The 53,428-nt window shown below is 65.3% G+C and carries 66 protein-coding genes, 1 tRNA gene and 1 riboswitch (1 of these 68 cut by a window edge); of the genes, 10 read left to right on the top strand and 57 right to left on the bottom strand.

The window, feature by feature from the left end:
- The 6 genes from EYB42_RS09085 to EYB42_RS09060 all read right to left on the bottom strand — a co-directional run.
- Positions 1-538: the 5' portion of a Crp/Fnr family transcriptional regulator gene (locus EYB42_RS09085; protein WP_135449787.1), read on the bottom strand. It extends 119 nt beyond the left edge of the window; the window shows 538 of its 657 coding nt (coding positions 1-538); it begins with the start codon at positions 536-538; the stop codon falls past the left edge of the window.
- A 141-nt stretch (positions 539-679) separates the two neighbouring features.
- Positions 680-755, bottom strand: a tRNA-Ala gene (locus EYB42_RS09080).
- A 62-nt stretch (positions 756-817) separates the two neighbouring features.
- Positions 818-1,264: a thioredoxin TrxC gene (trxC, locus tag EYB42_RS09075; protein WP_135449786.1), complete on the bottom strand. Its 447-nt coding sequence runs from the start codon at positions 1,262-1,264 to the stop codon at positions 818-820.
- A gap of 69 nt (positions 1,265-1,333) precedes the next feature.
- Entirely contained in the window at positions 1,334-1,651 is a 318-nt protein-coding gene (locus EYB42_RS09070; protein WP_135449785.1) for a DUF3775 domain-containing protein, read from the bottom strand.
- 66 nt (positions 1,652-1,717) lie between these two features.
- Positions 1,718-2,041, bottom strand: a complete 324-nt coding sequence (locus EYB42_RS09065) for an AzlD domain-containing protein (protein ID WP_135449784.1) — start codon at positions 2,039-2,041, stop codon at positions 1,718-1,720.
- Positions 2,038-2,724, bottom strand: coding sequence for an AzlC family ABC transporter permease (locus tag EYB42_RS09060; RefSeq protein ID WP_135449783.1), 687 nt, complete (start codon positions 2,722-2,724; stop codon positions 2,038-2,040). Before EYB42_RS09060 ends, EYB42_RS09065 begins: the two co-directional genes overlap by 4 nt.
- A 127-nt stretch (positions 2,725-2,851) precedes the next feature.
- On the opposite strand from EYB42_RS09060, the gene EYB42_RS09055 reads away from it, so the two are divergent.
- Complete coding sequence (locus tag EYB42_RS09055) at positions 2,852-3,283, top strand: hypothetical protein (RefSeq protein WP_135449782.1); 432 nt, start codon at positions 2,852-2,854, stop codon at positions 3,281-3,283.
- A 65-nt stretch (positions 3,284-3,348) separates the two neighbouring features.
- Here EYB42_RS09055 and gcvP read toward each other — a convergent pair whose 3' ends face one another.
- The 5 genes from gcvP to gltX form a co-directional block, all read right to left on the bottom strand.
- Positions 3,349-6,186, bottom strand: a complete 2,838-nt coding sequence (gene gcvP, locus EYB42_RS09050; protein WP_135449781.1) for an aminomethyl-transferring glycine dehydrogenase — start codon at positions 6,184-6,186, stop codon at positions 3,349-3,351.
- 103 nt (positions 6,187-6,289) lie between these two features.
- Positions 6,290-6,649, bottom strand: coding sequence for a glycine cleavage system protein GcvH (gcvH, locus tag EYB42_RS09045; RefSeq protein ID WP_135449780.1), 360 nt, complete (start codon positions 6,647-6,649; stop codon positions 6,290-6,292).
- Between the two features lie 9 nt (positions 6,650-6,658).
- Positions 6,659-7,774 (bottom strand): glycine cleavage system aminomethyltransferase GcvT, encoded by a 1,116-nt coding sequence (gene gcvT, locus EYB42_RS09040; RefSeq protein ID WP_135449779.1) that lies wholly within the window; start codon positions 7,772-7,774, stop codon positions 6,659-6,661.
- Between the two features lie 157 nt (positions 7,775-7,931).
- A riboswitch (glycine riboswitch) is annotated at positions 7,932-8,022 on the bottom strand.
- A gap of 71 nt (positions 8,023-8,093) precedes the next feature.
- A complete protein-coding gene (locus EYB42_RS09035; RefSeq protein ID WP_135449778.1) occupies positions 8,094-9,494 on the bottom strand; it encodes an MATE family efflux transporter in 1,401 nt (466 codons plus the stop codon).
- Between the two features lie 77 nt (positions 9,495-9,571).
- Positions 9,572-10,897 carry a glutamate--tRNA ligase gene (gene gltX, locus EYB42_RS09030; protein WP_135449777.1) on the bottom strand — a complete coding sequence of 442 codons (1,326 nt, stop codon included), beginning with the start codon at positions 10,895-10,897 and terminating at the stop codon, positions 9,572-9,574.
- A 200-nt stretch (positions 10,898-11,097) separates the two neighbouring features.
- On the opposite strand from gltX, the gene EYB42_RS09025 reads away from it, so the two are divergent.
- The 3 genes from EYB42_RS09025 to EYB42_RS09015 all read left to right on the top strand — a co-directional run bounded on the left by EYB42_RS09025 (position 11,098) and on the right by EYB42_RS09015 (position 13,616).
- The gene (locus EYB42_RS09025) at positions 11,098-11,508 is read left to right on the top strand and encodes a metallopeptidase family protein (protein WP_135449776.1); all 411 of its coding nucleotides are present in this window, start codon (positions 11,098-11,100) and stop codon (positions 11,506-11,508) included.
- Positions 11,509-11,631: 123 nt separating this feature from the next.
- Complete coding sequence (locus EYB42_RS09020; protein ID WP_394346490.1) at positions 11,632-12,558, top strand: MBL fold metallo-hydrolase; 927 nt, start codon at positions 11,632-11,634, stop codon at positions 12,556-12,558.
- Between the two features lie 110 nt (positions 12,559-12,668).
- Positions 12,669-13,616, top strand: coding sequence for a 1-phosphofructokinase family hexose kinase (locus EYB42_RS09015; protein ID WP_135449775.1), 948 nt, complete (start codon positions 12,669-12,671; stop codon positions 13,614-13,616).
- Positions 13,617-13,644: 28 nt separating this feature from the next.
- On the opposite strand, the gene EYB42_RS09010 is transcribed toward EYB42_RS09015, so the two are convergent.
- Both EYB42_RS09010 and EYB42_RS09005 read right to left on the bottom strand, forming a co-directional pair.
- Positions 13,645-13,938: a hypothetical protein gene (locus EYB42_RS09010; protein WP_135449774.1), complete on the bottom strand. Its 294-nt coding sequence runs from the start codon at positions 13,936-13,938 to the stop codon at positions 13,645-13,647.
- Positions 13,939-14,013: 75 nt separating this feature from the next.
- Positions 14,014-15,672, bottom strand: coding sequence for an NAD+ synthase (locus tag EYB42_RS09005; RefSeq protein WP_135449773.1), 1,659 nt, complete (start codon positions 15,670-15,672; stop codon positions 14,014-14,016).
- A gap of 126 nt (positions 15,673-15,798) precedes the next feature.
- Between EYB42_RS09005 and EYB42_RS09000 the strand changes: the two genes are divergently transcribed.
- The 3 genes from EYB42_RS09000 to EYB42_RS08990 all read left to right on the top strand — a co-directional run bounded on the left by EYB42_RS09000 (position 15,799) and on the right by EYB42_RS08990 (position 18,589).
- On the top strand, positions 15,799-17,298 hold the full coding sequence (locus EYB42_RS09000; protein WP_135449772.1) for an MORN repeat-containing protein: 1,500 nt from the start codon (positions 15,799-15,801) through the stop codon (positions 17,296-17,298).
- A gap of 110 nt (positions 17,299-17,408) precedes the next feature.
- A complete protein-coding gene (locus tag EYB42_RS08995; RefSeq protein WP_240784052.1) occupies positions 17,409-18,089 on the top strand; it encodes a ferredoxin in 681 nt (226 codons plus the stop codon).
- Positions 18,086-18,589 carry a SixA phosphatase family protein gene (locus EYB42_RS08990; protein WP_135449771.1) on the top strand — a complete coding sequence of 168 codons (504 nt, stop codon included), beginning with the start codon at positions 18,086-18,088 and terminating at the stop codon, positions 18,587-18,589. Before EYB42_RS08995 ends, EYB42_RS08990 begins: the two co-directional genes overlap by 4 nt.
- 13 nt (positions 18,590-18,602) lie before the next feature.
- Here EYB42_RS08990 and hemE read toward each other — a convergent pair whose 3' ends face one another.
- Positions 18,603-19,631 (bottom strand): uroporphyrinogen decarboxylase, encoded by a 1,029-nt coding sequence (gene hemE, locus EYB42_RS08985; RefSeq protein WP_135449770.1) that lies wholly within the window; start codon positions 19,629-19,631, stop codon positions 18,603-18,605.
- A 92-nt stretch (positions 19,632-19,723) separates the two neighbouring features.
- On the opposite strand from hemE, the gene hemC reads away from it, so the two are divergent.
- Together hemC and EYB42_RS08975 are read left to right on the top strand one after the other, a co-directional pair.
- Positions 19,724-20,662 carry a hydroxymethylbilane synthase gene (gene hemC, locus EYB42_RS08980; RefSeq protein WP_135449769.1) on the top strand — a complete coding sequence of 313 codons (939 nt, stop codon included), beginning with the start codon at positions 19,724-19,726 and terminating at the stop codon, positions 20,660-20,662.
- A 108-nt stretch (positions 20,663-20,770) separates the two neighbouring features.
- On the top strand, positions 20,771-21,496 hold the full coding sequence (locus tag EYB42_RS08975; protein WP_135449768.1) for a BUD32 family EKC/KEOPS complex subunit: 726 nt from the start codon (positions 20,771-20,773) through the stop codon (positions 21,494-21,496).
- A gap of 22 nt (positions 21,497-21,518) precedes the next feature.
- Here EYB42_RS08975 and EYB42_RS08970 read toward each other — a convergent pair whose 3' ends face one another.
- Together EYB42_RS08970 and EYB42_RS08965 are read right to left on the bottom strand one after the other, a co-directional pair.
- Positions 21,519-24,032, bottom strand: a complete 2,514-nt coding sequence (locus tag EYB42_RS08970) for an ABC transporter permease (RefSeq protein WP_135449767.1) — start codon at positions 24,030-24,032, stop codon at positions 21,519-21,521.
- Positions 24,029-24,724, bottom strand: coding sequence for an ABC transporter ATP-binding protein (locus tag EYB42_RS08965; RefSeq protein WP_240784050.1), 696 nt, complete (start codon positions 24,722-24,724; stop codon positions 24,029-24,031). The genes EYB42_RS08970 and EYB42_RS08965 overlap by 4 nt, the downstream gene beginning before the upstream one ends.
- 67 nt (positions 24,725-24,791) lie before the next feature.
- Here EYB42_RS08965 and EYB42_RS08960 point away from each other — a divergent pair, with 67 nt between their 5' ends.
- Positions 24,792-25,421, top strand: a complete 630-nt coding sequence (locus EYB42_RS08960) for an arylesterase (RefSeq protein WP_240784048.1) — start codon at positions 24,792-24,794, stop codon at positions 25,419-25,421.
- A gap of 39 nt (positions 25,422-25,460) precedes the next feature.
- Here EYB42_RS08960 and EYB42_RS08955 read toward each other — a convergent pair whose 3' ends face one another.
- From EYB42_RS08955 to EYB42_RS08755, 41 genes are all read right to left on the bottom strand, one after another.
- The gene (locus EYB42_RS08955) at positions 25,461-25,829 is read right to left on the bottom strand and encodes a hypothetical protein (RefSeq protein ID WP_135449765.1); all 369 of its coding nucleotides are present in this window, start codon (positions 25,827-25,829) and stop codon (positions 25,461-25,463) included.
- 2 nt (positions 25,830-25,831) lie between these two features.
- Positions 25,832-26,581, bottom strand: coding sequence for an amino acid ABC transporter ATP-binding protein (locus tag EYB42_RS08950; RefSeq protein WP_167850976.1), 750 nt, complete (start codon positions 26,579-26,581; stop codon positions 25,832-25,834).
- A gap of 27 nt (positions 26,582-26,608) precedes the next feature.
- Entirely contained in the window at positions 26,609-28,021 is a 1,413-nt protein-coding gene (locus EYB42_RS08945; RefSeq protein WP_135449763.1) for an amino acid ABC transporter permease, read from the bottom strand.
- Between the two features lie 30 nt (positions 28,022-28,051).
- The gene (locus EYB42_RS08940; protein ID WP_135449762.1) at positions 28,052-29,329 is read right to left on the bottom strand and encodes an amino acid ABC transporter permease; all 1,278 of its coding nucleotides are present in this window, start codon (positions 29,327-29,329) and stop codon (positions 28,052-28,054) included.
- A gap of 128 nt (positions 29,330-29,457) precedes the next feature.
- The gene (locus tag EYB42_RS08935) at positions 29,458-30,474 is read right to left on the bottom strand and encodes an amino acid ABC transporter substrate-binding protein (RefSeq protein ID WP_135449761.1); all 1,017 of its coding nucleotides are present in this window, start codon (positions 30,472-30,474) and stop codon (positions 29,458-29,460) included.
- 237 nt (positions 30,475-30,711) lie between these two features.
- The gene (locus tag EYB42_RS08930) at positions 30,712-31,419 is read right to left on the bottom strand and encodes an ATP12 family chaperone protein (RefSeq protein ID WP_135449760.1); all 708 of its coding nucleotides are present in this window, start codon (positions 31,417-31,419) and stop codon (positions 30,712-30,714) included.
- Positions 31,416-32,459, bottom strand: coding sequence for an RluA family pseudouridine synthase (locus EYB42_RS08925; protein WP_135449759.1), 1,044 nt, complete (start codon positions 32,457-32,459; stop codon positions 31,416-31,418). The genes EYB42_RS08930 and EYB42_RS08925 overlap by 4 nt, the downstream gene beginning before the upstream one ends.
- On the bottom strand, positions 32,456-32,830 hold the full coding sequence (gene crcB / locus EYB42_RS08920) for a fluoride efflux transporter CrcB (RefSeq protein WP_135449758.1): 375 nt from the start codon (positions 32,828-32,830) through the stop codon (positions 32,456-32,458). The genes EYB42_RS08925 and crcB overlap by 4 nt, the downstream gene beginning before the upstream one ends.
- Before the next feature lie 112 nt (positions 32,831-32,942).
- Complete coding sequence (locus EYB42_RS08915; RefSeq protein ID WP_135449757.1) at positions 32,943-34,253, bottom strand: replication-associated recombination protein A; 1,311 nt, start codon at positions 34,251-34,253, stop codon at positions 32,943-32,945.
- Positions 34,254-34,283: 30 nt separating this feature from the next.
- A complete protein-coding gene (locus EYB42_RS08910; RefSeq protein ID WP_135449756.1) occupies positions 34,284-35,663 on the bottom strand; it encodes a trypsin-like peptidase domain-containing protein in 1,380 nt (459 codons plus the stop codon).
- Between the two features lie 121 nt (positions 35,664-35,784).
- Complete coding sequence (locus tag EYB42_RS08905; protein ID WP_135449755.1) at positions 35,785-36,372, bottom strand: acyl-homoserine-lactone synthase; 588 nt, start codon at positions 36,370-36,372, stop codon at positions 35,785-35,787.
- Positions 36,373-36,424: 52 nt separating this feature from the next.
- On the bottom strand, positions 36,425-37,036 hold the full coding sequence (locus tag EYB42_RS08900; RefSeq protein WP_135449754.1) for a helix-turn-helix transcriptional regulator: 612 nt from the start codon (positions 37,034-37,036) through the stop codon (positions 36,425-36,427).
- A gap of 175 nt (positions 37,037-37,211) precedes the next feature.
- Positions 37,212-37,622, bottom strand: coding sequence for a 50S ribosomal protein L17 (gene rplQ, locus EYB42_RS08895; protein WP_135449753.1), 411 nt, complete (start codon positions 37,620-37,622; stop codon positions 37,212-37,214).
- A gap of 135 nt (positions 37,623-37,757) precedes the next feature.
- Positions 37,758-38,774, bottom strand: a complete 1,017-nt coding sequence (locus EYB42_RS08890; protein WP_135449752.1) for a DNA-directed RNA polymerase subunit alpha — start codon at positions 38,772-38,774, stop codon at positions 37,758-37,760.
- A 122-nt stretch (positions 38,775-38,896) separates the two neighbouring features.
- On the bottom strand, positions 38,897-39,292 hold the full coding sequence (gene rpsK, locus EYB42_RS08885; protein ID WP_135449751.1) for a 30S ribosomal protein S11: 396 nt from the start codon (positions 39,290-39,292) through the stop codon (positions 38,897-38,899).
- A gap of 12 nt (positions 39,293-39,304) precedes the next feature.
- The gene (gene rpsM, locus EYB42_RS08880) at positions 39,305-39,673 is read right to left on the bottom strand and encodes a 30S ribosomal protein S13 (protein WP_135449750.1); all 369 of its coding nucleotides are present in this window, start codon (positions 39,671-39,673) and stop codon (positions 39,305-39,307) included.
- Positions 39,674-39,852: 179 nt separating this feature from the next.
- Positions 39,853-40,503 carry an adenylate kinase gene (locus EYB42_RS08875; protein ID WP_135449749.1) on the bottom strand — a complete coding sequence of 217 codons (651 nt, stop codon included), beginning with the start codon at positions 40,501-40,503 and terminating at the stop codon, positions 39,853-39,855.
- A 4-nt stretch (positions 40,504-40,507) separates the two neighbouring features.
- Entirely contained in the window at positions 40,508-41,869 is a 1,362-nt protein-coding gene (secY, locus tag EYB42_RS08870) for a preprotein translocase subunit SecY (protein ID WP_135449748.1), read from the bottom strand.
- Between the two features lie 129 nt (positions 41,870-41,998).
- Complete coding sequence (gene rplO, locus EYB42_RS08865; protein ID WP_135449747.1) at positions 41,999-42,478, bottom strand: 50S ribosomal protein L15; 480 nt, start codon at positions 42,476-42,478, stop codon at positions 41,999-42,001.
- 675 nt (positions 42,479-43,153) lie between these two features.
- Entirely contained in the window at positions 43,154-43,351 is a 198-nt protein-coding gene (gene rpmD / locus EYB42_RS08860; protein WP_135449746.1) for a 50S ribosomal protein L30, read from the bottom strand.
- Positions 43,352-43,353: 2 nt separating this feature from the next.
- Positions 43,354-43,926: a 30S ribosomal protein S5 gene (gene rpsE / locus EYB42_RS08855; RefSeq protein ID WP_135449745.1), complete on the bottom strand. Its 573-nt coding sequence runs from the start codon at positions 43,924-43,926 to the stop codon at positions 43,354-43,356.
- A gap of 138 nt (positions 43,927-44,064) precedes the next feature.
- Positions 44,065-44,424: a 50S ribosomal protein L18 gene (rplR, locus tag EYB42_RS08850; RefSeq protein ID WP_135449866.1), complete on the bottom strand. Its 360-nt coding sequence runs from the start codon at positions 44,422-44,424 to the stop codon at positions 44,065-44,067.
- Positions 44,425-44,435: 11 nt separating this feature from the next.
- Complete coding sequence (gene rplF, locus EYB42_RS08845) at positions 44,436-44,969, bottom strand: 50S ribosomal protein L6 (protein WP_135449744.1); 534 nt, start codon at positions 44,967-44,969, stop codon at positions 44,436-44,438.
- A gap of 10 nt (positions 44,970-44,979) precedes the next feature.
- Complete coding sequence (rpsH, locus tag EYB42_RS08840) at positions 44,980-45,378, bottom strand: 30S ribosomal protein S8 (RefSeq protein WP_135449743.1); 399 nt, start codon at positions 45,376-45,378, stop codon at positions 44,980-44,982.
- Positions 45,379-45,390: 12 nt separating this feature from the next.
- Positions 45,391-45,696, bottom strand: a complete 306-nt coding sequence (rpsN, locus tag EYB42_RS08835; protein WP_135449742.1) for a 30S ribosomal protein S14 — start codon at positions 45,694-45,696, stop codon at positions 45,391-45,393.
- Positions 45,697-45,715: 19 nt separating this feature from the next.
- Positions 45,716-46,276: a 50S ribosomal protein L5 gene (gene rplE, locus EYB42_RS08830; RefSeq protein ID WP_135449741.1), complete on the bottom strand. Its 561-nt coding sequence runs from the start codon at positions 46,274-46,276 to the stop codon at positions 45,716-45,718.
- On the bottom strand, positions 46,276-46,581 hold the full coding sequence (rplX, locus tag EYB42_RS08825) for a 50S ribosomal protein L24 (protein ID WP_135449740.1): 306 nt from the start codon (positions 46,579-46,581) through the stop codon (positions 46,276-46,278). The genes rplE and rplX overlap by 1 nt, the downstream gene beginning before the upstream one ends.
- On the bottom strand, positions 46,581-46,949 hold the full coding sequence (rplN, locus tag EYB42_RS08820; protein WP_023666245.1) for a 50S ribosomal protein L14: 369 nt from the start codon (positions 46,947-46,949) through the stop codon (positions 46,581-46,583). Before rplN ends, rplX begins: the two co-directional genes overlap by 1 nt.
- 60 nt (positions 46,950-47,009) lie before the next feature.
- Positions 47,010-47,249 carry a 30S ribosomal protein S17 gene (gene rpsQ / locus EYB42_RS08815; protein ID WP_135449739.1) on the bottom strand — a complete coding sequence of 80 codons (240 nt, stop codon included), beginning with the start codon at positions 47,247-47,249 and terminating at the stop codon, positions 47,010-47,012.
- Between the two features lie 11 nt (positions 47,250-47,260).
- Positions 47,261-47,461 carry a 50S ribosomal protein L29 gene (rpmC, locus tag EYB42_RS08810; RefSeq protein WP_128515231.1) on the bottom strand — a complete coding sequence of 67 codons (201 nt, stop codon included), beginning with the start codon at positions 47,459-47,461 and terminating at the stop codon, positions 47,261-47,263.
- Positions 47,462-47,675: 214 nt separating this feature from the next.
- Positions 47,676-48,299 (bottom strand): TIGR02466 family protein, encoded by a 624-nt coding sequence (locus EYB42_RS08805; RefSeq protein ID WP_135449738.1) that lies wholly within the window; start codon positions 48,297-48,299, stop codon positions 47,676-47,678.
- A 137-nt stretch (positions 48,300-48,436) separates the two neighbouring features.
- Positions 48,437-48,850: a 50S ribosomal protein L16 gene (gene rplP, locus EYB42_RS08800; protein ID WP_135449737.1), complete on the bottom strand. Its 414-nt coding sequence runs from the start codon at positions 48,848-48,850 to the stop codon at positions 48,437-48,439.
- Between the two features lie 12 nt (positions 48,851-48,862).
- The gene (rpsC, locus tag EYB42_RS08795; protein ID WP_135449736.1) at positions 48,863-49,573 is read right to left on the bottom strand and encodes a 30S ribosomal protein S3; all 711 of its coding nucleotides are present in this window, start codon (positions 49,571-49,573) and stop codon (positions 48,863-48,865) included.
- Positions 49,573-49,953 (bottom strand): 50S ribosomal protein L22, encoded by a 381-nt coding sequence (rplV, locus tag EYB42_RS08790; protein WP_135449735.1) that lies wholly within the window; start codon positions 49,951-49,953, stop codon positions 49,573-49,575. Before rplV ends, rpsC begins: the two co-directional genes overlap by 1 nt.
- A gap of 3 nt (positions 49,954-49,956) precedes the next feature.
- The gene (gene rpsS, locus EYB42_RS08785) at positions 49,957-50,235 is read right to left on the bottom strand and encodes a 30S ribosomal protein S19 (protein WP_135449734.1); all 279 of its coding nucleotides are present in this window, start codon (positions 50,233-50,235) and stop codon (positions 49,957-49,959) included.
- A gap of 3 nt (positions 50,236-50,238) precedes the next feature.
- On the bottom strand, positions 50,239-51,078 hold the full coding sequence (gene rplB / locus EYB42_RS08780; RefSeq protein ID WP_135449733.1) for a 50S ribosomal protein L2: 840 nt from the start codon (positions 51,076-51,078) through the stop codon (positions 50,239-50,241).
- Positions 51,079-51,205: 127 nt separating this feature from the next.
- Positions 51,206-51,526 (bottom strand): 50S ribosomal protein L23, encoded by a 321-nt coding sequence (locus EYB42_RS08775; protein ID WP_135449732.1) that lies wholly within the window; start codon positions 51,524-51,526, stop codon positions 51,206-51,208.
- Positions 51,523-52,143 carry a 50S ribosomal protein L4 gene (gene rplD, locus EYB42_RS08770; protein WP_135449730.1) on the bottom strand — a complete coding sequence of 207 codons (621 nt, stop codon included), beginning with the start codon at positions 52,141-52,143 and terminating at the stop codon, positions 51,523-51,525. The genes EYB42_RS08775 and rplD overlap by 4 nt, the downstream gene beginning before the upstream one ends.
- Positions 52,140-52,862 (bottom strand): 50S ribosomal protein L3, encoded by a 723-nt coding sequence (rplC, locus tag EYB42_RS08765; protein WP_135449728.1) that lies wholly within the window; start codon positions 52,860-52,862, stop codon positions 52,140-52,142. Before rplC ends, rplD begins: the two co-directional genes overlap by 4 nt.
- A 13-nt stretch (positions 52,863-52,875) precedes the next feature.
- Positions 52,876-53,184, bottom strand: a complete 309-nt coding sequence (gene rpsJ, locus EYB42_RS08760; RefSeq protein WP_023666234.1) for a 30S ribosomal protein S10 — start codon at positions 53,182-53,184, stop codon at positions 52,876-52,878.
- A gap of 115 nt (positions 53,185-53,299) precedes the next feature.
- Positions 53,300-53,428, bottom strand: a 129-nt coding sequence (locus tag EYB42_RS08755) for an EF-Tu C-terminal domain-related protein (protein WP_449342966.1), incomplete at its 5' end; no start/stop codon positions are given.

The following is a 53,428-nucleotide window of genomic DNA, read 5'->3' as shown; positions in this document are numbered from 1 at the left end:
CGCGCGCCGTTCCCAGTTCAACCGACAGCGCCTGGTGCGTCGCCTGAACCTCGTCCCCCCGGGCCAGGCTCAGCAGCCGCGCCGCCAGCCGCACATCGACGCGCTGGAACACGATGTCGTGGATCAGCGCGAACAGATCGGCGATCCGGCGCGAATAGGCACGGAAGATGAAGCTTCGGAACCTGTCCGAACGTCCTGCCAGATCTTCAAAGACCCTGTGAGGGATCACGACCGCCTCGACCTCCGTCTCGGTGATGCCTTCGGCCGAATAGTCCTCGTTCGCCAGCATGCAGGCGGTCGTCAGCACGCAGCTTTCCCCGGCATGAACGCGATACAGGAACACCTCGCGGCCGGATTCGGACCGCTGCTGCACCCGGACCGTTCCGCCCAACAGCAACAGCAGGTTGTCGGCATGCTGGCCCGCCTCGAATACCCTGGCCCCGGCCGGCAGCGACACCACATTGCTGCCCGAGACCAGCGCATCGGCGATCTCGGCGGGAAGGGCCCTCAGGCCATCAAAACGGTCGATCCAGGTCATGCATTCATCCGAGGCAGAGTCTGCCCCGATCGGCCCCGTCGCGCCAGTGATGACGCGCCAACGCAAACCGAGGCGACGAATCAGTCCCTCCGGTCAGGACCGAGGGTCAGACGGACGATGCAGCGGGAGGCCGAGGGTCATTGGTGGAGCAGAGGGGGATCGAACCCCTGACCTTATCATTGCGAACGATACGCTCTCCCAACTGAGCTACTGCCCCAATGACCTCGCGCGGCTCAATCGCGCATCGTGCGGTCGTTGTCAAGCGGCCCGCGCGGGTGCCTAGCTGCCGATGTGCTGGCGCACGAAGGCAACGATATCGGCCGCCGGACGCGCACCCGCAAGCCGCGCCACCTCGCGCCCGTCGCGATACAGGATCAGTGCTGGAATCCCGCGGATTCCCGCCCTGGCCGAGATTTCGGGGTGGTCCTCGGTGTTCAGCTTCATCAGCCGCACCTTGGGCGCCAGCGCCTGCGCCGCCTTGGCGAATTCCGGCGCCATCATCCGGCAGGGCCCGCACCAGGGTGCCCAGTAATCCACCAGAACCGGCAGACCATCGCCGCGCGTCACCTTGTCATGGGTCGCAGCGTCCAGTTCTGCAACCTTTCCATCGACAAGCCCCGCCCCGCATACGCCGCATTTCGGCCCTTCAGCCAACCGGGACACGGGCACCCGGTTCGCCTGCCCACAGGAAGGACAGGTCAGTTTCACCGCATCAACTACAGCCATTGCGCACCTCATACATCTATTGCTTTGAAGATGTGTATTCGACTTGCGCGATGCAAGACCTTGCTTCGGTCAAAGGAAATCCTCTTCCTCGCCCGTCACATCGACCCCGAGGGCATCAAGTCCCGCCTCCAGGTTTTCGGCCAGGTGGGGCATGCCCATCAGGTAATCGGCTGTGGGTGTCGTGGCCTCTGCGGCGGCGGTGGCCACGGCCTCTTCGAAATCTTCCGGCTCGAAGGCGCCACGTCCGATCCAGGCCACGGCGGTCAACTGGGCCTTTTCGTCGTCATTCAGCGCATCGATGAAGGCGTGCAGTTCCGCATCGCCGACCGAGCCCTCGCGGGCAAGGTAGATCACATGCACCACCTTCTGCGGGCTGATCTCAAGCATGTCCGGCCTCCCCCTGGCGTATCCCCTTTGATGGTCGCCGATGCCTGCATCCTGTGCAAGCAGAGATCAGCCCAGCGCCCAGACGGTCGCACCGTGCAGCACGGCCCCGGCCAGGGTTGCAATCACGACCGAACGTGTCGTGCCCCAGGCGGCCAGCACGACCAGCGTTCCGACGACGAAAGGCAGCGGCCATCCCTTCCCTCCGGAAAGTTCCGGCAGGACCGCAGCCACGAACAGGGTCGCTATGGCGGCCGGGCCGGTCGCCGACAGAAACCGCTCCAGCAGCCCACCGGGTGTCAGGCGGTCAGTCCGGGCAAGTGTAGGCAACACACGGAAAGCCCAGTTGGCGGCTCCGGCCAGCAGGGCTATGGCCAGAAGGTCGGTGTTCATCGCCGCACCACCCCCGCCGCGGCCCCGGCGAGCATCCCGAGCAGGATGCCGGAGGTAGAGCTGAGCGCCAGGGTTCCGGCCACCGTGGCGGCACCCGCAATCACGATCACCGGCACCTGCCTGCGGCTGAGGATCGACAGAAGAAGCGCCAGGAACAGGGCAGGCAGCATGAACCCCAACCCCGCGCTGACGGCTGGCCAGCCATCCAGCGCCCCGCCCCCGGCCAGGGCGCCAACCGCGGTTCCCGCCAGCCAGCTGGCATAAGCGCCGATCCCCAGCCCGAACATGTAGCCTTCCGAAAAGGACTGCCCCCGCGCCAACGCACCCAGGGCCTGACCGAAAACCTCGTCGGTCAGCCCGAAGGCCCAGGCCCAGGCGCGGCGGGTCGTGGCCCCCCGTCCCGCTGCCTTCATCAGCGCCGGGCCATACAGGACATGCCGCAGGTTCATTGCGATCAGCGTGAAGGCAGAAACCAGCACCGGCGCGCCCGAGGTCAGCAGGGCCAAGGCCAGGAACTGCGAGGCGCCGGCATAGATGATCGCCGACAGAGCAAAGGCCTCGAGCCCGGTGAATCCTGCCCGTGTCGCCGCCACCCCGAAGGAAAACGCTATGGGGAAATAGCCTAGAACGATAGGCAGGCCGGCGATCAGTCCATCAGCAAGGGGGGGGCGCGTCCCGGTCATCGGCGGCAATCGCTAGCCTGCGGCTGATCCGGGGTCAATGCCGTGCAACACCCGGGAAAGCACGACTTGCGTGCCGACGTGCCATCGGGCCATGCCACGGGGAACTGCATCAGCAAGGATATCTGCCATGCGCATGCTTGCCCTTGCCGTCATCCTGGCGCTTTCGACGGTGCCGCCTGCAAATGCCGACGAAATTCCGGGCAGCCAGTTTTCGGCCGGGAGCTGGAATGGCTCGGGCCATACCGATGATCGCGGTGCATTTTCCTACTGCTGGGTTGCAGTCGATTTTACCGGAGGAGAGACCCTCTGGATGGGGCTTTACGCCGATGACACGCTTGCCGTCCTGCTGAGCCATCCCGATGTGCGCTTCGCGCCCGGTCAAACCTTCGACAGTTGGCTGATGCTTGAAACGGGCCTGCCGACGCGCGGGCTGTCGGAAGCCTGGGATGGCAGCTTTGCCGGAATGACCCCGCAGGGGATCGACGCATCGATCGACTTCCTGACCCAGGGCCAGTGGCTGCGTCTGCTGGGGACCCTGGCACCGAAGCCTGCACCTTGAAGGCGAGGCGCGCGGCCGGACCTGCCCTTAAGGCAGGCCCGCACCCCGCGGCGGCAGCCGTGTGCCTATTCGGCAGCTTCGGCGTAGGCTTCGACCGGCGGGCAGGTGCAGACGAGATGGCGATCGCCATACACGTTGTCCACCCGGCCCACCGGAGGCCAGTACTTGTCCACCCGGAAGGACCCCGGGGGGAAGCAGCCGGTCTCGCGGCTGTATTTCCGGTCCCACTCGCCCACCAGGGCCGCAACTGTGTGCGGGGCATGGCGCAGTGGCGAGTCCTCTGCCGTGATCTCGCCCCGCTCTACCGCACGGATCTCCTCGCGGATCGACAGAAGCGCGGTGACGAAGCGGTCGATCTCGGCCTTGGTCTCGGATTCGGTCGGTTCCACCATCAGCGTGCCGGCCACCGGCCAGGACATGGTGGGCGCATGAAAGCCGTTGTCGATCAGCCGTTTGGCGATGTCATCCACGGTTACGCCCACCTCGGCGAATGGGCGGGTGTCAAGGATGCACTCATGCGCCACCCTGCCCTTGTTGCCCATGAACAGGATCGGATAGTGTCCCGCCAGTCGTGCCGCGATGTAGTTGGCGTTCAGGATCGCGACCCGCGTCGCCTGGGTCAGGCCCGGTCCGCCCATCATCAGGCAATAGGCCCAGCTGATCAGCAGGATGCTTGCCGAACCGTAGGGCGCCGCGCTAACCGCCCCATCTCCACCCGTTTCGGGGTGCCCCGGCAGATGCGGCGCAAGATGTGCCTTGACGCCGATCGGCCCCATGCCCGGCCCCCCGCCGCCATGCGGGATGGCAAAGGTCTTGTGCAGGTTCAGGTGGCTGACATCGCCGCCGATCTCGCCAGGTTTCACCAAGCCCACGAGCGCGTTCATGTTCGCCCCGTCGATATAGACCTGCCCGCCATGATCATGGGTGATCCGGCAGATCTCGCGCACGGTTTCCTCGAACACCCCGTGGGTCGAGGGGTAGGTGATCATGCAGGCCGCCAGCCTGTCGCCCGCCGCCTCGGCCTTGGCGCGGAAATCGTCCACGTCCACGTCGCCGTTTGGGGCGGACTTGACCACGACGACCTCCATTCCTGCCATCTGCGCGCTGGCCGGGTTGGTTCCATGTGCGCTGGTCGGGATCAGACAGACCTTGCGCTGATGGTCGCCGCGGGCCCGATGATAGTTCAGGATGGTCAATAGCCCCGCATATTCCCCCTGCGCGCCCGAGTTCGGCTGCATCGAGAAGGCGTCATAGCCGGTGATCTCGCACAGCTTGGCCGACAGGTCGGCGATGGCCTCGTGATAGCCCGCCGCCTGATCGCGCGGGACGAAGGGGTGCAGGGACGAGAACTCCGGCCAGGTGATCGGCATCATCTCGGCTGCGGCGTTCAGCTTCATCGTGCAGGAGCCGAGCGGGATCATCGCCCGGTCGAGCGCGAGGTCGCGGTCCGACAGGCGGCGCATGTAGCGCATCATTTCCGACTCGGCCCGGTTCATGTGGAAAACCGGATGGGTCAGATAGTCCGAGGTGCGCAGTATCTCTTCGGGGAAGCCCAGGGTGGCGCGGTGGGGCGGCACCCCATCAATTCCGAACGCGCGCAGAACCTTGATCAGCACGCGCTCGTCAGTGGTCTCGTCGAGGCTGATTCCGATTCGGTCGAGGCCGATCTTGCGGAAGTTCAGCCCCTCGGCCCGCGCGGCTGCAAGGATGCCGGCCTGACCCACGCCGACCTCGACGGTGATCGTGTCGAAGAACGCCTTCGGCGCGACCTTCGCTCCCGCAGCCTTCAGCGCGCGCGCCAGCCGCTGGGTCAGGAAGTGCACCCGCTCGGCGATGGCGCGCAGGCCCTTCGGCCCGTGGAACACTGCATACATGCTGGCCATCACCGCCAGCAGCGCCTGCGCCGTGCAGACGTTCGAGGTCGCCTTCTCGCGCCGGATGTGCTGTTCGCGGGTCTGGAGCGCCAACCGGTAGGCCTTGTTGCCCTGCGCGTCGATCGAGACCCCGACGATGCGGCCCGGCATCTGCCGCTTGTAGGCGTCGCGGCAGGCCATGAAGGCCGCATGCGGCCCGCCGTAGCCCATCGGCACGCCAAAGCGCTGCGCCGAGCCTACGGCGATGTCGGCCCCCATCGCACCGGGTTCCTTCAGCAGGCAGAGCGCAAGCAGGTCGGTCGCCATGATCGCGATGGCCCCGGCCGCATGCAGGCTGGCGATGCGCTGGGTAAAGTCGGTCACATGGCCATAGCTGGACGGATACTGGAAGATCGCGCCGAAGACCTGCGATGGGTCGAGCTTGCGCACGTCGTCCTCGATGATCTCGATGCCCAGCGGCAGGGCTCGGGTGCGGATCACGGCGATAGTCTGGGGATGGCAGAAGCGATCGACAAAGAAAGCCTGCGCCTTCGACTTTGCCACCCGCTGGGCCATGGTCATCGCCTCGGCCGCTGCTGTCGCCTCGTCCAATAGCGAGGCATTGGCGACGTCCAGACCGGTGAGGTCGCAGACCATGGTCTGGAAGTTCAGAAGCGCCTCGAGCCTTCCTTGCGCGATTTCCGGCTGATAGGGCGTATAGGCGGTATACCAGGCCGGGTTTTCCAGGATGTTGCGCTGGATCGCGGGCGGCGTGACCGTGCCGTAATAACCCTGCCCAATCAGGCTGGTCATCACCCGGTTCTTCGCGGCGACCTCCTTCATCTTCGCCAGAAGCTCGTGCTCGGCCAGCGGCGCCCAGGACAGGGGCTGCGCCTGCCGGATCGAGGGCGGCACGGTCTGGTCGATCAGCTCGTCCAGAGTTCGCACGCCGACCGCCGCCAGCATCTCCTCCATCTCCGAGGGCGAGGGGCCGATGTGCCGGCGGTTGGCGAAATCATAGGGGTTGTAGTCGGTCGGCGTGAAGGTCATGGCGCATACCTTTGGCAAGGGGCGGGCAAATTCCTGCAAAGGAATCTGCAATTCTCTTCGAAGAAACTTGCCCGGAGTTTTCGAAAACTCCGGGCCGGGGCGATCAGCCGATCAGATCCTGATATTCGTCCTCGTCCATGAAGTCGTCGAGCACGCTCAGGTCATCGACCTTCATCTTGAAGAACCACCCCTCGCCAAGCGGATCCTCGTTTACCAGGGCCGGATTATCCACCAGCTTCTGGTTCACGGCGACGATCTCGCCATCCACCGGCGCCAGGATGTCGCTGGCTGCCTTCACGCTTTCGATCACGCAGACCTCGTCACCCTCGGCCACCTGGGTCTCGGGTTCGGGCAGTTCCACGAAGACCACATCGCCCAGTTGCGTTGCGGCATGTTCGGTGATGCCAACGACCACCAGGTCCCCCTCGACGCGCAGCCATTCATGATCCTTGGTGTATTTCATCGTCTTGCCTCAACGCTTGTAGCTGGTGGGATGGAAGGGAAGGTCGGCAACGGTGACGGGATGGCGCTTGCCACGCAGTTCGCCCTGAAGAATCGTGCCGATGGTAGCATGGGATCGCGCAACGTAACCCATCGCGACTGGGGCATTCACGCTGGGACCGAACCCGCCCGAGGTGACGCGGCCGGCAGGCGTGCCGTCATCGGTGAAAAGTTCCACACCCTCGCGCATGGGCGCACGGCCCTCGGGGCGCAGGCCGACGCGCAGCCGCGCCGGCCCTTCGGCCAGTTCGCGCAGGATCCGCGCCGCGCCCGGAAAGCCCCCCTCGCGCACGCCGCCCGCACGGCGGGCCTTTGGGATCGCCCAGGTCAGGTTGGCCTCGACCGGGCTTGTGGTGGTGTCAATGTCATGGCCGTAGAGGCAAAGCCCCGCCTCCAGCCGCAGGCTGTCGCGCGCACCAAGACCGATGGGGGCCACACCGGGCTGGGCCAGCAGGCGGCGCGCGAAGCTCTCGGCCTCTGCCTGCGGCACCGAGACCTCGAACCCGTCCTCGCCGGTATAGCCCGAGCGGCTGACCCAGATCCCGCCGAAGATCCGGTGATCCATGAAACGCATCGCCGCGACGCCCGGCACCAATCCCTCCAGCGCCGCCTGGGCGCCCGGTCCCTGCAAGGCCAGAAGCGCACGGTCGGTCACTGGCTGAACTTCCACGCCTGGCATGGCCGCAGTCATGTGGGCGATGTCGGCTGCCTTGCAGGCCGCATTCACCACGACATACAGGTGATCGCCGCGGTTGGTGAACATCAGGTCGTCCAGGATCCCGCCCTGATCATTGGTGAACAGGCCATAGCGCTGCCGCCCCTCGGCCAGCCCCAGCACATCCACCGGCATCAGCGCCTCGAATGCGCGCTTGAGATCCTCGATCGACCCTTTCGGCCTAAGGATCACCTGCCCCATGTGGCTGACATCGAACAACCCCGCCGCCGAGCGCGTGTGCAGATGTTCCCTCAGCACGCCTTCGGCATATTGCACCGGCATCTCGTAGCCCGCGAAGGGCACCATCTTGCCGCCCAGTTCAACATGCAGGTCATGCAGACCCAGGCGGATCAAGCCCTCAGGGTCGGCCATCGCCGTCCTCCCACAGTTCGGCCGGAAAGCAACCGGCACCGTTCCGGCGGGCTGATCCCCGCCGCTCGATGCCCCCTCTGTCCCTGCGCCGGCTGGCGCGCCTGAGATCGTTATCCCTTCGGCGTCCCGGCCCTGGCCGGGAACTCTCCAGAGTCTGTCGTCAGCTACGGTCCCTTGCGCCTGAGAGTTTACCGGGGCGGTTGCTCCTTCGGCACCGGGCTTTCCCCGGATTCTCCCGAAACTGACACATCCTGACTAACCCATCCGGGGCGGGGCGGGCAAGCGAAATCCGGAATACGATGGCATACCGCGCCAGGCGTCATGCCCGGCGTTCACCGGGGCTGGCGACCGCTTCGGCATCAGGCTCAGGCTGCGGGCGCGCGCGGGCATGGGAAACGGCCGGCGAATGGATCACCAGCAGGGCAAGCCAGATTGCCGCCAACCCGAAGATCACCCCGCCGACGGCCTGCCCGACCAGCACCCCCTGCGCACCCCAGTAGCCGCCCAGCCACAGGGCCAGCGGGACGGTTCCCAGCGTGTGCCGGCCCCAGTTCACCACCGTGGACCAGAACGGCCGTCCCAGATTGTTGCAGACCGCATTGCCGACGAAGATCGCGCCGTTGAAGAACCACAACAGCGCCAGCGGCCCGCAGAACAGATAAACCAGATCGCGCGTCAGCCCCTCGGCGCGGAACGCATCGGCGATGGGCCCGCGCAACGCATAGAGCAGCGCCGAGACCACAAGGATCACCAGAGCGGTGAAGATCAGCCCGTCCAGAAAGGCGCGCCGCACCCGGTCGATCTGCCCGGCGCCGAAGTTCTGCCCGATGATCGGCCCGATGGCCCCGGACAGCGCGAAGATCACCCCGAAGGCGACCGGCGTCAGCCGGCCGGCGATCGCCATGCCCGCCACAGCCGCCTCGCCATAGGCGCTGGTGGCACGGGTGACGAAGGCCTGGCCCACGGGCGTCGCCACCTGGGTCAGGATCGCGGGCACCGCGATGGCCCAGATTGGCCCCATGTCGGCAATGACCTGTCGCGTCGTCGGCCGGTCGAAGCCCCCGTACTTCCGCCGGATCGGTTGCAAGGCGACCCAGGCTATCACCACGCGCGCTGCAAAGCCTGCAATCGCCGCCCCCGTCAGCTCCAGCCCGAGGCCAAAGATCAGGATCGGGTCCAGCACCGCCGTCGCCACCGCCCCCCAGACCGTGGCCATCATCGCCGCCCGCGCATCGCCATGGCTGCGCAGGATCGCGCCGCCCACCATACCCACCATCAACAGGGGCTGCGACGGCACCACGATGGCCAGAAAGTGCACCGCCAGATCATGCGTCTCGCCCGTGGCACCCAGAAGGCTCACCAAGGGCGACAGCGCCAGCCATACGACGGCCGCGAAGATCGACCCGAAGACGAAGCCCAGCACCAGGCCGGTCGTCGACTTCTCGCGCGCCAGCGCCGGATCGCGCGCGCCCAGCGCCCGCGCCACCAACGCCCCCACGGCAATCGACATGCCGATTCCGAAACTGGTGGTGAAGAACAGGATCGCCCCGGCATAGCCGATCGCCGCCGCCAGCTCCTCGCGCCCCAACAGCGCAATGTAAAACATGTTGACCAGATCGACGACGAAAACCGCCATCAGCCCGACCGACGAGGTCAGCGCCATGACCGACACATGCCGGAACAGGTTCCCCTCGACGAACTTCGCCTGCGGTCCGGCCATGTGCCAGCCCCTTCTTCCGTTCCCAAATATCCTCGGGGGTCCGGGGGCAGACGGCCCCCGGGGCGGTGCACGAGGGCTCAGACGCTCGGAACCTTGCGCAGAAGCGGCATGACATCGGCCATCTCCGGCCCCGCGTCGCGCCCCGTCAAGGCCCGGCGCAGCGGGCGGAAAAGATCCTTGCCCTTGCGCCCCGTCGCCTCCTTCACGGCCTGGGTCCACTCGCCCCAGGTTGCCGTGGTCCAGGGTCGCGGCGGCAGCATCGCCAGCGCCTGCCGCACGAAGTCGCGGTCGGCCTCCTCCACCACCGGCTCGGCCCCGTCGCGGAACAGCGTCCACCAGTCCGCCAGATCGGCGAGCACGGTGATGTTGCCCTTGGCCACATTCCAGAAGGCTTCGGCCTCGGCCTCGGGCACGCCCAGCGCCAGCACCCGCTCCTTCACCGCCGCGAAGGGCAGCGATTGCAGATGCTGCCGGGTCAGCGGGAACAGATCCTCGGCATCGAACTTGGTCGGCGCGGTGCCGAAGGAACCCACGTCGAAGCCCGCAATCAGCTCTTCCATCGAGCGCGCCAGTTCCACCGGCTTCGACGACCCCAGGCGCGCCATGAGAGACAAAAGCGCCATCGGCTCCACCCCCCGCGCGCGCAGGTCGCGCAGCGAAAGCACGCCCAGACGCTTCGACAGTTCCTCGCCCTGCGGCCCGGTCAGAAGGCTGTGATGCGCAAAGGTCGGGGGCGTGCCGCCCAGCGCCTTCATGATCTGGATCTGGGTCGCGGTGTTGGTCACATGGTCGGCGCCGCGCACGATATGCGTCACCCCCATGTCCACGTCATCCACCGACGAGGCGAAGGTGTAAAGCACTTGCCCGTCCGCCTTGATCAGCACCGGATCGCTGACCGAGGCCGCGTCGATCGAGATTTCGCCGATGATCCCGTCCTTCCACTCGATCCGTTCCTGATCCAGCTTGAAGCGCCAGTAGCCCTTGCGGCCCTCGGCGCGATAGGCGGCCTTCTGCTTCTCGGTCAGGCTGAGGGCCGCGCGGTCATAGACCGGGGGCTTGCCCATGTTCAGCTGCTTCTTGCGCTTTAGATCCAGCTCGACCGGTGTCTCGAAACATTCGTAGAACCGGCCCGCGGCCTTCAGCTGCTCGGCGGCTTCCGCATAGCGCGCCAGCCGTTTCGACTGCTGCTCGACCCGGTCCCAGGTCAGGCCCAGCCAGGTCAGATCCTCCATCAGCCCGTCGATGTATTCCTGCTTCGAGCGTTCCTGGTCGGTATCGTCCAGCCGCAGGATGAAGGTGCCGCCGTTCTGCCGCGCGATGAGGTAGTTCATAAGCGCGGTGCGCAGGTTGCCGACATGGATCCAGCCGGTGGGCGAGGGGGCGAAGCGGGTAGTGACGGTCATCGGGGCGGCTCCTTGAACCGCCCTTCCCTGTCACAAGCCCCGCGTCTTGTCCAGTTTTGCGCCGCGTCCGGTCTGGTGGACTCCGATGCCGCCGGCCGTGGCAACGCCGTTGCCGGGGGTTCGATGCCCCCGGCAACGGCCCCGCCCCGCCGGGCCGCCCCCCCCTTCCCTCCGCTCCGGGGCCTGCCTATCTTCAGGCCATGACCAATCCAGCCCCCGACAGCATCGCCCCGACCCTGGCCTTCCTCGAACAGCTTGCCCACGAGGCCATCTCGACTCTGCCCGATCCGTTCCGCGAGCCCGCCACCCATGTCCGCCTGCGCGTCGAGGATTTTCCCGAAGACGACATGGTCGAAGAACTGGGCCTGGACGACCCGTTCGAGCTGACCGGTCTGTACGAGGGTATTCCCCTGACAGAGAAATCGACCGCCGAGCAGATGACCAGGCCCGACGTGATCTGGCTTTTCCGGCGGCCGATCCTTGACGAATGGGCCGAACGCGGGAACGTCTCTCTTCAGGAACTGGTGACCCATGTGGTGATCCACGAACTGGCGCACCACTTTGGCTGGTCGGACGACGATATCGCCGCCATCGATCCCTGGTGGGAATGATCCGCTTCCCGTCCCTGCCGCACAGCCCATGTGCAGACAGGCACCGCCCCTGACGCGCCCGTGATCCGCCTTCCGGTCCCCGTGCCCTATCTGCCGATGATGGACCCAAAGGAGGACATCGTCATGCTTTCCCGTCGTCAGGCCCTTGTCGCCGGTGCCACCCTGCCCTTGGCCGCCACGTTCATGCCACGCGCCGTTCAGGCGCAGGCGCCCATGCAGGGCGCGGGCTTCGCGCCGTGGAATCGGTTCAGGCTCGGCAGCTTCGAGGTGACCACGCTCTCCGCCGGCAGCCGCCTGCTTGACAATCCGCAGGAAACCTTCGGAACCAATGCAAATCCCGAAGATTTTGCCGCCCTCAGCGCCGCGAACTTCATCCCCGCCGACAGGTCGCTGAACTTCTTCACCCCGACGGTGGTCAACACCGGTGCCGATGTCGTGCTGTTCGACACCGGCCTGTCCGCCGAGGGAACACTGGCCGCGCTGACTGCGGCCGGGATGACGGCCGACATGGTGACAACGGTCGTCCTGACCCACATGCACGGCGATCACATCGGGGGGCTGATGGGCGCCGACGGCACCACGCCAACCTTCGCCAATGCCCGCTACGTCACCGGAGCGGTGGAACACAACCACTGGTCGGCCGCCGGCAACGACGGCTTCGACAGGAACGTGAAACCCCTGAACGACAGGTTCACCTTCCTTGACGACGGCGGCATCGTGACCGGCGGCATCACCGGCATGGCCGCTTTCGGTCATTCGCCGGGGCATATGGTCTATCAGGTCGAATCGGACGGCCAGCGCCTGATCATCACCGCCGACACCGCCAACCACTATGTATGGTCGCTGCAACAGCCCGACTGGGAGGTTCGCTTCGACATGGACAAGGCCGCCGCCGCCGCGACACGCCGGCGGGTCTTCGGCATGATCGCCGCCGACCGCATCCCCTTCATCGGCTACCACATGCCCTTCCCGGGCCTCGGCTATGTCGAGGCCACGGAAGATGGTTTCCGCTATGTGCCGGCCAGCTACCAGCTGCTGCTGAACGGCTAAGTCGGCAACCACGTTCTCGCGGCGCACTGCCACCCCCGGCATGGCCTGCCGGGGGCGGTTCCATTTCGCTGTGAAGGGTTTATGATAGCGGTAACACGAACAGGTGCCGCATGACCCAAGCCCCGATCCTGACCCTGACGCTGAACCCCGCGCTCGACATGGCGACCGAGGTGCACGAGCTGATTCCCGGACAGAAGCTGCGCTGCACCGAGCCCTTGCTCGATCCCGGCGGCGGGGGGCTGAACGTCAGCCGGGCGATCAAGGCGCTGGGGGGCGACAGCCTGGCGCTGGTGGCCATCGGCGGGCTGACGGGCGACCGGCTGGCCGGTCTGATCCGGGCGGAAGGCGTGACGTTCCTATCGATCCTCGGCCCCGGCGAGACGCGGCAATCGCTGACCGTGAACGAGGTCACCACCGGCCGGCAATACCGCTTCATGCTCCCGGGCCCGGTCTGGGGCGAGGCCGAACGCGCCCGCGTGTTCACCCTGTTGCGCGCCACGGCACGGCCGGGCGGGATCTCCGTGATCTCGGGCAGCCAGCCCCCCGGCGTGCCGGTCGATTTCCCGGCACAGCTTGCGGCCTCCATGCCGGACAGCCGTGTGGTGCTGGATACATCCGGCGCGACCCTGACCGAGGCGGTGCGCCACCCGATTCCGGGGCTGGAAGTCCTTCGCATGGATGGACCAGAGGGAGAGGAACTGGCCGGCAAGTCCCTTCCCAGGGTAGAGGACACCGCCGATTTCGCGCAATCTCTGGTCGGGAAGGGCGTGGCACGGACCGTCATCATCGCCCGCGGCGCCGAGGGCAACGTGCTTGCCGACGCCAATCAGAGGCTGTTCGGCAAGGCTGCCAAGGTCAGGGTGAAATCGACCGTAGGCGCCGGCGACAGTTTCGTCGCCGCTTTCGTCCTGTCGCTGGCACGCGGCCAGTCCAATGCCGAGGCGCTGGCCCTGGGGTCCGCAGCCGCTTCTGCCGCGGTGATGACCGATGCAACCCAGCTTTGCCGGCCCGAGGACGTGATGCGCCTCTTGCCCGAATGCACGGTGACAGCGGTCTGAGAGGTTCATGCCGCACTGGGGCCGAAGTTCAGCCGTTCCAGCGCAGAAATCCCGCCACTGGTTCGCCGATGAGCCGCACCTTGGCCTCCAGCCCCATCCGCGCCAACCAGTCCAGCATCGCGGCAGTTGCAGGGCCGAAGAGCAGCACCTCCTCCAGATCGGCCGAAGCTCTCGGCGCCGCAGCCTCGGACCAGCTCGTGACCAGATCGTGGTGGCCGATCCAGGCCCCGGGGTCGGCATAAGTTACCACGGCGCGACCTTCGGCCCGGCCGGAGCAGAAGAACCGGCAGGCCAGAATGCCGGGGTGGCCTTCGTCACACACCCTGGCCGCCAGCGCCGCGGCCGCAGCGCGGAACGCCCCCGCGTCGCGCAGGCATAACGGTTGACCGCGACCAGTTCAGCCATCGTCCCGCCAGCGGTTGGTGATCGGATAGCGGCGGTCCAGCCAGAAGGCCTTCTGCGTCAGCCGCACCCCCGGCGCCGACTGGAACCGCTTGTATTCCGCAAGGTAAAGCAAGTGCTCCACCTTCTTCACCGTCTCACGCTCGAAGCCAAGGGCGATGATCTCGGCCACCGACATCTCCTTTTCCACCAGACATTCCAGAATCGCGTCCAGCACCTCGTAGGGTGGCAGGCTGTCCTGGTCGGTCTGGTTGGCGCGCAGTTCGGCGCTGGGGGGTTTCTCGATGATGCGCTGCGGGATCACGACGCCTGCCGGCCCCTTCATCCAGGGTCGGTGGTTTTCGTTGCGCCAGCGCGCGGTCAGGAACATGCGGGTCTTGTACATGTCCTTGACCGGGTTGTAGCCGCCGTTCATGTCGCCGTAGATCGTGCAGTAGCCCACCGCTATTTCCGACTTGTTGCCGGTGGTCAGCAACATCTCGCCGAACTTGTTTGACAGCGCCATGAGCAACAGCCCACGCAGGCGGGATTGGATGTTTTCCTCGGTGATGCCGGGCTCCGTGCCGGCGAAGAGCGGGGCCAGCGCCTCTCCCACGGCGGCTTGCGCGCCGGTGATCGGCACCGTGTCCAGCCGGCAACCCAAAGCCTTCGCCGCCGCCGCCGCATCCTCCAGCGAATGGGCACTGGTGAATTCGCTGGGCAGCATGACGCAGCGCACGTTTTCCGGCCCCAGCGCATCCACTGCCATGGCCGCGACGATGGCGCTGTCGATCCCGCCCGACAAGCCCAGCAGCGCCTTGCGGAACCCGGTCTTGCGCATGTAGTCGCCCAGGCCCATGACGCAGGCGCGATAATCCGCCTCGCCGATCGGCGGGATCTCGGCGATCTCGCCCGGATCGGCGCGCCAGCCTTCGGGGGTGCGGCGAAAGACGACCGTGATCTCGCATTCGTCGAACTGCGGCAGCTGCGCCATCAGCCGTCCGCCGGGGTTCAGCACCATTGAAGACCCGTCGAACACCTGATCATCCTGCCCGCCCACCATGTTCAGATAGACCAGCGGCAGGCCGGTCTCGACCACGCGGGCCACCATCAGGTTCAGCCGCAGGTTCGGCTTGCCACGATGATAGGGCGACCCATTGGGCACCAGCAGGATCTCTGCCCCTGTCTCTGCCAGGGTCTCGGCCACGTCGGGGTGCCAGGCATCCTCGCAGATCGGGGTGCCGATGCGCAGACCATTCACCACATAGGGCCCGTGCACGTCGGCCGAGGCGAAGACCCGCTTTTCGTCGAACACCGAGTCATTCGGCAGATGATGCTTCAGGACGCGCGCCTGCACCTTGCCGCCGTGAAGCACATAATAGCCGTTGTAAAGCTTTCCGCCCGCCCGCACCGGCCCGCCGATGCCCAGCGCCGGGCCATCGGCACAGTCGGCGGCAAGCCGTTCGACCGCCGCGATTGCCGCCGTCACGAACGCCGGCTTCAGGATCAGGTCCTGGGTCTGGTAGCCGGTCACGAACATCTCGGTCAGCGCGACCATGTCGGCGCCGTCGGCGCGCCCCGCCTCCCATGCGGCCTTCGCCCGCGCCGCATTTCCGGCGATGTCCCCCACCACCGGATTCAACTGCGCAAGTCTCAGTCGGAAGGTATCGGTCATCGCGGGCCCCCATCGGTCACATTCCTTCTACCAGACTGATGGCCAAGGGAAAGCCGAACCGCCCCAAGCTTGTCACACCGCAGCTGCCCCCTTACCTTCGCAGCCTGACCCTGGGGGGATTCGCCCATGCGCCTGCCGATTGCCGCCTTTCTTGCCCTGATCGCGCTGCCCGCCCTTGCGCAGGATGGCGAGATCATCACCAAGCAGTATGACGACGGCTCGGTCTACGAGGGCACGTTCCTCAATGGCCGCCAGCACGGCACCGGCACCTACCGGCTGCCCTCGGGCTTCGAATATACCGGCGACTGGATCGAGGGCGAGATCACCGGCCAGGGCGTCGCGCGCTATCCCAACGGCTCGGTCTACGAGGGCAGCTTCCTGAACGGCCAGCCCGACGGCAAGGGCAAGATCACCGCCCCGGATGGCCGCACCTATGAAGGTGACTGGGTCAATGGCCAGATGACCGGGCAGGGTGTGGCGACCTATGCCAACGGGTCGGTCTATACGGGCACCTTCACCCGCGGCCAGCACAACGGGCGGGGCACGTTGACCAACCCCTCGGGCTATACCTACGAAGGCCAGTGGGTCATGGGCGTCAAGGAAGGCACTGGCAGGATCACCTACCCGGACGGCACGGTCTACGAAGGCACGCTGGTGCAGGGCCAGCGGTCCGGCCACGGGAAGCTGACCATGCCGGATGGCCTGGTCTATGAGGGCGACTGGGCCAATGGGCAGATCAACGGCCAAGGCAAGCTGACCCAGCCAAACGGCGACGTCTACGAAGGGGCCTTCGTCAACGGTCAGCGCCAGGGCCAGGGCCGGATGGTGCACAAGAACGGGGACATCTATTCGGGCAGCTGGTTGGCCGACCGCCGCCATGGCAAGGGCACCTTCACCGCCGCAGACGGTTTCACCTACGAAGGCACCTGGGTCGAAGGGCGGATGGAGGGCACCGGCACCATCACCTATCCTGACGGATCGGTCTATGTCGGCGCGATGCAGGCCGACCAGCCGCATGGCCAGGGCGCGATCACCTATCCCGACGGGTCCACCTACCAGGGCGAATGGCAGCGCGGGATGATCACTGGCCAGGGACGCGCCATGTATGCGGATGGCCGCGTCTACGAAGGCAGCTTCGTCAATGCCCTGCCGCATGGCACCGGTACGATGACGCAGCCGGACGGTTACCGCTACGAAGGCGACTGGGTGGACGGGCAGCGCGAAGGAATCGGCGCTGCGGTCTACCCTGACGGCAGCCTTTACAAGGGCACGTTCAGGGCGGGCCTGCGCCACGGCGAGGGCGAGTTCTCTACCCCGGACGGCTTTCGCTATGTCGGCGAATGGGTCGCCGGCCAGATCGAAGGGCAGGGAACGGCGACGTATCCTTCAGGCGACGTCTATGTTGGCCAGTTCCGCGCCGGAATCCGTGAAGGACAGGGCAAGCTGACCTATGCCAGCGGCCAGGTCGCCGAAGGTATCTGGCAGAACGGCATCCTGACCGCCCCGCCCGAGACGCCCGCAGACGCCGCGCCTGCGGATGTCCCCTCGAACGATGGCGCCCCGACCGGGGCACAGACGGACAATCCGCCCCCTTTGACCGAATCTCCTGTCACGTCCACGCCCTGACCTGCACTTGCCCAAGCGGCGTCTGATGGCCCGGACCGTTCCCGGAACCCTGACCCGTCACACCCGTTTCGGGCCTTGCGTTCGCCCTGCCCTGCCCCATTCTGACCCCCATGCACCCCCCCACTTCACACCCCGATACCCTGGCGCTGGCCAAAATCGTTGCCCATCTTGCCCCCCATCGGCTGGAGGTGCTGGGCGGCTTCGGCGTGCAGACTGATGAACCAGGCCTTCCCCCCGGAACGCGCACGCTTCTGCTTCTCGGACCGTCCGAACCCGGCTTCTGGGCGCACCTGACTGCCCAGCCGGAATGGCAGGACGGAACACCCGACCCGGTGGACCGGTGGTCACGCCGTGTCATCGGCAAGCTCGCCTGTGACCTGGGGGCCAAGGCCCTGTTTCCCTTTGGCGGGCCGCCCTGGCACCCGTTCTACAGCTGGGCCCTGCGCTCGGGCAGGGTGTGGGAAAGCCCCGTGCGCCTTCTGGTCCATGCCACCCAGGGGCTGATGGTCAGTTTTCGCGGCGCCTTGGCACTGAAGCACGCGGTCGGGCTTCCCCCTGCCGTCCCGCGGCCCTGCGACAACTGTTCCGCCCCCTGCACCACGGCCTGCCCGCCTGGCGCGCTGACCACGGCTGGCTACGACCTGCCGTCATGCCACGCCTTCCTCGACCGGCCCGAGGGCCGGGACTGCATGTCCGGCGGCTGTCTGGTGCGCCGCGCTTGCCCGCTGTCGCAGACCTATGCAAGACTGCCTGAACAGTCGGCCTATCACATGGGGCAGTTTCACAGATGAAGCGGTTGATCCTGACGCGGCACGCGAAATCCTCATGGGACGACCCGCTCATGCCCGACCATGACAGACCGCTGAACGAAAGGGGCAAGGCGGCTGCCGCCGATCTGGGCCAATGGCTGGCCAGCCGGGGCTATGTGCCAGACGAGGTGCTTTGCTCTGACGCGGTCCGCACGCGCAAGACGTTCTCCGGGATTGCACCCGCCCTGCCCGGTGCTCCGGTGCTGGAGCTGAAGCCGGCTCTCTACCACGCCGGCCCGGATGTGATGATGGCGGTCCTGCGCCATGCAAAGGGTGACACCGTGATGATGATCGGGCACAACCCCGGCATCGCAGAGTTCGCCGCGCGACTGGTCGCCCATCCGCCCCACAGCGCCGATTTCGCCCGATACCCGACCGGCGCGACGCTGGTCGTCGATTTCGACGTGGCTGACTGGTCCCAGGTCACCTTCGGCAGTGGAACGGCGGTCGATTTCATCGTCCCGCGCGAGATCGCGGCCTGATCTGTCCCGGGTGTCAGCCCCCGCGCACGGTGTCGATCATCAGCTGCACATTGTCGGGGCTGGCATCCGGCGTGATGCCGTGACCCAGGTTGAAGATGTGCGGCCCCTTCGAGAAGGCCTTGACCACATGCCGGGTGGCCGCGACCAGGGCGGCACCCCCGGTCACCATGTGTTCGGGGGCAAGGTTGCCCTGCACGCAGCCGTCGATCTGCACGTTCGCCGCCGCCCATTCCGGGCTGACGGAATTGTCAAGCGCCACACAGTCGGCCCCGGTACGATGTGCAAAGCCGATATAGCCCTGCCCAGCCTCGCGCGGGAAAGCGATAACGGGAATGCCGGGATGGCGGGCCTTCAGTGCGGCTATGATGCGCGCCACGGGGGCCTCGGCGAAATCGCGGAAGTCCTGGCCTTTCAGGCTGCCAGCCCAGCTGTCGAACAGTTTCACCACCTCGGCCCCGGCCTCGATCTGGGCCGAGAGATATTCGACGGTTGCCTCGGCGATCCGGTCGATCAGCGCCTGGAAGGTGGCGCGGTCCGTATCCTTCAGCCGGTGCGCGGCGGCCTGGTCCTTCGAGCCCCTGCCCGCGATCATGTAGGTCGCCACCGTCCATGGCGCCCCGGCAAAGCCGATCAGCGTCGTCTCTTTCGGCAGTTCGCGCGACAGGATGCGGACGGTTTCATAGACAGGTGCCAGCGTCTCGTGGATCGCCTCTGCCGGCTTCAGGTTGGCGATCTGGCCGGGGGTGGTGGTCGTTTCCATTCGCGGCCCCTCGCCCGTCTCGAACCATAGCTTCGGGCCCAGCGCCTGCGGCAAAAGCAGGATGTCGGCGAACAGGATCGCCGCATCGAAGCCAAAGCGGCGGATCGGTTGCAACGTCACCTCGGCCGCCAGTTCGGGCGTGTAGCACAGCGTCAGGAAGTCGCCGGCCTTGGCCCGCGTTTCGCGGTATTCCGGCAGATAGCGCCCCGCCTGGCGCATCATCCAGATCGGCGGGGTGGGCAGCACTTCACCGCCGAGAGCGCGCAGGATCGTCTTGGTCATCGCTGGTCCTTTCGTGACGGCCCATGGGTCCGATGCCGGGGCGGGCTTGTCAAGAGTTGTCACCCCGGCCTGACACGGCTATGCCTTGGCCCATGCGCGATGATCTGCCCACCCCCGCCCGCCCCCTGAAGATCGGAACCCGAGGCTCGCCCTTGGCACTATGGCAGGCGCATGAGACCCGGCGCTGTCTGATGGCGGCCTTTGCCCTGCCAGAGGCGGCCTTCGAGATCGTGGTGATCAAGGTCACGGGCGACCAGATCCAGGACAAGGCGCTGCGCGAGATCGGCGGCAAGGGTCTGTTCACCCGCGAGATCGAAGAGGCTCTGCTGGACGGCACCATCGACATCGCGGTGCATTCGATGAAGGACATGCCGACCGTCCAGCCCGAGGGCCTGATCCTGGATTGCTACCTGCCGCGCGCCGACGTGCGCGATGCCTTCGTCTCGCCGCGCTACGGCTCCATCGCCGAACTGCCGCAGGGGGCGACCGTCGGCTCGTCTTCTCTGCGGCGGCGGGCACAGCTGGCGCTGCGGCGGCCGGACCTGCAGCTGGTGGAGTTCCGCGGCAACGTGCAGACCCGGATGCGCAAGCTGGAAGACGGTGTGGCGGATGCGACCTTCCTGGCCATGGCGGGGCTGACGCGACTGGGAATGCTGGAAGTGGCGCGTTCGGCCATCGCACCGGAAGAAATGCTGCCAGCTGTCGCCCAGGGTGCGATAGGTGTCGAACGGCGTCTGGCCGACGACCGGGTGGCAGCGATGCTGGCAGCAATCCACGATCGAGCCACCGGGCTGCGGCTGTCGGCGGAACGCAGCTTTCTTGCCCGGCTTGACGGATCCTGCGAAACACCGATTGCCGGGCTGGCGGTGATCGAGGGGGCCGAAATCTGGCTGCGGGGCGAAATCCTGCGGCCGGATGGGGCGGCCTCGGTGACGGGTGAAAGGCGCGGACCGGTGGCGCAAGGGGACGGCATCGGCAAGAGCCTGGCCGAGGATCTGCTGAACCGCGCCGGGCCGGGATTCTTCGGCTAGGGGCCGGTCACGCCGCCCGTGCGGGGGGCTTCGCCGGGTCGGCCCGTCTTACAATTCCTTTGCAAAAGGATTACATTCGGCGCCGCAGCAACCGGATGGACCCGAACCTTGAGTGACATCGACCTGGACAGGGCGGTCAGCGCGGCCCTCTCTGCTCCGCTTCGCCGGGTGCGACGGCTGGACCTGCCGGATGGTCGCCGTTTCTGGCTGAAGCGGGTAGAGCGGTTGTCGGGCCTGTTGCGTCTGCAGAAGGGCGATCCGGGCAAGGCCTTCGCGGCCGAGCGCGAAGGCCTGCGGGTGCTGGGCGCGGCTGGTCTGCCGGTGGCCGGCATCGTGGCCGAGGGGCCGGGCTGGATTCTGATGCCGGATGCAGGACCCTCCCTGCCCGAGGTGGTAGCGGATGCCGCACGGGATGACGCAGCACGGCTGGCTGCCTTTCGCCAAGCCGGGCGAGCGTTGGGCGATCTGCACTGGGCCGGCCAGGTCCATGGACGCCCGGCAGTGCGCGACATCTGCTGGGATGGACGCACCGCCCGCTTCATCGACCTTGAACGGTTCCGGCCTGGGCGGCGTGGCGGCCTGTGGCAGGCCATGGATCTGGTGATGTTCGTGCAGACCTGCTTCACGCTTTGGCCCGACGACACGCGCTGGCTGGACGCGGCGCTGGGGGCTTATGCCGTCAACGCCCCGCCGGAGGCCCTGGCCCAGGCTGCACGGCTCGCCCGGTGGCTGACGCCGCTTGGCTTCCTTGCGGGGGCGCTGGCCCGTCTGAAGTCGGGCAACCGGGAACTGCGCGCGGTGGGGCTGACCCTTTCACGGCTGCGCCGCACCTAGAGGGCCGTCTTCGCCGCGAATGCTAATCCTGTGCGCGCAGCGTCCGGGCCGGGCGCGCTGACAGCGGGCGCAACGAAAACATCAGACCTGCAACCAGCGTCGCAACGACCCCGCCCAGCACGATGCCGATGGCCGACAGCGGTTCGAACCGATAGGCACTGTCCATCACGAAGGTCATGACGCCCCAACCGGCAAGACCGCCGGCAAGGACCGCCACCGCACCCGCCGCACCGCCCATCAGCGCCGAACGCAGCGCAAAACTGGCAAGGATCTTGCGCCGGGTCGCGCCTATGGTCTTCAGTATGGCCGCTTCGTAGATCCGCGCCCGTTCACCCGCCGCAGCCGCGCCGATCAGCACGACAAAGCCGGTGAGCAAGGTTCCCGCAGCTGCCCAGGCCGTCGCTGTGGCGATGGCCGACAAAGCCTCGGTCACGCGGTCCACTGCCTCGCGGATGCGGATCGCGGTGATGTTGGGCCAGGTCTTGGTCACCTCGCGCAGGATCGCCGCCTCGGCCTCGGGCGGGGCATAGACGGTGGCGATATGAGTATGCGGCGCCCCGGCCAGCGCCGAGGGGTTCAGCGTCATCACGAAACCCATGCCCGCGTTCGAGAAATCGACCTCGCGGAACGAGGTGACCGTCGCGGTGAGGTCGCGGCCAAGGATGTTGACCGTCATCGTGTCGCCAAGCTTCAGGCCGATCTCCTCGGCCTCTTCGGCGGCAAAGCTGATCTGCGGCTCGCCCGCATAATCCTCGGGCCAGAAGCTGCCGGCGGTGATGCGGGTCTTTTCGCCGGGCACCGCAGCATAGGTGATGCCACGGTCGCCGCGTACCACCCAGTGGTCGCCCGCGACCTGTCGCGCCGGGCGACCGTTGATCTGGGTGATGACCCCGCGCAGCATCGGGGCGGTCTCAACCTCCGAGACGGCAGGGTTGGCGCGGACCATCGTCAGGAACGGGTCGATCTGGTCGGGCTGGATGTCGATGAAGAAGAAGGCGGGGGCCCGGGTCGGCAGGTCGGTGGCGATGGCCGAGCGCAGGTTCCAGTCGATCTGGCCCACGGCGGCCAGAACCGAAAGGCCAAGGCCCAGCGACAGCACCACCGGCGTCGCATCCGACCTCGGCGCACCGGTCGCGGCAAGGGCGGCGCGGGTTGCGGGGCGGCCATGGGTCAGGCGGGTTCTGGCCAGTCGCCGCGCGGCCTTGCGCAACACAAGCGCGGCCAGCGCCAGGATCGCCAGCGCGCCGACGATGCCGCCGGCGGCGCCCAGGGCAAGTTCGGGAATGCCCGACAGCCAGGTCGCACTGCCGACCAGCATCAGCGCCAGCGCTGCAAGGGCCGCCAGATAGCGTTTGCGAGGCCAGGCACGGGTGCCGTCGCCGCCGCGATACAGTGCGGCAGGCCGGATGCTTTCGGTGCGGGCCAGCGGCAGAAGGGTGAAGATCAGGGCCGAAAGCGCGCCATAGAACGCGGCCTCGCCCAGCGCCAAGGGGGCAAGACGGATATCGGCCGGGAAAGGCAGGGATGCCTCGATCAGCGGTGCCGCAAGCACCGGAGCCAAGGCGCCCAGCGCCACCCCGATCAGGATGCCAAGGCCCGCCAGCAGCGCAGTCTGCCACAGGTAGGTGCGGAAGATCAGCCCGCCCTCGGCACCCAAGGTCTTCAGCGTGGCGATGGTCTCGGTCTTGCCATCCAGATAGCTGCGGATTGCGGCCGAGATACCGACACCGCCCACCGCCAGCCCGGCCAGCCCCACGAGCACCAGAAAGCTGCCGATCCGGTCGACAAAGGTCTCGATCCCCGGTGCGGCGCGGCGACTGTCTGTCCAGCGCATGCCCTTGTCGCGGAAGGTGGTTTCCGCCTCGCGCTTCAGCGCGGCCAGATCGGCGCCGGGCGGCAGCAGCAGGCGATAGCGTGTCTCATACATCGAGCCCGAGGCCAGAAGGCCCGAATTCGCCAGGTCCGCGCTGTGCACCACCGTACGCGGCCCCAGGGTAATCCCGGTCGAGGCGCTGTCGGGTTCGCGGGTCAGCGCCGCGGTCAGTCGGAACTCCTGCGTGCCCAGCCGGAACCTGTCGCCGATCGCAAGGTCCAGCCGGTCGATCAGCACCGGGTCCATGATCGCGCCGGGCAGGCCGTCCTGCGAGGCCAGAGCCTGAGCCACTGGGATCGGCGGGTCGAGAACGGCCGCACCGGTCAGCGGCCAGGCCCCATCCACCGCCTTGACCTGGGTCAGCGCCTGGTCGCCCTCGGTCAGGACCATCGAGCGGAAGTCGTAGACCTCGGAGACCGTGGTTGCCACCCGCTGCATCCAGGCGCGTTCCTCGGTGTCCGCGACGCGGTAGGTGAAGCGCATCTCGGCGTCGCCGCCCAGGATCACGGCGCCCTGGTCGGTCAGCCCCTGCTGGATGCCCGCACGCAGGGTTCCGACGGCGGCGATGGCCGCGACGCCAAGGGCAAGGCAGGCAAGAAATACGCGAAAGCCGCGCAGGCCGCCGCGCAGTTCCCGTCGGGCGATGGTCAGGGCAAGGGTCATTCCGCAGCCTTCGCCATGGCGTCGGGCGCAAGCCGGCCATCGACCAGCCGGATCACCCGGTCGCAGCGCGCCGCCAGCTCCGGGGCATGGGTCACCAGCACCAGCGTTGCCCCGTGCCGGTCACGCAGGCCGAACAGCAGGTTCATGATCGCCTGCCCGTTCACCCCGTCCAGATTGCCGGTCGGCTCATCCGCCAGCAGGATCGCGGGGCGCGGTACGGCGGCACGGGCCAGAGCGACGCGCTGCTGCTCTCCGCCGGACATCTGGCTGGGATAGTGGTGCATGCGGGTGCCCAGACCCACTGCTGCCAGTTCCGCCTCGGCCCGCGCGAAGGGATCGGCCGCGCCCGCCAGTTCAAGGGGCAGGGCCACATTCTCCAGCGCCGTCATCGTCGGAATGAGGTGGAAGGATTGAAACACCACCCCCATATTCCCCCTGCGGAACCGGGCGAGCGCGTCTTCGTCCATCGCGGTCAGGTCCTGCCCCAAGGCCAGCACCCTGCCGCCGGTGGCGCGTTCCAGCCCGCCCATGAGCATGAGGAGCGACGACTTGCCCGAACCCGACGGCCCGATGAGCCCCACCGTTTCCCCCCGGTCCACCCGCAGGCTTATCCCCTTCAGGATCTCGACCGGCCCGGCATTTCCGGCCAGCGTAAGCCGGGCATCGGTCAGGTCGAGGACGGGGTCGGTCATCGGGCAGATCCTTCGGATAGGTTCAGCACTGGGATATGGCGCGCTCCGCAGGGTCCGCAATGCTGCGGTGGCGATATTTGCACTGTCAAGTTCAGCCTGGGCCGAACCGGTCACGATCGTGGCACTGGGCGACAGTCTTACGGCCGGCTATGGTCTGGCGGATCAGTCGCAGGGTCTGGTGCCGCAGCTGGAGGGCTGGCTGAAGGCGCGCGGGCATGACGTGGTGGTGCAGAATGCCGGAGTTTCCGGGGATACCACTGCGGGTGGGCTGGCGCGGATCGACTGGGCGCTGGGGCCGGATGCCGACGCGCTGGTGGTAACGCTGGGCGGCAACGACCTGTTGCGCGGGATCGACCCGGCCGAAGCGCGGCGCAATCTGGAGGGCATCCTGAAGGAAGCACAGGCGCGCGACCTGCCGGTCCTGCTGGTCGGCATGAAGGCCGGGGCAAATTTCGGGCCGGACTACAAGGCGGCGTTCGACGGAATCTATGGTGATCTGGCGGCAGACTACGACGCGGTTCTGGCCGAGGATTTCTTTGCCGGTCTGCGTGCTGCGGGGGCCGATCCGTCCGATCCCGCCTCGCTGGCAGCCTTCATGCAGCCTGACGGCATCCACCCCAACCCCGAGGGCGTGAAGCTGATCGTCGAGGGGCTGGGGCCGAAGGTAGAGGAATTGCTGGCGCGGGTCGCCGGCTAGCGGCTGCCCGTCCGTGACTTCGTCACACGTCGCGCGGGGTCACCCGACGACAACACCTAGTCGAACCGGGTGCCGCCCGCTATCGGTCATGCAAAGCTTGGTCTTGTCGCTGGCCCAGCAGGCGCCCACCAGCACAACGGGGCCGATCAGGATATCGGCCGGTTGGCCCGCTGTGCCGCCGTTCCAGTAGGCTGTGCCCAGCCCCCCGCCGGTCGAGGCGACGCGGGCAGCAATCGACCCATCCGGCGAGGAGATGGCGAAGGCCTTTGACGGCTCTCTTTCGGACCCCAGACAGGGGCCGACCAGAACATCATGGCGGTCCATCTGGAAGATGCATTCCGCGTTGGTCTCGGCCAGCGCCGGTACGGCCAGGCTTGCCCCCAGCACCGCCAGAGACAGAAGCCGCATGATCAGTGGCCCAGGATCTGGCTGAGGAACAGCTTCGTCCGCTCGCTCTGCGGGTTGTTGAAGAACTCTTTCGGCTCGTTCTGCTCGACGATCTGGCCCTGGTCCATGAAGATGACCCGGTTCGCCACCGCCTGGGCAAAGCCCATCTCATGCGTGACGCAGAGCATGGTCATCCCCTCTTCCGCAAGCTCGATCATCGTGTCCAGGACTTCCTTGATCATCTCGGGGTCAAGCGCGCTGGTCGGCTCGTCGAACAGCATGATCCGCGGCCGCATGCACAGGCTGCGCGCGATGGCCACGCGCTGCTGCTGACCGCCGGACAACTGGCCGGGATACTTGTGCGCCTGTTCCGGGATCTTCACCTTGCGCAGGAAGTGCATCGCCGTTTCCTCGGCTTCCTTCTTCGGCACCTTGCGCACCCAGATCGGCGCCAGCGTGCAGTTTTCCAGGATCGTCAGGTGCGGGAACAGGTTGAAGTGCTGGAACACCATGCCGACCTCGGAGCGCACCTTGTCGATGTTCTTCAGGTCGTTGGTCAGTTCCGTCCCGTCCACGATGATCTGGCCCTGCTGGTGTTCCTCCAGCCGGTTGATGCAGCGGATCAGCGTGGACTTGCCCGACCCCGAGGGGCCGCAGATCACGATGCGTTCACCCCGGTTCACCGTCATGTTGATGTCGCGCAGGACGTGGAACTGCCCGTACCACTTGTTCATGCCCCGGATCTGGATCGCGACCTCGTCCGAGACCTGCATTTTCGATGCTTCTGCCATGATGTGCCCCTAGCGGTGGTCGGTCTTGAGCTTCTGTTCGAGATACATCGAATATCGCGACATGCCGAAGCAGAAGACGAAGAAAATGGCACCGACAAAGATGTAGGGCTCCCAGTAGATGCCCTTCCAGTTGATGTCGGCGCGGACGATTTGCGTCACGCCCTTCAGCGGGTCCATCAGTCCGACGAAGGCGACCAGCGTGGTGTCCTTGAACAGGCCTATGAAGGTGGACACGATCGAGGGGATCGAGATCTTCAATGCCTGCGGCAGAATGATCAGCCGCTGCGCCCGCCAGTAGTCGAGGCCCAGCGCATCCGCCGCCTCATACTGACCGCGCGGCAGGGCGGCGAGACCGCCCCGGATCACCTCGGCCAGATAGGCGGCGGCGAAGAAGGTCACCAGGATGATGACGCGCAGGATGATGTCGAAGTTCGTCCCCGGCGGCAGGAAGTACTGCAACAGAAGCGAGGCGGTGAACAGAAGCGTGATCAGCGGCACGCCGCGGATGAACTCGATGAAGCCCACCGACAGGGTCTTGACGATCAGCATGTCCGACTGGCGGCCAAGGGCGAGAAGGATGCCGATTGGCAAGGAGAAGCTGATGCCGGTGACCCCGATCACGATGGCCAGCAAGAACCCCCCGAACCGGTCGGAGTTGATGGCATCGATGCCGAAGGGAAGCGCAGATTGCAGGAAGCTGGCAATCGGAACATCGAGGTAGAGCCACCAAAGCACCGCTGCCACGACCCCGGCCCCCGCCGCCGGCGCGAGGCCGATCAACGGCGAAGCCAGGCGGAAAACCGCATAAAGCACGGCGAAGCCCGCCATTGCCACGATGGGCGACCAGATCGACCCGCCCCAGAGCAGCCAGTAGCACAGCGGCGGATAGATCAGGGTGAACCACAGGACCTTGCCGGGCGCGATCTGGCTGACCGCGACCAGCACGACGGCCAAGGCCAGCGACAGCACCAGCGCCACGACCGGGGTCTCGGCCAGCCATAGCGTCACCGCCAGGAAGACTGTGACCGAGCCCAGAACGATCAGCAGGTTCCGCTTCTCGCCCGAGAACAGCACCGGCGCAAGCGCCGCGAACAGCAGGCCGAAAGCCAGCACCGGCCGCCAGTATTCCGACGGCGGGTAGAAGCCGAAGATGAACTGGTGCCAGCGTTCGCGGATCATCGCCCAGCAGGCGCCCGTCGCGCCCTCGCCGGCCCTTGCCGCCACGATCTCGCGGCACTCACCCAGCGACGAGGCATTCCAGACCGAGTTCAGCCACCAGGGCAGCGAGGCCGAGACCAGCCACCAGACGATCAGCACGCCCAGCACGGTCAGCGCGATGTTCAGAGGCGAAGAGAACAGGTTCTCGCGCGCCCATTTCACGACCCCCCGTTCACCGACCGGCGGCGGAAGGGGGGGAAGCATTTCTTTCCGGGTGAAGCTTACCGACATGGCTCAGCGCGCCTTCAGCTGGACGGACTTGTTGTAGATGTTCATGACGGCCGAGATCATCAGGCTGATCGACAGGTAGATCAGCATCATCAAGAGCATGCACTCCAGCTCGCGTCCTGTCTGGTTCAGGGTGATCCCGCCCAGCGTTCCGCGAAGGTCAAGGTAGCTGACGGCGATGCCCAGCGAGGTGTTCTTGGTCAGGTTCAGGAACTGGCTGATCAAGGGCGGAATGATGACCCGCAGCGCCTGCGGCAGGATGATCAGGCTCATCGTGCGGTTCGGGCGCAGGCCGAGGGCGAAGGCGGCCTCGGTCTGGCCCCGGCTGATCGCCAGGATGCCTGCCCGCACGATCTCGGCGATGAAGGCCGCGGTATAGAGGGACAGCGCGATCAGAAGCGCAGTGAAGCTGTGCGCCACCAGGATGCCGCCCTGGAAGTTGAAGCCCTTAAGCTCCGGGATCTCCAGATGCAGGCCAAGGGCGAACTTCAGCGCGATCACCGGGCCGAACAGGATCAGAAGCGACTTCCACCATGTCACGGGGCGGTCGCCCGTCGCCTCCTGCACCGCCTTGGCATGGGCCAGCAACCGGCGGTTGGCCCAGACCGAGGCGATGATGACCACGATGAAGGCCAGAAGGTTCAGGCTGACCGGCAGGAAACCGATCTGGATCGACCCGAGGCTGCGGTCGAACAGCGGCGCGGGAATGTTGGTGCCCCGGTTGGTGACGGCCACGGTGTCGAACAGGATCATCGAGGCCTTGGGCTCCTCGCCCGCCGCGATCATCTCGTCCGTGACGCGGAAATCGCGTGGCTGGGGCGTCGTCTCGGACAGGATGACGTAGGACAACAGGATCCACAGCAGCAGGGGCACGTTGCGGAACACCTCGACATAGACCGTCATCAGCCGCCCGATCAGCCAGTTGTTCGACAGTCGCAGCACGCCGATGATGACGCCCAGGATCGTGGCGAAGACACAGCCCCAGAAGGCCACGACCAGCGTGTTGACCAGCCCGACGAGCAACGCACGGAAATGGGTGTCGTCATTGGTGTAGGGGATCAGCTGCTGGCCGATATCGTAGCCGGCACGCTGCCACAGGAAGGCGAAGTTGAATTCCTTGCCCCGGACCGCAAGATTTTCGACCGTGTTGTTCAGCAGCCAGGCGACAGCCATGGCGAAAAGCAGAAGCACGACGATCTGAATCGTGTACGACCGGTAGCGCGTGTCATAGACGAGCATCGATAGCCGAAAGGTTTCCTTCGGCGCGTCCGTGGCCATTGCCATGGCTTCCCCCTGTTGCCCGCAGACGGCCCCGGTTCGTCCGGTGGCGGCGGGGTCTTCGGCCCCTGGTCTGTCGGGTTGTCGTTTGCAGCAAGGTGGGGGCGCCGGTCAGGCGCCCCCGGGGTCCGGGATCAACGGAACGGGGCCGCGTATTGCAGGCCGCCCTGGGTCCACAGCGCGTTCAGGCCGCGGGCCAGGTTGATCGTGGTGCCTTCGCCGATGTTGCGGGCAAAGACCTCGCCATAGTTGCCGACCGCTGCGATGGCGTTCTTGAACGCATCGTTCGACAGGCCGAACTTGGCGCCCATGTCACCGGTCACGCCCAGCAGGCGCTTCACTTCCTCGTCCGAGGTCGAGGCCGCAACCTCATTGACGTTGGCCGAGGTGATGCCCTTCTCTTCAGCGATCAGCAGCGCGAAATAGGTCCAGCGGACCACATCGCCCCAGTTGTTGTCGCCGTGGCGGACGACCGGTCCCAGCGGTTCCTTCGAGATGACTTCCGGCAGGATCACATGGTTTTCCGCATCCGGCATGGTCGCACGGCTGGCAGCCAGGCCCGAGACGTCGGTGGTGTAGGCATCGCAGGCGCCGGCCAGATACTGACGCTGCGCTTCGGAATCGTCCTGCACCGTGACGGGCTGATAGCTGATGTTGTTCTGTTTGAAGAAATCGGCCAGGTTCAGTTCGGTCGTGGTGCCGGTCTGGATGCAGACGGTCGCGCCATCCAGTTCCTTGGCCGAGGAAACGCCCAGATCCTTCTTCACCATGAAGCCCTGGCCGTCATAGTAGTTCACGGCCACGAAGTCGAAGGCCAGTTCGCTGTCGCGGGTCGCCGTCCAGGTCGAGTTGCGGACCAGAAGATCGACTTCGCCTGACTGCAGCGCAGTAAAGCGGGTTTCGCCGGTGGTCGGGACGAACTTGACCTTCGAGGCATCGCCCAACACCGCCGCCGCCACGGCGCGGCACAGGTCCACGTCGAAGCCGGCCCAGTTGCCGTTCGCATCCGGCGCGCCAAAGCCGGTCAGGCCGGTGTTCGACCCGCAGATCAGCTCGCCACGCGCCTTCACGTCTTCAAGGGTGCCGGCCATGGCAAGGCCCGCAGCCATCGTGGTGGCCGCGAGCGTGCCGAAGAACACGGATTTTTTCATTCTTACCTCTTCCTGAGTAAGCGACCGTTCGCGGGCCGCGTTTTATGGTGCCCCACGATCCCTCGCGGCGGCGAAACTGTTGGAGGTGAGCCTCTCCCAGTGCCGGCCAGTTTCATAGAAAGCGGTTTGAAAGGTCAAGCGGCTCGGGTCAGAAACAGGAAAAACGCATGATTTCGGTGGCTTGCGCGGGCCATTCGACCTGTGCAAACCGGCCTGCCCAGGATTTGGGCAAACTTGTTACCCGCACAATCCGAAGAATCGCTCGGCGCGCAGGAAGTCGGCCTTCTTCTGCGCGGCGATTTCAGCTGCCTCTTCGTCCTCGCCCCACTCGGCGATCTGCCAATCCTCGTCGATCCGGGAAAGCGTCCAGGCCTCTTCCGCCGCCAGACGCCCGCGGGCAAGGGCAAGCGCGATGACCAGCGAGCCCGAGAGTGCGACAAGGTCATGGAATGCCGCCAGCTGGAACGGCGTCAGGGCCCTGACCGCCCGGTGCAAGGCGGCAAGGCTTGCATCGGCCTGCGGCCGGTGCATCACCCCGGCAGTCGCAACCAGCGGGGCGGCAAGCTCGTCGGCGGCCCAGCCTAGCAGGGGATCCCAGCATTCGGCCTGTCGCGCGGCAAGGCCCGCGGGCCGCTCGGCGCGATAGCAGATCAGGTCCGACCCGCCGTATTCCGCCAGCATGGCCGCCACCGCATCGAACTGCGGCGCGACCTTGTCGATTGCCGAATTGGCCATCCGGGTAAAAGGCATCCGCGCAGGTTCGACCTTGCCCTCCACCGCCTGCCATTCGGCACCGATCTCGCGCGCCAGCGCCTCGGTCGGCAAGACCAGCGGCGCCTTGAGCGGCGTGCGCACCGGCCTGCCGTCCAGATGCACGGTGAAGCCACCGTCGGCCGACGCGACGCCGACAGCAGTCCAGAAGCGGCGCGGGGTCCAGACGCTCACCTGATCACCTCGAACGGGTCGGCGGGGACATCGTCCTCTTTCCAGTCCAGAAGTTTCCAGGTGCGCGCCATGTGGTCGGGCAACGGCGCGGTGAAGGTCATCAGCTTCTTCGTGACCGGATGTTCGATGGTAAGACTGCGCGCATGCAGGTGCAGCTTCTTCGACAACTCTCCCCCGACCCCGGCACCCCAGCCGTCACCCAGGTTCTCGGACTGGCTGCCACCGTATTTCGTGTCGCCAAGAATCGGATGGCCGATCTCGGCCATGTGGGCACGCAGCTGGTGGGTGCGGCCCGTGACCGGCTCCAGCGCCATCCACGAAAGGCGGTTCCCAAGGAACCAGAGCGTGAAATAGTCGGTATGGGCGCGCTTGGCCTCGGGGTGGTCAGCCATCTTCGCCGGATGGACGCAGAGCATCTTCTCGCCCTCGCCCCCCCTGCCCCGGCCTGGCGCCTTTTCAAGCGCGAACTTGATCGAACCCTGCCGGGGGTTCGGAACGCCGGCGACGACGGCCCAGTAGATCTTGCGCGCATTGCGGTGACGCAGCGCCTCGGACAGGGCGCGGGCCACCCGATCGGTCCGGGCAAGCATTAGGATACCCGAGGTGTCCTTGTCCAGCCGGTGAACCAGCTTCGGCTTTTCCTTGTAACCGAATTTCAGCGCCTCGGCCAAAGCGTCCACATGCCGCTCGCCCTGCCCGCTGCCGCCTTGCGACGGCAGGCCCGGGGGCTTGTTCAGGACGATCAGATGCTCGTCCCTGTAAAGGACCGCGGCCTGGATCATCTTCGCATCCGCCGCGCTGATACCCTGCGGGCGCGGGTCCGGCGGCGGTCCGGCGGGCGGCAGCGGGGGCACGCGCACGACCTGGCCCGGCGCCACGCGGTCCGAGGCCTTGACCCGCCCCTTGTCCACCCGCAATTGCCCGGTGCGGCACATCTTCTCGACCGCGCCTTGCGTCAGATGTGGAAAGCGGCGGCGCAACCACTTGTCCAGGCGCTGCGCGCCCTCGTCCTCGGTCACGGTCAGGAACTGGACGCTCATGCCAGCGCCCTCGCCACGGCAAGGCCGGCGACGATGGCCGACAATGACAGGACGACCGACACCACAACATAGGCCAGGGCAAGTTCGTGCTGGCCGCGTTCCCACAGGCTAAGGGTGTCCAGCGAGAAGGCTGAAAAGGTTGTGAACCCCCCAAGAATGCCGGTCATCAGAAAGGGCGCGAACTGATTGCCGCCCTTGCGCGCAAGCACGACGACCAGAACCCCCATCAGGAAAGAGCCGATGACGTTCACGATGACCGTGGCATAGGGAAAGCCTGGCCCGATCCAGCGCATCGTGCCGACGTTGGTCAGATAGCGCAAGCTTGCGCCGATGGCGCCGCCAAGGGCGACCTGGATCAGGTTGTGGAACATGCGCCCCCTTTGCGTCGCGGCGGCCGGATTGTCAATCTGGCAAGGAAGTTCCGGAAAATTCCTGCGCCACGGCTGAAACGCCGATAAATGGCGCGCGGTGCGGCGATCGGCGCTATCCCTGCTGCCGTTTTGCCCGCAGCTTTGCGAAATAGTCCACGCGCTTCTTCAGCTCGCGCTCGAAACCGCGTTCGGGCGGCAGATACCAGACCGGCCGCTTCATGCCTTCGGGGAAGTAGTTCTGGCCAGAGAACCCATCCTCGGCATCATGGTCATAGGCATAGCCCGCGCCATAGCCCTGATCCTTCATCATGCGGGTCGGCGCGTTCAGGATGTGCTTCGGCGGCATCAGGCTGCCGGTGTCCCGTGCCGCCGCGCGGGCGGCCTTGTAGGCGACATAGACCGCGTTCGACTTGGGAGCCAGCGCCAGATAGACCACCGCCTGCGCCAGCGCGAGTTCGCCTTCCGGGCTGCCCAGCCGCTCATAGGTCTGCCAGCTGTCCAGACACACCGCCTGTGCCTGTGGGTCGGCCAGCCCGATGTCCTCAACCGCCATGCGGGTGATGCGGCGGGCAAGGAAGCGGGGATCCTCGCCCCCCTCCAGCATGCGCGCGAACCAGTACAACGCGGCATCCGGGTCGCTGCCGCGGACCGATTTGTGCAGGGCCGAGATCAGGTTGTAATGTTCGTCGCCCGACTTGTCGTATTTCGCCGCCCGCCGCATCAGTCGTTGCGCCAGCTGCTCACGGTCAAGCGGCATGTCCACCTTCCAGGCAGCGACCTGTTCGATCAGGTTCAGCAGCCCCCGCCCGTCGCCATCGGCCATTTCCAGCAAAGCCTCGCGCGCATCGCCCCTCAACGGCAGGGGGCGTCCAAGCTCTTTCTCGGCCCGTTGTGCCAGGCGCTCCAGATCGGACAGGGAAAGACGTTCCAGCACGATCACCTGAGCGCGGGACAGAAGCGCCGCATTCAGCTCGAAGCTGGGGTTTTCCGTGGTGGCCCCGACAAGCAGGATCGTGCCGTCTTCCATATGTGGCAGGAAGCTGTCTTGCTGCGCCTTGTTGAACCGATGGATCTCGTCCACGAACAGAAGGGTGCCCTGGCCATTCTGGCGGCGCAGCTTCGCGGCCTCGAACACCTTGCGCAGCTCTGGCACCCCGGTGAAGATCGCGCTGATCTGGACGAAATGCAGGTCGGTTTCATCGGCCAGCAGGCGGGCGATGGTCGTCTTGCCCACCCCGGGCGGCCCCCAGAGGATGAGTGAGGACAGTGATCCTGCGGCCAGCATCGCCCCCAGGGGACCGTCACGGGACAGAACCTTTTCCTGTCCGATCACCTCGGCCAACGCCTTCGGCCGCAAGCGATCGGCCAGCGGGCGCGGGCCACTGTCAGGACGGGTGGAGGGCATGTCGAAAAGGTCGGCCATCCCGCCACCTTACCCGGGCGCGAAGCCGGACTAAAGCCGGAAGCGCAGGCGCAGGGGCTGGCCCTGGCGGATCAGGTCAATCTGCCAGCGGCGCGTGGCTTCGCGGGCCAGATCCAGCGCATCGGCAGGGGTGGTGACCCCATACCCGTTGATCCCGACCAGGATGTCGCCCGGCTGCAGGCCGACCTCGCGGGCAAAATCGCGGACCCCAAGCACCACCACCCCGGTCGCATCCAGCGGCAGGTTCATTTCGGCGATCACGGCCGGGTTGATCCGCGCCAGCGTTGCCCCGCGCAGGATCACATCCTCGGTCACGGTCAGCGTATCCCGCGGCGGATCTTCGGGCGCAGGCGCGAGGGTCACCTCGGCCTCGACCTGCGCGCCGTCATGGACATAGGTTACCGGCTGCGGACCGGGGCCCAGCACGGCAAGACGATACATGAACTCCTGCGGCGTGTTCACCGGCGCCCGGCCGAGCGACAGCACGACATCACCGTCCATCAGACCTGCCGCGGCAAAGGGACTTTGCGGGTGAAGCCGGGTAATCATCACTCCAAGCGGCCGGTCCAGCCCCAGGGCCTCGGCCAGCGAGCCATCGACCTCTTGCGCCTGCATGCCCGCCCAGGGGCGGGTGAACCGCTTCGCTCCCGCCTCGGCCTGGGCCACCACCACCGCGACCAGGTTTGACGGCACGGCAAAGCCGATCCCGTTCGACCCGCCGTCCTTGGTCAGGATAGCGGTGTTGATCCCCACCAGCCGCCCCGCCATGTCGACCAGTGCGCCGCCGGAATTGCCGGGGTTGATCGGCGCATCGGTCTGCACGAAATAGCCGGTGCCGTCGCCCACCTGCAGGGCCGACCGCGCCAGCCCCGAGATGATGCCGGAACTGACTGTCTGGCCCACGCCGAAGGGATTGCCGATCGCCAGCACCAGATCGCCGACCTGAAGCGCGTCGCTGTCGCCGATGGCCAGCGCCGGCAGCGGCTCGTCGGCCTGCACCTTCAGCACGGCCAGATCGCTTTGCGGATCGTCCAGCAGCACCTGTGCCGCGTATTCCCGGCGGTCGGCCAGCACCACGCGGATGTCGGTAGCGTCTGCCACGACATGATGGTTCGAAACCACGATGCCGTCGGCCGAGACGATGACACCCGAACCCAGCGAGTTTTCCACTCGTGCCGGCCCTCCCATGCCCTGGAAGAACTGGTCGAAGAAGGGGTCACCTGCAAAGGGATTGCTGCGGTCCTGCACCAGCTGGCGGGCGTAGATGTTCACCACGGCCGGCGCGCTTGATCGCGCAACGGGCGCAAAGGACAGGGCAATCCCGGCACGATCCGTTGGCACCACCGTCTCGGTGGCGCCGGGAACGGCGATCGCCAGGGTCAGAAGCAGGGCTGACAGCATGCGGATCATGGCACGGACCTTCCGGTCACGACAGCGCGCTTCTGCACCCTTTCGGGGCTGCAGGGCTTGGGTTTTGCAGCGTTCCGTCGGCGGCGCGGCAGAGACGGGCGGTGCAAGCGCATGACACGTCCTAGTGCAGCTTCGTGGCCATGCTGATCGTCACGCAGACCGACCGGGTTCCGCCCGCATCGAAAACCGGACCGCAGGGTATGCAGTCAAGGCCAACCCGGCGCGCAAGACGCGGCGAATGTTCCGGGATGATACCCAGAAGCGTCGTGGCCCCCAACGCACGGGCCGAGATCACCATCTCGTGGATCAGCTGCATCTGCACCCGCAGACGATCGGCCGCGGGCACATCGTTCGACACGAAGACGCGGCTGGATTCCCAGATGTGCGGATCGACGGGTGCTTCGAAATTCATCAGATCCCGCGGGATGGTTTCAAGCAGCCCACGCTGCGCATCCCGGATCATGTAGGTATATATGCCGCATTTGTGGGTGGTCGGCGTCAGCCGGACCCCGGCCAGAACCTCGCCATCCTTGTGGACGCAAACCCAGCGGCTGGCCGGCGTGTCATACTGGTCGAACTCCATCCCGTTCGCTTCGGGAAGATCCCACCGGTTGTTCTGGATGAAGGTCCGGTGCCTTGCCCGGAACATGTTGGCGAACAGCTCGCCGTGGTTGTGCAGGTTGTCGTAGGACAACGTGATCGCTTGCATTTCCGTCTCTCCTTCTTCTGGTTCAAGAACCCTTCGAAGGGGACGGCACCCGTCACAGCAGCCGATATTCCCGTGCCTTCCGGATCGCCTCCGATGTGGTGCGGGCCTCCAGACGGACCTTCGCCGACTGAAGCCGCGCCTTGAAGGCACTTTCCGTAATGCCAAGCTTTTCCGCCGCCGCTGCGTGCCTGTCCCCGTTGGCAAGACATTGCAGCGCCTCGATCTGCGCTTTCGTCAGTTCGGAGGGCGGCTTTGCCTCGATATGCAGCTTGATCGTCAACTCTTTCAGACGTGCAAGTTCATCGTCGTCGAACTCCCGATCCGACCGGCTGATGCCGACGATCGAACGCGAGGTGATCGGTCCGTAGGAAGATACAGCGCCGAACTTCAGGCCATGCGCGGCAGCCTTCTTCATCACGCCGAAAGGATCGGGAAGCGGGATCGAGCTCCATCGCGTGGTGCCCTCGACGCCCACGCCCCAGAACACAAGGGGGTCGCGGAGATAGTAGGAGTGGCTGTTGTAATGTTCGACCCAGGCAGGAGGATAGGAGCTCTTGTAGATCAGCGGAGTTGCAAAACGGATGTGCAGCCCGACCGTGTAGCCCATCGGGGCAAGCTGATCGAGCTGCTCAAGCAGCATGGTGATGGCCTTCCGCTCGGACATGTCGCGCCACGAACCCAACTCGCACGATTCTACCGTGAATTGATCTTGTCCCCTCGCAGCTTCAGTTCAAGCTGTATTGCAGGATTGCGGTCAAAAAGGGGCGAATTTCATGAGCTTGCAGCAAAAAGGCCCGCATCGCTGCGGGCCTTTCGGGTGGATTCGGGCTGCGGGGCTATCAGCTCTCGGCAGCCTCTTCCCGGGCGCGATCGGCTGCACCCTTGGCCGTGGTGTCGCGATCGACGAACTCGATGATCGCCATCGGCGCCATGTCGCCATAGCGGAAGCCAGCCTTCAGGATGCGGACATACCCCCCCTGACGGTCCTTGTAGCGGGGCGCCAGAACGTCAAACAGACGGGAAACGTGCATGTCCTGCTTCAGCTGTGCCGCAGCCTGCCTGCGGGCATGCAGATCGCCGCGCTTGGCCAGCGTGATCAGCTTCTCGATGATCGGACGAAGCTCCTTGGCCTTGGGCAGGGTGGTCTTGATCTGCTCGTGCTCGATCAGCGAGCCGGCCATGTTGGCGAACAGCGCCTTGCGGTGTTCGTGAGTGCGGTTCAGGCGGCGATAGCCGCGGGCGTGACGCATGACGGTCTCCTATGGTCGCGTTTTGCTTTGTGTTGCCGCCCGTGCGTTGCGGGCGGCGTCGTTGGGGCGGCTTGCCCATGGTTTCCCCGGCTTCCCGGGCATTCATCGTAGGGTGCGCTACCGCGCACCCATGCCTTAGAACTGGTCCTCGAAGCGCTTGGCCAGATCCTCGATGTTCTCCGGCGGCCAGTCCTCGACATCCATGCCAAGGTGCAGGCCCATGCTGGACAGCACTTCCTTGATCTCGTTCAGCGACTTGCGGCCGAAGTTCGGGGTGCGCAGCATCTCGGCTTCGGTCTTCTGGATCAGGTCACCGATATAGACGATGTTGTCGTTCTTCAGGCAGTTGGCCGAGCGCACCGAAAGCTCCAGCTCGTCCACCTTCTTCAGCAGCAGCGGGTTGAACTCCAAGCCGCTGTCGATCTCGCCAGCCTTGGCGGATTCCGGCTCCTCGAAGTTGACGAAGATCGACAGCTGATCCTGCAGGATGCGTGCGGCGTAGGCCACCGCGTCCTCAGGCGTCAGCGAACCGTCGGTTTCAACCTTCATCGTCAGCTTGTCATAGTCCAGCACCTGGCCCTCGCGGGTGGGTGTGACCTCGTAGCTGACCTTCTTGACCGGCGAATAGATCGCGTCGATCGGAATCAGGCCGATCGGTGCATCTTCCGGGCGGTTCTTGTCGGCTGCGACATAGCCCTTGCCGGTGTTGACCGTCAGTTCCATGAAGACGTCGGCGCCGTCGTCCAGGTGGCAGATGACGTGATCCTTGTTCAGGATCTCGATGCCGTTCGATTCCGAGATGTCGCCAGCCGTCACCACGCCCGGACCCTTGGCCGAGATCGTCAGCCGCTTCGGCCCCTCGACCTCCATCTTCAGGCTGACGCCCTTGAGGTTCAGCACTATGTCTGTCACGTCCTCGCGCACGCCCGCCACGCTGGAAAACTCGTGCAGGACGTTGTCGATTTGCACGCTGGTGATGGCCGCGCCCTGCAGCGACGACATGAGCACACGGCGCAACGCGTTGCCCAGCGTCAGGCCGAACCCGCGCTCCAGCGGCTCGGCGATGACGGTGGCGGTGCGCGCGGCATCGGCCCCCGGCTTCACGACAAGCTGCGTCGGCTTGATGAGTTCCTGCCAGTTCTTGTGGATCATTCTGAAGCCCCTATTCCTGTCCGTGGCCAATGTCCGAAAGCCGGCGGACGCCCGAGGATCGTAAACGACGAAAACCGGGCCGCGAGGAGATGGCTCCCCGCGGCCCGGCAGAAAACAATGTCTCAGACGCGGCGACGCTTCGGCGGGCGGCAGCCGTTGTGCGCCAGCGGGGTCACGTCGCGGATCGAGGTGATCTGGAAGCCCACGGCCGCAAGCGCCCGCAGCGCCGATTCACGGCCCGAACCCGGGCCCTGCACTTCGACCTCAAGCGTGCGGACGCCGTGTTCCTGCGCCTTGCGACCCGCATCCTCGGCAGCCATCTGGGCGGCGTAGGGCGTCGACTTCCGGCTGCCCTTGAAGCCCATGGTGCCCGACGAAGACCACGAGATCGCGTTGCCCTGCACGTCCGAGATCAGGATCTTGGTGTTGTTGAACGAAGAGTTCACATGCGCCACGCCGGCGGCGATGTTCTTGCGCTCTTTCTTCTTGCCGCGGACGACCTTGGTATCGCGTGCCATCTTTCAGCCCCCTTATTTCTTCTTGCCGGCAATGGCCTTCGCGGGGCCTTTGCGGGTGCGGGCGTTGGTGTGGGTGCGCTGGCCGCGGACCGGCAGGCCCTTGCGGTGACGCAGTCCGCGGTAGCAGCCGAGGTCCATCAGACGCTTGATATTCATGCTGACCTCACGGCGCAGATCGCCCTCGACGGTCAGGTTGGCGTCGATGTATTCGCGGATCGCCAGCACTTCGGCGTCGGTCAGCTGATTCACCCGGCGGGCGCGGTCGATGTTCAGCGCCTCGCAGATGGTTTCGGCGGTGTGCGGCCCGATCCCGGTGATGTAGGTAAGCGCGATCGGAACCCGTTTCGCGGTCGGAATGTTGACGCCAGCAATACGTGCCACGCGTATCGTCCTTTTCTGTTGCGGTTCCGTAATGCCAGAACCTTTTTTCACAACTCCGCCAGGGGCGTTGCCCCGACGATCCGAACTTCCAATCAGGAAGGCCCGCAAGGCGATTCCACCGCGGGACGCCGTGCATTAGGGGCTTTTGCCCGGCCCGTCAAGGGCACGGATGACATTCTTCAGGTTTTGTCAAGAACCCGGTCGATGGCATCGGCAACCTGGCCCACATCGGCCAGCCCATCAACGGCAGACAGCAGCCCCTTGGCGTAATAGTAACCGATCAGGGGCGACGTCTTCTTGTAATATTCCATCAGTCGGGTCTTGAGGGTTTCCTCGTTGTCATCCGCCCGGCGCTTCAGGTTCGTGCTGCCGCAGACGTCGCAGGTTCCTGCAACCTTCGTCGGGCGGGTGACATCATGATAGACCGCACCGCAGTTGCCACAGGTGAAGCGTCCGGTGACCCTCGCCACCAAAGCCGCATCATCCACCTGCATCTCGATCACGGCATCAAGCTTCTGCCCCATCCGGTGAAGGAGCTCACCCAGCGCATCGGCCTGTCGGAGCGTGCGCGGAAACCCGTCGAAGATGAAACCGCCTCTCGCGCCCTCGTGCAGCTTCGCCTCGATCAGGCCGATCACGATCTCGTCCGTCACCAGCTCGCCCCGGGCCATGATGCCTTCAACGCGCTTGCCCAGCTCGGTGCCCTTGGCAATCGCTTCCTTCAGCATGTCGCCAGTCGAAAGCTGCACCATGCCGCGCGTCTGTTCCAGCCGCTTTGCCTGCGTTCCCTTGCCCGCGCCGGGCGGCCCCAGAAGGATGATGTTCGCCATAGGATCAGCGCCGTGCAGGAGCCTTGGGCGCGCCAGTCTTCTTCTTGCCGCGCAGCTGCGATTTCTCGATCAGGGCCTCATACTGGTGCGCCAGCAGATGCGACTGGACCTGCTGGATCGTGTCCATCGTGACCGAGACCACGATCAGCACCGAAGTACCGCCGAAATAGAAGGGGATCCCCAGTTCGGCAATCAGCACCTCGGGCAGGAGGCAGACCGCAGCCAGATAGGCCGACCCCAGCACGAGGATGCGGTTCACCACATATTCCAGGTAGTCCTCGGTCTTCTTGCCCGGCCGGATACCCGGGATCGACGCGTTCTGATTCTTCAGGTTCTCGGCCACATCGTCCACCTTGAACGCCACGTTGAAGGTGTAGAAATAGGCGAAGAAGATGATCATCACCGCCAGGAACAGAAGATGCAGCGGCTGGCCGTAGCCCAGATTCGCCGCCAGCCAGGACAGAACCGGATTTGTCCCCCCGCCAGAGAAGGTGCTGACGGTCGTCGGCAGCAGCAGGATCGACGAGGCGAAGATCGCCGGAATCACCCCAGCGGGGTTCACCTTGATCGGCAGGTGCGACGACCCACCTTCGTAGACCTTCATCCCAACCTGGCGGCGCGGGTAAAGGATGCTGATCTTGCGCAGCGCGCGTTCCATGAAGACGACGAAGGTGATGACGGCGACAACCATCACAAGGATCCCCAGAATCACCGGGGTTGACAGCGCGCCCGACCGCCCCTGCGCAAGGAACTGGGCAATGGCTGCGGGGATTTCCGCAACGATACCGACAAAGATGATCAGAGAAATCCCGTTGCCGATACCGCGTGCGGTGATCTGTTCGCCCAGCCACATCAGGAACATCGTGCCGCCGACCAACGTGATGACACAGGCGGCAACAAAGAACGGACCCGGAGAATGGGCCAGCCCGCCTGCCTGGATCGACATGGCAATGCCATAGCCCTGAAGGATCGCCAGCGCCACCGTGCCGTAGCGGGTGTACTGGTTCAGCTTCTTCCGACCCTGTTCGCCCTCCTTGCGCAGCTGCTGCCAGGGCGCATACATCGTGGCCAGAAGCTGCACGATGATCGAGGCGCTGATGTAGGGCATGATCCCCAGCGCGAAGATCCCCATCCGGGCCAGTGCGCCACCGGTGAACAGGTTCAGCATCCCCCCGACTGTCTGCGACGCCTGGGACATGAACTCCCGCAGGGCCTGGCCGTCGATTCCCGGCACCGGAATATAAGTGCCAAGCCGGTAGACGATCAGCAGGCCGATGGTGAAGAAGATGCGTTGGCGCAGGTCGGTTGCCTTGCCCAGCGCACTCCAGCTGAGGTTGGCGGCCATTTGCTCTGCAGCAGATGCCATGTCGGGTCTCTTTCAGGGCAAGCGCCGCCAGACCGTTCTCCGGTTGGCGGCGCGGGAAAACTGGAAGCTGATGTAAGCGACCTTCCGGCCGCTCACAATGGCTATTTGATCGCCTCCGCGCCCGGGGCCCTATTCGGCCGCAGCCGCAACCGGCGCCAGAAGCGTGACGCTGCCGCCCGCCTTTTCCACCGCTGCCACCGCCGAGGCCGAAGCGCCGGTCACGACCAGCTTGACCTTGGACGTGATCTCGCCCTTGGCCAGCACGCGGATGCCGTCGCGCTTGTTCGACGTGACTCCGGCCGCGACCAGCGCGTCCTCGGTGATATCGGCCTTGGCGTCCAGCTTGCCGGCGGCGATGAACTTCTCGATCATCCCGAGGTTCACGACCGCGTAGTGCAGCTTGTTCGGCTTGTTGAAGCCGCGCTTCGGCAGGCGGCGATAGAGCGGCATCTGGCCGCCTTCGTAGCCCCCCAGAGCAACGCCCGACCGGGACTTCTGGCCCTTGATCCCGCGCCCGGCGGTCTTACCCTTGCCCGAGCCCGGACCACGCGCCACGCGCTTCTTCTTCTTGGCCGCGCCGGGATTGTCGGCGAGTTCATGCAGTTTCATGTCGCTTCTCCTTGCCGGATGTGCCCCCGAAGCGAAACGGGACACCCACGGCTTTTCTTGATTCTCATGGCCGGACTTGGCCACCGGGGGCACTTACAGGAAGGCAAGCGGGATGGCAAGGGAAAGGGGTGGTCACGCCAGCCGTGCCGCAAGAGATGAACGATTCCAGTCGGATATGTCGTCGCCTTGGTGCGGCGCTAACTTCTTGAGAGACGGGGCAGGGCTGGACCTGCGAACGTTCGGGCCAGACGTTGCCGGGCAGGTGGCCGGAAGGAAATGGGCGCCCCGCGGATGGAGCTTGGCAGCCCGGCATTACCCGGAATGCGTTTCGGTTGATCCGTCTGGGGAGCAACTTTCCATCGCGCCCGAGTCCAGACCAATCAATGGCAGTGCACGCGTCCTTGCGAATTGTCCATATGACAGCATTGTCCCGGAGGAGAGCTCTTGCGGCAGCCTCCTCCATGTGCGTTGGCAGCGGTCGCGAAAGCGGACGAAAGCGCGAAAGCAAGTGCGATCAGAAATCTCAACATCAGAACCCCTCCAGAGAAATCCTCCCAGAAAGGTTAACACACTTTCCATCCGCGCAAACGGAAAACGCCCCCGCAGGTCCGCGAGGGCGTCTTGATTTCAACGGGCGGCGGGCGGATCGCCCACCCTGCGCCGAAGCGTCAGGCCTTAGCCGCGCTCTTCGATGATCTGGACCAGGTGGCTGATCGAGTTCACCATGCCGCGCACCGAGGGGGTGTCCTCCAGCTCGCGGGTGCGGTTCAGCTTGTTCAGGCCGAGGCCCTTGAGCGTCGCGGTCTGCACGGCCGGACGGCGGGCGGCCGAGCGGATCTGCTTCACGACGATGGTTTTCTTCTTGTCAGCCATGCTCAGGCCTCCACGGTATCAGTTTCGGGCTTCCGAAGGATCTCGGCCACCTTCTTGCCACGACGCGACGCAACCGAACGGGGCGAAGCTTCGCGCTTGAGCCCGTCGATGGTGGCGCGGATCATGTTGTAGGGGTTCTGGCTGCCGATCGACTTGGCGACGACATCCTGCACGCCAAGCATCTCGAACACGGCGCGCATCGGACCGCCGGCGATGATCCCGGTACCGGCGACAGCGGAACGCATCACCACCTTGCCCGCACCGTGGCGGCCTTCCATGTCGTGATGCAGCGTGCGGCTGTCCTTCAGCGGCACGCGGATCATGCTGCGCTTGGCCTGCTCGGTCGCCTTGCGAATCGCTTCCGGCACTTCCTTGGCCTTGCCCTTGCCAAAGCCGACACGGCCGCGCTGGTCGCCAACGACCACCAGGGCCGCAAAGCCGAAGCGCTTGCCACCCTTGACGGTTTTCGAGACGCGGTTGATCGCGACCAGACGGTCGGCGAATTCCGGGGTTTCTTCTGGCCGGTTGTCGCGACGGTCGTCACGACGCTCCCGGCGGTTCTCACGTTCTGCCATCTGGCAATTCCTTCGTGGTGGCGCACTTCGCGCCGTTGCAGCCAATCCTGGTGCCCCCGGTCTGGCCGGGAACCCGGATCATCGGGGCGGCACGGATGCCGCCCGCCTTGTTCAATCTGCCCGCCTGCGCGGACGGGATCAGAACTTCAGGCCGCCTTCGCGGGCGGCATCGGCAAGCGCCTTGATCTTGCCGTGGAACAGGAAGCCGCCACGGTCGAAGTAGCACTCTTCCACACCGGCCTTCTTTGCCCGCTCGGCAATCGCCGCGCCGACCTTGGCCGACGCTTCCAGGTTGTTCTTGCCGACGACGCCAAGTTCTTTCTCCAGGCTCGACGCCGAAGCAATGGTCACACCCTTCACGTCGTCGATCAGCTGGACGCTGATGTTCTTCGAAGAACGGTGCACCGACAGGCGCAGGCGGCCATGGGAGGTCGCCTTGATCTTGTTCCGGACGCGCAGGCGGCGCTTGAGGAACAGCTCTCTCTTTTTCAAAGCCATTTTCGCCACCCTTACTTCTTCTTGCCTTCCTTGCGGAAGATGTACTCGTCCTTGTAGCGGATGCCTTTGCCCTTGTAGGGCTCCGGCCGCTTCCACTCGCGGATGTTAGCGGCGACCTGGCCGACCAGTTGCTGGTCGATGCCTTCCACGATGATCTCGGTCGGCTTCGAGGAAGTGACGGTCACCCCCTTCGGCACTTCGAAATTCACTTCGTGGCTGTAGCCGAGCGACAGTTTCAGGATGTTACCCTGAACGGCGGCACGGTAGCCGACGCCCTGGATTTCCATCTCTTTCCTGAAGCCGATCGAGACACCGGTCACCAGGTTCTCGATCATCGAGCGGGTCATCCCCCACTGCTGACGCGCACGCTTGGACAGGCCACGCGGGGTGACCTTCACCTCATCGCCCTCGATGGTGATGGTGACATCGTCGCCCGCAGTAAAGGAACGGGTGCCCTTCGGGCCCTTCACCTCGATGGTCTGGCCGCTGATCGAGGCAGAGGTGCCTTTGACCAGCGTAACCGGTTTTCTGCCGATACGGGACATGCAACCCTCCTCAGAACACGGTGCAAAGCACTTCGCCGCCGACATTGGCTGCGCGTGCGTTTGCATCCGAAAGAACGCCCTTGGGGGTCGAGACGATGGCGACGCCCAGTCCGTTCCGGACCGAGGGAAGCTCGCTGACACCCATGTAGACACGACGGCCGGGCTTGGACACGCGCTTCAGTTCGCGGATCACGGGCTCGCCTTCGTAGTATTTCAGGCTGATGACGAATTCGCCCTGGCCATTGGCCGTGTCGTTCTTTTCGTAGCCACGGATGTAGCCTTCGGACAGCAGCACTTCCAGCACGCGACCGCGCAGCGTCGAGGCGGGGGTCGTCACGGTGGACTTGCCGCGCATCTGGGCGTTGCGGATACGGGTCAGCATATCGCCGAGAGGATCGTTCATGGACATCTGATGCCTCCCTTACCAGCTGGACTTGACCATGCCGGGAATCCGGCCGAACGAGGCCAGGTCGCGCAGCATGATGCGGCTGAGTTTGAGCTTGCGGTAATACGCATGAGGACGGCCCGTCAGCTGGCAGCGGTTGTGGATCCGCGTCGCAGACGAGTTGCGGGGCATCTCGGCCAGTTTCAGAGTCGCCTTGAAACGCTCTTCCATCGGCTTCGACTGATCGTTGATCACCGCTTTCAGCGCGGCGCGCTTGGCAGCATGCTGCTTCACCAGCTTCGCCCGCTTCACTTCGCGGTTCACCATGGATTTCTTTGCCATATCTCAGGTTCCTCGCGGCTTACGACGTGAAGGGCATGTTGAAATGCTTCAACAACGCCTTGGCTTCCGCGTCGGTTTTCGCGGTGGTGCAGATGATGATGTCCATCCCCAGAACCTCATCGACCTTGTCGAAGTTGATCTCGGGGAACACGATGTGCTCTTTCAGGCCCATGGCATAGTTGCCGCGACCATCGAAGCTGTTGCCCTTGACGCCGCGAAAGTCGCGGACGCGGGGCAGCGCCACGTTGATGAGCCGGTCGAGGAATTCGTACATCCGGTCGCCGCGCAGCGTGACCTTGCAGCCGATCGGCATGTCCTCGCGGACCCGGAAGCCGGCGATCGACTTCTTGGCCTTGGTGATCACGGCCTTCTGACCAGCGATCTGCGACAGCTCTTCGGCGGCCTGCTTCACCTTCTTGGTGTCCTTGACCGCCTCACCGACCCCCATGTTCAGGACGATCTTGTCCAGCTTCGGGATCTGCATGTCGTTCTTGTAGCCGAATTCCGACTTCATCGCCGCGCGGATCTTGTCCGAATAGACGGCTTTCAGGCGGGGCGTGTATTTCGCTGCATCCAGCATCAGATCACCTCCCCGGTTGTCTTGGCATAACGGACCTTCTTGTCACCTTCCATGCGGAAGCCGACGCGGGTCGGTTTGCCGTTCTTGTCCACGATCGCCAGGTTCGACAGGTCGATCGGCATCGCCTTCGGCAGCCGGCCGCCCTGCGACGCCGCCGATTGCTTCGTGTGCCGGATGGCGATGTTCACACCTTCCACGATGGCCTTGTTTTCCTTCGGGAAGACAGCCGAAATCTCGCCGGTCTTGCCTTTGTCCTTGCCGGTAAGCACGACGACCGTGTCACCCTTCTTCAGCTTGGCAGCCATCAGAGCACCTCCGGAGCCAGCGAGATGATCTTCATGAAATTCTTGGCCCGCAGCTCGCGCACGACCGGCCCGAAGATACGGGTGCCGACCGGTTCGCCCTGGTTGTTCAGGATGACGGCGGCGTTGCGATCGAAACGGATCGAGGTGCCGTCTTCACGGCGGACTTCCTTGGCGGTGCGCACGACGACGGCCTTGCGGACGTCGCCCTTCTTCACGCGGCCCTTCGGAATCGCCTCCTTGACCGACACCACGATGATGTCGCCCACGGAAGCATAACGGCGGTGCGAACCGCCAAGAACCTTGATGCACTGCACCCGGCGCGCGCCGGAGTTGTCAGCGACATCCAGATTCGTCTGCATCTGGATCATTTTTTCAGTCTCCCGACCTTCAGGGACGCGCCCTGGGGTTTCGTTCGGGACCGGAGCGACTTACGCGGTAGCGTCGGTCACCACGGTCCAGCGTTTCGTCTTCGAGATCGGCGCGCATTCCTCGATGCGGACCACGTCGCCGACCTTGAACTTGTTCTCCGGGTCATGCGCCCGGTATTTCTTCGACTTGCGGACGGTCTTCTGCAGCAGCGGGTGCTTGAAGCGGCGTTCCACGAGAACGGTGATCGTCTGCTCGTTCTTGTCCGAGGTGACGACGCCTTGCAGGATGCGTTTCGGCATGACTTTACCCCTTACTTCGCAGCTTCAGCGGCTTTTTGGTTGAGAACGGTCTTGATGCGGGCAACGTCGCGGCGGACGGCACGCATGCGGGCGGTGTTCTCAAGCTGGTTGGTCGCTTGCTGGAAGCGCAGGTTGAAGGCTTCCTTCTTCAGCTGGATCAGGCTGTCGCGCAGCTGGTCCGGCGTCTTCGAACGCAGTTCTTCGGCTTTCATGCCGGCCTTTCCTTTTCACAATCGCCAGTCAGCCCCTGGGTCAGGGTAACTGATCGCCTGGCGGATCAATGACAATCCGCGACGCCCGAGTCGCCCCCGGGAATCGCAGATGCGCCCGTATAGGGGGGAAGTCGGCAGGGGGCAAGGGCAATCGTAGGGTGTGCTCCAGCACACCGGCGGACGGTGCGCTGGAGCACACCTTACAATCCCGCCTTCACGCCCACCCATAGTTGAAGCTGACCGAGATCCGCTCCTCCTCGGACATGTTCATCGGCACCTCGTGGCGCAGCCAGCTTTCCCAGAGGAGAACCTCGCCCACCGCGGGCTTCACATAGACGAACCGCTGCAATTCCTGCGGTGCGGTTTTCAGCGGCACGGGGGCCAGCATCATCATCGGCAGGCGCGGATCCTCCAGCTTCAGCGCAGAGGTCCCCTCCGGCATCGCGACATAGGTCGTGCCCGAGATCACCGAATGCGGGTGGATGTGGCTGGCGTGGGTGCCGCCTTCGGGCAGGATGTTGATCCAGAGGGAGTTGCATTTCAGCTTGCGGTCGCCCAGGTCGAAGCCGAGGTCGGCGCAGAAGGCGGCGACGTGGCGGTCGAGCGCCTTTTCCAGATCGGCGAAGATCGGCATCCGCCACGCCAGATCATTCAGCGAGGCATAGGACGTATAGCCGGGATAGCCGTTCGCCTCGCACCACTCCTGGCCCGCCTCGTCATCCTCGGCGATGGTTTCGCAGGTGATGCGCAACTCGTCGTAATCAACCTTCTTCTTGGCGAGTTCGTTCAGTTTCGCGCGGTAGAGGCGGGTGACGAAAAGGGAGGTGATGTCGGGCATACTGTCCTCGCGGGTGCCCCCCTCCCTCCTCCCCCCGCACGAGGGGAGGAGAGGCGCGGGGTGGCCGTTCGATGAAAAAGCCCCCGCCGTTTCCAGCGGGGGCCATGATCGCAGGGTGCGCTACAGCGCACCGATCCTTACCAGTCTTCCTTCGCGACGACGCGGGTCTTGACCGGCAGCTTCATCGCGCCGAGACGCAGCGCCTCGCGTGCTGTCTCCTCGTTCACACCGTCGATCTCGAACATGATCCGGCCCGGCTTGACCTTGCAGGCCCAATAGTCGGTCGAACCCTTGCCCGAACCCATCCGGACCTCGACGGGCTTCGCCGACACCGGAACGTCCGGGAAGATCCGGATCCAGACCCGGCCCTGGCGCTTCATGTGGCGGGTAATCGCGCGGCGGGCCGCCTCGATCTGCCGCGCGGTGACGCGCTCGGGCTCGGTTGCCTTGAGGGCGAAGGAGCCGAAGTTGATCAGGAACCCACCCTTGGCTTCGCCATGGATGCGGCCCTTGTGCATCTTGCGATACTTGGTGCGCTTGGGTTGCAGCATCTTCTCTACTCCTTACGCCCGTTCGCGGCGCGGACCGCGCGGAGCCGGACCGTCGGCGGATTCGGCCAGACGACGGTCATGCGCCTGCGGATCGTGTTCCAGGATCTCGCCCTTGAAGATCCAGACCTTGACGCCGATGACGCCATAGGGGGTCTGGGCTTCGCTCAGCGCATAGTCGATGTCGGCGCGCAGGGTATGCAGCGGCACGCGGCCTTCGCGATACCATTCGGTCCGGGCAATCTCGGCCCCGCCGAGGCGGCCCGACACGTTGACCCGGATGCCAAGCGCGCCCATCCGCATCGCGTTCTGCACGCCGCGCTTCATCGCGCGGCGGAAGGAGACGCGGCGTTCCATCTGCTGAGCGATCGATTCGGCCACCAGCTGGGCGTCGAGCTCCGGCTTGCGGACCTCGACGATGTTCAGGTGCAGCTCCGACTTGGTGAACTGCGACAGCTTCTTGCGCAGCGTCTCGATGTCAGCACCCTTCTTGCCGATGATCACGCCCGGACGCGCGCTGTGAATGGTCACACGGCACTTCTTGTGCGGACGCTCGATGATCACGCGGCTGATGCCCGCCTGCTTGAGCTCCTGATGGATGAAATCGCGCATCTTCAGGTCTTCCAGCAGCAAATTGCCGTAGTCTTTCGACTCGGCGAACCAGCGGCTGTCCCAGGTGCGGTTGACCTGCAGGCGCATCCCGATCGGGTTAACCTTCTGTCCCATTACGCGGTCTCCCCGGCTTGACGGACCTTGATGGTGATTTCCGAGAACGGCTTCATGATCTTGCCGAACCGGCCACGCGCCCGCGGACGGCCCCGCTTCATCACCAGGTTCTTGCCGACCCAGGCTTCCGCCACGATCAGATTGTCCACGTCGAGGTTGTGGTTGTTCTCTGCGTTGGCGATCGCCGACTGCAGACACTTCTTCACGTCACCCGCGATGCGGCGCTTGGAGAAGGTGAGGTCAGCCAGTGCCTTGTCTACCTTCTTGCCGCGGATCATGCCGGCAACCAGGTTCAGTTTCTGCGGCGACGTGCGCAGCATGCGCAGCACGGCCATCGCTTCGTTGTCCGCCACGCGGCGGGGGTTCTTTTCCGCACCCATGGCTTACTTCCTCTTCGCTTTCTTGTCGGCGGCGTGACCATAGTAGGTCCGCGTCGGCGAATATTCGCCGAATTTCTGGCCGATCATTTCCTCGGTGACGAGCACGGGAATGTGCTTCTTGCCGTTGTAAACGCCGAAGGTCAGACCGACGAACTGCGGCAGGATGGTGGAGCGGCGCGACCAGATCTTGATCACCTCGCCCTTGCCCGATGCCTTCGCCTTCTCTGCCTTCTTCAGCAGATAGCCGTCGACGAACGGGCCTTTCCAGACGGAACGTGCCATGGATTAACGCCCTTTCTTCCTGGCGTGACGCGACCGGACGATGAGCTTGTCCGAAGCCTTCGGCTTGCGCGTCTTGTTGCCCTTGGTGCCCTTGCCCCAGGGAGTGACCGGGTGACGACCGCCCGAGGTCCGGCCTTCGCCGCCGCCATGCGGGTGGTCGATCGGGTTCATCGCGACACCGCGGACCGTCGGGCGAATGCCCTTGTGGCGCATGCGCCCTGCTTTCCCGAAGTTCTGGTTCGAGTTGTCGGGGTTCGACACGGCACCGATGGTGGCCATGCATTCCTGACGGACCATGCGCAGTTCACCCGAAGACAGGCGAATCTGGGCATAGGCTCCGTCGCGGCCGACGAACTGCGCATAGGTGCCCGCCGCACGGGCCAGCTGCCCACCCTTGCCGGGCTTCAGCTCGACGTTGTGAACGATCGTCCCGATCGGCATGCCGCTGAACGGCATCGCGTTGCCCGGCTTGACGTCGGTCTTGGCGCCGGCGATGACCTGGTCGCCAACGGCCAGACGCTGTGGCGCCAGGATATAGGACAGCTCGCCATCGGCATACTTGACCAAGGCGATGAACGCGGTGCGATTGGGATCGTATTCGATACGCTCAACCGTCGCGGGAACGTCGAACTTGCGACGCTTGAAATCGACCACGCGGTAAAGGCGCTTGGCCCCCCCGCCCTGGTGACGCATGGTGACCCGTCCGAGGTTGTTCCGGCCGCCGGTGCCGATCAGCCCTTCGGTAAGGGCTTTGACCGGACGGCCTTTCCACAGCTCCGAACGGTCGATCAGAACCAGCCCGCGCTGGCCAGGCGTCGTCGGTTTATACGACTTGAGTGCCATGTTTCCTGTCTTCCGTTTGCTTGCACGGGTGTCGCCACCCGGCGGTGAAGGGCTCCGAAGATCCCCGATTTAGCGAAACATGACGGCCCCGGTCTTCCCGGGGCCGCCGTGAGTCGCGCGCCTATTATCAGAGGCCGGTGGTGACGTCGATAGTCTGACCGTCTTCCAGCGTGACATAGGCCTTCTTGCGATCGCTCCGCTCGCCGGGACGACCGCGGAAGCGCTTGACCTTGCCCTTGGTGATGGTGGTGTTCACCGCCTTCACCTTGACCCCGAAAACGGCTTCGACCGCTTCCTTGATCTGGGGCTTGGTCGCATCCATGGCGACCTGAAACACCACGGCACCTGCCTCGGAGGCCATGGTGGCCTTTTCGGTGATGACCGGCTTCTGGATCAGGTCGTAGTGCTCCGGCTTCAGGGCCGCAGCGGTCTTGGGTGCCTTGCTCATTTCAGACGCGCCTCCAGGGCTTCGACACCGGCCTTGGTGATGACCAGCGTATCACGCTTCAGGATGTCGTAGACGTTCGCGCCGATGGTCGGCAGGACGTCCACGCCCTCCAGGTTGCGGGCGGCCAGAGCGAAGTTCGCATCGACCGAAGCGCCGTCGATGATCAGGACGCGCTTCCAGCCGAGTTCCGCCTTCATCTTGGCCAGTTGGGCGGTCTTGGCCTCGGCCAGGGTAGCCGCGTCCAGAATCACCAGCTCACCCGCCTTGGCCTTGGCCGACAGTGCGTGCCGCAGCCCGAGGGCGCGAACCTTCTTCGGCAGATCATGGGCGTGGCTGCGCGGGGTCGGGCCCTTGTAGACGCCACCATGACGGAAGATCGGCGCCTTCTTCGAACCGTGGCGTGCGCCCCCGGTGCCCTTCTGGCGATAGATCTTCTTCGTCGAGTAGGAGACGTCCGACTTGCCCAGCGTCGAATGCGTGCCGGCCTGGGCCTTGGCCCGCTGCCAGCGCACCACGCGGTGCAGGATGTCGGCGCGCGGCTCGAGGCCGAACAGCGCCTCGTCCAGCTCGATCGAGCCGGCCTTCTTGCCGTCCAGCTTGATCACATCAAGTTTCATGCTTCACCCCCTTCGGCGGCAACTTCGGCGGCCGGAGCAGCGGCAGCGGTGCGGATCGCGGCCGGACGCGGCGCGTCCTTCAGCGCGGGCTTCTTGACGGCATCCTTGATCGTGACCCAGCCACCCTTGGACCCGGGCACAGCGCCCTTGATCATGATCAGACCGCGCTCGGCATCGGTGCGCACCACCTGCAGGTTCTGCGTGGTCACGCGAACCGCACCCAGATGGCCAGCCATCTTCTTGCCCTTGAACACCTTGCCGGGGTCCTGGCACTGGCCGGTCGAACCGTGCGAGCGATGGCTGATCGACACGCCGTGACTGGCGCGCAGACCGCCGAAGTTGTGCCGCTTCATCGCGCCGGCAAAGCCCTTCCCGATCGAGGTGCCGGCCACATCGACGTACTGACCGGCGAGATAATGGTCGGCGGTGATTTCCGCCCCCACATCGATCAGGCAATCCGGCGAGACGCGGAATTCCGCGATCTTGCGCTTCGGCGCCACATTGGCCTTGGCGAAATGCCCGCGCTGCGCGGCACTCGTCCGCTTGGCCTTGGCAACGCCCGCGCCCAGCTGGACGGCGGTATAGCCGTCCTTTTCGACGGTGCGCTGCGCCACGACCTGCAGGCTGTCCAGTTGCAGGACCGTCACCGGAACCTGCTTGCCATCCTCGAGGAACAGCCGGGTCATTCCCAGCTTCTTTGCGATCACTCCAGAGCGCATCGATCTGCCCTCCTCAAACCTTGATCTCGACATCCACGCCGGCGGCGAGGTCGAGCTTCATCAGCGCGTCCACCGTCTGCGGGGTGGGATCGACGATGTCGAGAAGACGCTTGTGCGTGCGGATCTCCCACTGGTCACGCGACTTCTTGTCGATGTGCGGACCACGGAGAACCGTGAACTTCTCGATCTTGTTCGGCAGGGGAATCGGGCCGCGCACCTGGGCGCCCGTCCGCTTGGCGGTGTTCACGATCTCCTGGGTGCTGGCATCCAGCACGCGGTAGTCGAACGCTTTCAAGCGGATGCGGATGGTCTGACCTTGCATCACTGTTTTCCTTTTAGAACATCGGCCTGAGCAATGGCACCCACCCGAGAGGTTCTGTTTCGTTGGTCGGAGGGCGGGCTTCTACAGCCCGCCCGTTCCTATTGCAAGCCGCGATCTAGGCGATGATTTTCGAGACGACGCCTGCGCCGACGGTGCGGCCGCCTTCGCGGATGGCGAAGCGCAGCTTCTCTTCCATCGCGATCGGGGCGATCAGCTCCACCTCGAACTTCAGGTTGTCGCCCGG

The sequence above is a fragment of the Tabrizicola caldifontis genome (genome assembly GCF_004762095.1).
In the GTDB taxonomy this organism is placed as follows: Bacteria; Pseudomonadota; Alphaproteobacteria; order Rhodobacterales; family Rhodobacteraceae; genus Tabrizicola; species Tabrizicola caldifontis.
This window is presented reverse-complemented; position numbering and strand designations above follow the sequence as displayed.

Bases quoted from the DNA above. Each gene is read 5' to 3' on its own strand.
- trxC (WP_135449786.1), bottom strand. From the start codon at position 1,264: ATGGCTGTAGTTGATGCGGTGAAACTGACCTGTCCTTCCTGTGGGCAG.
- EYB42_RS09070 (WP_135449785.1), bottom strand. From the start codon at position 1,651: ATGCTTGAGATCAGCCCGCAGAAGGTGGTGCATGTGATCTACCTTGCC.
- EYB42_RS09065 (WP_135449784.1), bottom strand. From the start codon at position 2,041: ATGAACACCGACCTTCTGGCCATAGCCCTGCTGGCCGGAGCCGCCAAC.
- EYB42_RS09060 (WP_135449783.1), bottom strand. From the start codon at position 2,724: ATGACCGGGACGCGCCCCCCCCTTGCTGATGGACTGATCGCCGGCCTG.
- EYB42_RS09055 (WP_135449782.1), top strand. From the start codon at position 2,852: ATGCGCATGCTTGCCCTTGCCGTCATCCTGGCGCTTTCGACGGTGCCG.
- gcvP (WP_135449781.1), bottom strand. From the start codon at position 6,186: ATGACCTTCACGCCGACCGACTACAACCCCTATGATTTCGCCAACCGC.
- gcvH (WP_135449780.1), bottom strand. From the start codon at position 6,649: ATGAAATACACCAAGGATCATGAATGGCTGCGCGTCGAGGGGGACCTG.
- gcvT (WP_135449779.1), bottom strand. From the start codon at position 7,774: ATGGCCGACCCTGAGGGCTTGATCCGCCTGGGTCTGCATGACCTGCAT.
- EYB42_RS09035 (WP_135449778.1), bottom strand. From the start codon at position 9,494: ATGGCCGGACCGCAGGCGAAGTTCGTCGAGGGGAACCTGTTCCGGCAT.
- gltX (WP_135449777.1), bottom strand. From the start codon at position 10,897: ATGACCGTCACTACCCGCTTCGCCCCCTCGCCCACCGGCTGGATCCAT.
- EYB42_RS09025 (WP_135449776.1), top strand. From the start codon at position 11,098: ATGACCAATCCAGCCCCCGACAGCATCGCCCCGACCCTGGCCTTCCTC.
- EYB42_RS09020 (WP_394346490.1), top strand. From the start codon at position 11,632: ATGCTTTCCCGTCGTCAGGCCCTTGTCGCCGGTGCCACCCTGCCCTTG.
- EYB42_RS09015 (WP_135449775.1), top strand. From the start codon at position 12,669: ATGACCCAAGCCCCGATCCTGACCCTGACGCTGAACCCCGCGCTCGAC.
- EYB42_RS09005 (WP_135449773.1), bottom strand. From the start codon at position 15,672: ATGACCGATACCTTCCGACTGAGACTTGCGCAGTTGAATCCGGTGGTG.
- EYB42_RS09000 (WP_135449772.1), top strand. From the start codon at position 15,799: ATGCGCCTGCCGATTGCCGCCTTTCTTGCCCTGATCGCGCTGCCCGCC.
- EYB42_RS08995 (WP_240784052.1), top strand. From the start codon at position 17,409: ATGCACCCCCCCACTTCACACCCCGATACCCTGGCGCTGGCCAAAATC.
- EYB42_RS08990 (WP_135449771.1), top strand. From the start codon at position 18,086: ATGAAGCGGTTGATCCTGACGCGGCACGCGAAATCCTCATGGGACGAC.
- hemE (WP_135449770.1), bottom strand. From the start codon at position 19,631: ATGACCAAGACGATCCTGCGCGCTCTCGGCGGTGAAGTGCTGCCCACC.
- hemC (WP_135449769.1), top strand. From the start codon at position 19,724: ATGCGCGATGATCTGCCCACCCCCGCCCGCCCCCTGAAGATCGGAACC.
- EYB42_RS08970 (WP_135449767.1), bottom strand. From the start codon at position 24,032: ATGACCCTTGCCCTGACCATCGCCCGACGGGAACTGCGCGGCGGCCTG.
- EYB42_RS08965 (WP_240784050.1), bottom strand. From the start codon at position 24,724: ATGACCGACCCCGTCCTCGACCTGACCGATGCCCGGCTTACGCTGGCC.
- EYB42_RS08955 (WP_135449765.1), bottom strand. From the start codon at position 25,829: ATGCGGCTTCTGTCTCTGGCGGTGCTGGGGGCAAGCCTGGCCGTACCG.
- EYB42_RS08950 (WP_167850976.1), bottom strand. From the start codon at position 26,581: ATGCAGGTCTCGGACGAGGTCGCGATCCAGATCCGGGGCATGAACAAG.
- EYB42_RS08945 (WP_135449763.1), bottom strand. From the start codon at position 28,021: ATGCTTCCCCCCCTTCCGCCGCCGGTCGGTGAACGGGGGGTCGTGAAA.
- EYB42_RS08940 (WP_135449762.1), bottom strand. From the start codon at position 29,329: ATGGCAATGGCCACGGACGCGCCGAAGGAAACCTTTCGGCTATCGATG.
- EYB42_RS08935 (WP_135449761.1), bottom strand. From the start codon at position 30,474: ATGAAAAAATCCGTGTTCTTCGGCACGCTCGCGGCCACCACGATGGCT.
- EYB42_RS08925 (WP_135449759.1), bottom strand. From the start codon at position 32,459: ATGAGCGTCCAGTTCCTGACCGTGACCGAGGACGAGGGCGCGCAGCGC.
- crcB (WP_135449758.1), bottom strand. From the start codon at position 32,830: ATGTTCCACAACCTGATCCAGGTCGCCCTTGGCGGCGCCATCGGCGCA.
- EYB42_RS08915 (WP_135449757.1), bottom strand. From the start codon at position 34,253: ATGGCCGACCTTTTCGACATGCCCTCCACCCGTCCTGACAGTGGCCCG.
- EYB42_RS08910 (WP_135449756.1), bottom strand. From the start codon at position 35,663: ATGATCCGCATGCTGTCAGCCCTGCTTCTGACCCTGGCGATCGCCGTT.
- EYB42_RS08905 (WP_135449755.1), bottom strand. From the start codon at position 36,372: ATGCAAGCGATCACGTTGTCCTACGACAACCTGCACAACCACGGCGAG.
- EYB42_RS08900 (WP_135449754.1), bottom strand. From the start codon at position 37,036: ATGTCCGAGCGGAAGGCCATCACCATGCTGCTTGAGCAGCTCGATCAG.
- rplQ (WP_135449753.1), bottom strand. From the start codon at position 37,622: ATGCGTCACGCCCGCGGCTATCGCCGCCTGAACCGCACTCACGAACAC.
- EYB42_RS08890 (WP_135449752.1), bottom strand. From the start codon at position 38,774: ATGATCCACAAGAACTGGCAGGAACTCATCAAGCCGACGCAGCTTGTC.
- rpsK (WP_135449751.1), bottom strand. From the start codon at position 39,292: ATGGCACGCGATACCAAGGTCGTCCGCGGCAAGAAGAAAGAGCGCAAG.
- EYB42_RS08875 (WP_135449749.1), bottom strand. From the start codon at position 40,503: ATGGCGAACATCATCCTTCTGGGGCCGCCCGGCGCGGGCAAGGGAACG.
- secY (WP_135449748.1), bottom strand. From the start codon at position 41,869: ATGGCATCTGCTGCAGAGCAAATGGCCGCCAACCTCAGCTGGAGTGCG.
- rplO (WP_135449747.1), bottom strand. From the start codon at position 42,478: ATGAAACTGCATGAACTCGCCGACAATCCCGGCGCGGCCAAGAAGAAG.
- rpmD (WP_135449746.1), bottom strand. From the start codon at position 43,351: ATGGCTGACAAGAAGAAAACCATCGTCGTGAAGCAGATCCGCTCGGCC.
- rpsE (WP_135449745.1), bottom strand. From the start codon at position 43,926: ATGGCAGAACGTGAGAACCGCCGGGAGCGTCGTGACGACCGTCGCGAC.
- rplR (WP_135449866.1), bottom strand. From the start codon at position 44,424: ATGGCTTTGAAAAAGAGAGAGCTGTTCCTCAAGCGCCGCCTGCGCGTC.
- rplF (WP_135449744.1), bottom strand. From the start codon at position 44,969: ATGTCCCGTATCGGCAGAAAACCGGTTACGCTGGTCAAAGGCACCTCT.
- rpsH (WP_135449743.1), bottom strand. From the start codon at position 45,378: ATGTCCATGAACGATCCTCTCGGCGATATGCTGACCCGTATCCGCAAC.
- rpsN (WP_135449742.1), bottom strand. From the start codon at position 45,696: ATGGCAAAGAAATCCATGGTGAACCGCGAAGTGAAGCGGGCGAAGCTG.
- rplE (WP_135449741.1), bottom strand. From the start codon at position 46,276: ATGCTGGATGCAGCGAAATACACGCCCCGCCTGAAAGCCGTCTATTCG.
- rplX (WP_135449740.1), bottom strand. From the start codon at position 46,581: ATGGCTGCCAAGCTGAAGAAGGGTGACACGGTCGTCGTGCTTACCGGC.
- rplN (WP_023666245.1), bottom strand. From the start codon at position 46,949: ATGATCCAGATGCAGACGAATCTGGATGTCGCTGACAACTCCGGCGCG.
- rpsQ (WP_135449739.1), bottom strand. From the start codon at position 47,249: ATGCCGAAACGCATCCTGCAAGGCGTCGTCACCTCGGACAAGAACGAG.
- rpmC (WP_128515231.1), bottom strand. From the start codon at position 47,461: ATGAAAGCCGAAGAACTGCGTTCGAAGACGCCGGACCAGCTGCGCGAC.
- EYB42_RS08805 (WP_135449738.1), bottom strand. From the start codon at position 48,299: ATGCCCGACATCACCTCCCTTTTCGTCACCCGCCTCTACCGCGCGAAA.
- rplP (WP_135449737.1), bottom strand. From the start codon at position 48,850: ATGCTGCAACCCAAGCGCACCAAGTATCGCAAGATGCACAAGGGCCGC.
- rpsC (WP_135449736.1), bottom strand. From the start codon at position 49,573: ATGGGACAGAAGGTTAACCCGATCGGGATGCGCCTGCAGGTCAACCGC.
- rplV (WP_135449735.1), bottom strand. From the start codon at position 49,953: ATGGGTGCGGAAAAGAACCCCCGCCGCGTGGCGGACAACGAAGCGATG.
- rpsS (WP_135449734.1), bottom strand. From the start codon at position 50,235: ATGGCACGTTCCGTCTGGAAAGGCCCGTTCGTCGACGGCTATCTGCTG.
- rplB (WP_135449733.1), bottom strand. From the start codon at position 51,078: ATGGCACTCAAGTCGTATAAACCGACGACGCCTGGCCAGCGCGGGCTG.
- EYB42_RS08775 (WP_135449732.1), bottom strand. From the start codon at position 51,526: ATGAGCAAGGCACCCAAGACCGCTGCGGCCCTGAAGCCGGAGCACTAC.
- rplD (WP_135449730.1), bottom strand. From the start codon at position 52,143: ATGAAACTTGATGTGATCAAGCTGGACGGCAAGAAGGCCGGCTCGATC.
- rplC (WP_135449728.1), bottom strand. From the start codon at position 52,862: ATGCGCTCTGGAGTGATCGCAAAGAAGCTGGGAATGACCCGGCTGTTC.
- rpsJ (WP_023666234.1), bottom strand. From the start codon at position 53,184: ATGCAAGGTCAGACCATCCGCATCCGCTTGAAAGCGTTCGACTACCGC.